At 71.1% G+C, this 57,671-nt stretch carries 50 protein-coding genes, 1 pseudogene and 2 riboswitches (1 of these 53 running past the window's edge); of the genes and pseudogenes, 21 read left to right on the forward strand and 30 right to left on the reverse strand.

All coding sequences use genetic code 11. The features are described 5' to 3' along the window. A partial coding sequence (locus G401_RS53635; protein ID WP_027345732.1) for a polymorphic toxin-type HINT domain-containing protein occupies positions 1-4,290 on the forward strand: 4,290 nt, incomplete at its 5' end. 11 nt (positions 4,291-4,301) lie between these two features. Then, entirely contained in the window at positions 4,302-4,703 is a 402-nt protein-coding gene (locus G401_RS0132300) for a hypothetical protein (RefSeq protein WP_157546654.1), read from the forward strand. Positions 4,704-4,833: 130 nt separating this feature from the next. Here G401_RS0132300 and G401_RS0132305 read toward each other — a convergent pair whose 3' ends face one another. Then, a complete protein-coding gene (locus G401_RS0132305) occupies positions 4,834-5,658 on the reverse strand; it encodes a M55 family metallopeptidase (protein WP_027345734.1) in 825 nt (274 codons plus the stop codon). 54 nt (positions 5,659-5,712) lie between these two features. On the opposite strand from G401_RS0132305, the gene G401_RS0132310 reads away from it, so the two are divergent. After that, positions 5,713-6,114, forward strand: a complete 402-nt coding sequence (locus G401_RS0132310; protein ID WP_027345735.1) for a hypothetical protein — start codon at positions 5,713-5,715, stop codon at positions 6,112-6,114. Between the two features lie 99 nt (positions 6,115-6,213). Here the strand turns inward: G401_RS0132310 and G401_RS49970 are convergent, their stop codons facing one another. The 5 genes from G401_RS49970 to G401_RS0132340 form a co-directional block, all read right to left on the reverse strand. Beyond that, positions 6,214-8,043: an RICIN domain-containing protein gene (locus tag G401_RS49970; protein ID WP_051367466.1), complete on the reverse strand. Its 1,830-nt coding sequence runs from the start codon at positions 8,041-8,043 to the stop codon at positions 6,214-6,216. 132 nt (positions 8,044-8,175) lie between these two features. Next, entirely contained in the window at positions 8,176-8,808 is a 633-nt protein-coding gene (locus G401_RS0132320) for a response regulator transcription factor (protein WP_027345736.1), read from the reverse strand. Next, positions 8,796-10,007, reverse strand: a complete 1,212-nt coding sequence (locus tag G401_RS0132325; RefSeq protein ID WP_027345737.1) for a sensor histidine kinase — start codon at positions 10,005-10,007, stop codon at positions 8,796-8,798. The genes G401_RS0132320 and G401_RS0132325 overlap by 13 nt, the downstream gene beginning before the upstream one ends. 364 nt (positions 10,008-10,371) lie before the next feature. Next, on the reverse strand, positions 10,372-12,780 hold the full coding sequence (locus tag G401_RS0132335; RefSeq protein ID WP_027345738.1) for an ABC transporter permease: 2,409 nt from the start codon (positions 12,778-12,780) through the stop codon (positions 10,372-10,374). Continuing rightward, the gene (locus G401_RS0132340; protein WP_211240907.1) at positions 12,777-13,514 is read right to left on the reverse strand and encodes an ABC transporter ATP-binding protein; all 738 of its coding nucleotides are present in this window, start codon (positions 13,512-13,514) and stop codon (positions 12,777-12,779) included. The genes G401_RS0132335 and G401_RS0132340 overlap by 4 nt, the downstream gene beginning before the upstream one ends. A 118-nt stretch (positions 13,515-13,632) precedes the next feature. Between G401_RS0132340 and G401_RS0132345 the strand changes: the two genes are divergently transcribed. Then, the gene (locus G401_RS0132345) at positions 13,633-14,250 is read left to right on the forward strand and encodes a DedA family protein (RefSeq protein ID WP_027345740.1); all 618 of its coding nucleotides are present in this window, start codon (positions 13,633-13,635) and stop codon (positions 14,248-14,250) included. Positions 14,251-14,261: 11 nt separating this feature from the next. After that, positions 14,262-15,845: a Na+/H+ antiporter gene (locus tag G401_RS0132350; protein ID WP_027345741.1), complete on the forward strand. Its 1,584-nt coding sequence runs from the start codon at positions 14,262-14,264 to the stop codon at positions 15,843-15,845. Here G401_RS0132350 and G401_RS0132355 read toward each other — a convergent pair. Continuing rightward, positions 15,820-16,155 carry a DUF952 domain-containing protein gene (locus G401_RS0132355; RefSeq protein ID WP_027345742.1) on the reverse strand — a complete coding sequence of 112 codons (336 nt, stop codon included), beginning with the start codon at positions 16,153-16,155 and terminating at the stop codon, positions 15,820-15,822. The two genes, G401_RS0132350 and G401_RS0132355, sit on opposite strands and share 26 nt — an antisense overlap. A 75-nt stretch (positions 16,156-16,230) precedes the next feature. On the opposite strand from G401_RS0132355, the gene G401_RS0132360 reads away from it, so the two are divergent. After that, positions 16,231-17,154 carry a hypothetical protein gene (locus G401_RS0132360; RefSeq protein WP_027345743.1) on the forward strand — a complete coding sequence of 308 codons (924 nt, stop codon included), beginning with the start codon at positions 16,231-16,233 and terminating at the stop codon, positions 17,152-17,154. A 70-nt stretch (positions 17,155-17,224) separates the two neighbouring features. Next, positions 17,225-18,220, forward strand: a complete 996-nt coding sequence (locus G401_RS0132365) for a hypothetical protein (RefSeq protein WP_157546656.1) — start codon at positions 17,225-17,227, stop codon at positions 18,218-18,220. A 7-nt stretch (positions 18,221-18,227) separates the two neighbouring features. Here G401_RS0132365 and G401_RS0132370 read toward each other — a convergent pair whose 3' ends face one another. Beyond that, positions 18,228-18,767, reverse strand: coding sequence for a hypothetical protein (locus tag G401_RS0132370; protein WP_157546657.1), 540 nt, complete (start codon positions 18,765-18,767; stop codon positions 18,228-18,230). A gap of 77 nt (positions 18,768-18,844) precedes the next feature. Continuing rightward, positions 18,845-20,686, reverse strand: coding sequence for a hypothetical protein (locus G401_RS0132375; RefSeq protein ID WP_027345746.1), 1,842 nt, complete (start codon positions 20,684-20,686; stop codon positions 18,845-18,847). A gap of 308 nt (positions 20,687-20,994) precedes the next feature. Between G401_RS0132375 and G401_RS0132380 the strand changes: the two genes are divergently transcribed. Next, entirely contained in the window at positions 20,995-21,579 is a 585-nt protein-coding gene (locus G401_RS0132380) for a hypothetical protein (RefSeq protein ID WP_027345747.1), read from the forward strand. Positions 21,580-21,635: 56 nt separating this feature from the next. Further along, a complete protein-coding gene (locus G401_RS53640) occupies positions 21,636-22,454 on the forward strand; it encodes an alpha/beta fold hydrolase (protein WP_211240908.1) in 819 nt (272 codons plus the stop codon). A 73-nt stretch (positions 22,455-22,527) separates the two neighbouring features. On the opposite strand, the gene G401_RS57995 is transcribed toward G401_RS53640, so the two are convergent. The 3 genes from G401_RS57995 to G401_RS0132400 form a co-directional block, all read right to left on the reverse strand. Continuing rightward, a complete protein-coding gene (locus G401_RS57995; protein ID WP_051367468.1) occupies positions 22,528-23,925 on the reverse strand; it encodes a ricin-type beta-trefoil lectin domain protein in 1,398 nt (465 codons plus the stop codon). Positions 23,926-24,119: 194 nt separating this feature from the next. Then, positions 24,120-24,713, reverse strand: coding sequence for a DNA glycosylase AlkZ-like family protein (locus G401_RS55210; protein ID WP_027345749.1), 594 nt, complete (start codon positions 24,711-24,713; stop codon positions 24,120-24,122). After that, positions 24,710-25,696, reverse strand: coding sequence for an MDR family NADP-dependent oxidoreductase (locus G401_RS0132400; protein WP_027345750.1), 987 nt, complete (start codon positions 25,694-25,696; stop codon positions 24,710-24,712). The genes G401_RS55210 and G401_RS0132400 overlap by 4 nt, the downstream gene beginning before the upstream one ends. Before the next feature lie 62 nt (positions 25,697-25,758). On the opposite strand from G401_RS0132400, the gene G401_RS49985 reads away from it, so the two are divergent. The 3 genes from G401_RS49985 (at position 25,759) to G401_RS0132415 (ending at position 27,785) form a co-directional block, all read left to right on the forward strand. Beyond that, positions 25,759-26,742 (forward strand): helix-turn-helix transcriptional regulator, encoded by a 984-nt coding sequence (locus tag G401_RS49985; protein WP_034593840.1) that lies wholly within the window; start codon positions 25,759-25,761, stop codon positions 26,740-26,742. 117 nt (positions 26,743-26,859) lie between these two features. After that, positions 26,860-27,393 (forward strand): dihydrofolate reductase family protein, encoded by a 534-nt coding sequence (locus G401_RS0132410; RefSeq protein ID WP_027345751.1) that lies wholly within the window; start codon positions 26,860-26,862, stop codon positions 27,391-27,393. Between the two features lie 29 nt (positions 27,394-27,422). Beyond that, a complete protein-coding gene (locus G401_RS0132415; protein WP_027345752.1) occupies positions 27,423-27,785 on the forward strand; it encodes a DUF1801 domain-containing protein in 363 nt (120 codons plus the stop codon). 208 nt (positions 27,786-27,993) lie between these two features. Here the strand turns inward: G401_RS0132415 and G401_RS49990 are convergent, their stop codons facing one another. Together G401_RS49990 and G401_RS0132425 are read right to left on the reverse strand one after the other, a co-directional pair. Continuing rightward, positions 27,994-28,254, reverse strand: coding sequence for a DUF6289 family protein (locus G401_RS49990; protein ID WP_034593841.1), 261 nt, complete (start codon positions 28,252-28,254; stop codon positions 27,994-27,996). A 16-nt stretch (positions 28,255-28,270) separates the two neighbouring features. Beyond that, positions 28,271-29,485: a cysteine desulfurase-like protein gene (locus G401_RS0132425; RefSeq protein WP_027345753.1), complete on the reverse strand. Its 1,215-nt coding sequence runs from the start codon at positions 29,483-29,485 to the stop codon at positions 28,271-28,273. Positions 29,486-29,654: 169 nt separating this feature from the next. On the opposite strand from G401_RS0132425, the gene G401_RS0132430 reads away from it, so the two are divergent. Next, positions 29,655-31,733 (forward strand): glycoside hydrolase family 2 protein, encoded by a 2,079-nt coding sequence (locus G401_RS0132430; protein WP_027345754.1) that lies wholly within the window; start codon positions 29,655-29,657, stop codon positions 31,731-31,733. Positions 31,734-31,766: 33 nt separating this feature from the next. Here G401_RS0132430 and G401_RS53645 read toward each other — a convergent pair whose 3' ends face one another. From G401_RS53645 to G401_RS0132445, 3 genes are all read right to left on the reverse strand, one after another. Next, positions 31,767-32,768, reverse strand: coding sequence for an OmpA family protein (locus G401_RS53645; RefSeq protein WP_051367469.1), 1,002 nt, complete (start codon positions 32,766-32,768; stop codon positions 31,767-31,769). Next, entirely contained in the window at positions 32,765-33,535 is a 771-nt protein-coding gene (locus G401_RS53650) for a helix-hairpin-helix domain-containing protein (protein WP_051367470.1), read from the reverse strand. Before G401_RS53650 ends, G401_RS53645 begins: the two co-directional genes overlap by 4 nt. Before the next feature lie 177 nt (positions 33,536-33,712). Beyond that, the gene (locus G401_RS0132445; protein ID WP_027345755.1) at positions 33,713-34,456 is read right to left on the reverse strand and encodes a metallophosphoesterase; all 744 of its coding nucleotides are present in this window, start codon (positions 34,454-34,456) and stop codon (positions 33,713-33,715) included. Positions 34,457-35,067: 611 nt separating this feature from the next. Between G401_RS0132445 and infC the strand changes: the two are divergent. Further along, positions 35,068-35,613: pseudogene (infC, locus tag G401_RS50005) on the forward strand (translation initiation factor IF-3); the annotation flags it as partial. 89 nt (positions 35,614-35,702) lie between these two features. Here the strand turns inward: infC and G401_RS58540 are convergent. Further along, the gene (locus G401_RS58540; protein WP_064741906.1) at positions 35,703-37,523 is read right to left on the reverse strand and encodes a SigE family RNA polymerase sigma factor; all 1,821 of its coding nucleotides are present in this window, start codon (positions 37,521-37,523) and stop codon (positions 35,703-35,705) included. Positions 37,524-37,636: 113 nt separating this feature from the next. On the opposite strand from G401_RS58540, the gene G401_RS0132460 reads away from it, so the two are divergent. After that, positions 37,637-38,275, forward strand: a complete 639-nt coding sequence (locus tag G401_RS0132460) for a LysE family translocator (protein ID WP_027345756.1) — start codon at positions 37,637-37,639, stop codon at positions 38,273-38,275. Here G401_RS0132460 and G401_RS57320 read toward each other — a convergent pair. The 6 genes from G401_RS57320 to G401_RS0132490 form a co-directional block, all read right to left on the reverse strand. Beyond that, entirely contained in the window at positions 38,256-39,128 is an 873-nt protein-coding gene (locus G401_RS57320; RefSeq protein ID WP_211240909.1) for an AAA family ATPase, read from the reverse strand. The genes G401_RS0132460 and G401_RS57320 overlap by 20 nt on opposite strands. 208 nt (positions 39,129-39,336) lie before the next feature. After that, the gene (locus G401_RS0132470; protein ID WP_027345757.1) at positions 39,337-40,083 is read right to left on the reverse strand and encodes a hypothetical protein; all 747 of its coding nucleotides are present in this window, start codon (positions 40,081-40,083) and stop codon (positions 39,337-39,339) included. Positions 40,084-40,096: 13 nt separating this feature from the next. Next, on the reverse strand, positions 40,097-40,891 hold the full coding sequence (locus G401_RS0132475; RefSeq protein WP_027345758.1) for an ECF transporter S component: 795 nt from the start codon (positions 40,889-40,891) through the stop codon (positions 40,097-40,099). Further along, entirely contained in the window at positions 40,873-42,486 is a 1,614-nt protein-coding gene (locus tag G401_RS0132480) for an ABC transporter ATP-binding protein (RefSeq protein WP_027345759.1), read from the reverse strand. The genes G401_RS0132475 and G401_RS0132480 overlap by 19 nt, the downstream gene beginning before the upstream one ends. Beyond that, positions 42,483-43,565, reverse strand: coding sequence for an energy-coupling factor transporter transmembrane component T (locus tag G401_RS0132485; RefSeq protein WP_027345760.1), 1,083 nt, complete (start codon positions 43,563-43,565; stop codon positions 42,483-42,485). The genes G401_RS0132480 and G401_RS0132485 overlap by 4 nt, the downstream gene beginning before the upstream one ends. Continuing rightward, positions 43,558-44,424 (reverse strand): hypothetical protein, encoded by an 867-nt coding sequence (locus G401_RS0132490; RefSeq protein ID WP_027345761.1) that lies wholly within the window; start codon positions 44,422-44,424, stop codon positions 43,558-43,560. The genes G401_RS0132485 and G401_RS0132490 overlap by 8 nt, the downstream gene beginning before the upstream one ends. Before the next feature lie 39 nt (positions 44,425-44,463). Next, a riboswitch (cobalamin riboswitch) is annotated at positions 44,464-44,598 on the reverse strand. Positions 44,599-44,670: 72 nt separating this feature from the next. Beyond that, positions 44,671-44,873: riboswitch (cobalamin riboswitch) on the forward strand. Positions 44,874-44,975: 102 nt separating this feature from the next. Between G401_RS0132490 and G401_RS50020 the strand changes: the two genes are divergently transcribed. Continuing rightward, positions 44,976-47,366 (forward strand): ribonucleoside-diphosphate reductase subunit alpha, encoded by a 2,391-nt coding sequence (locus tag G401_RS50020; RefSeq protein ID WP_051367471.1) that lies wholly within the window; start codon positions 44,976-44,978, stop codon positions 47,364-47,366. 59 nt (positions 47,367-47,425) lie between these two features. Further along, positions 47,426-48,403 (forward strand): ribonucleotide-diphosphate reductase subunit beta, encoded by a 978-nt coding sequence (locus tag G401_RS0132500; RefSeq protein WP_245601913.1) that lies wholly within the window; start codon positions 47,426-47,428, stop codon positions 48,401-48,403. Between the two features lie 167 nt (positions 48,404-48,570). Here G401_RS0132500 and G401_RS0132505 read toward each other — a convergent pair whose 3' ends face one another. Beyond that, entirely contained in the window at positions 48,571-49,857 is a 1,287-nt protein-coding gene (locus G401_RS0132505; protein ID WP_027345763.1) for a hypothetical protein, read from the reverse strand. A 268-nt stretch (positions 49,858-50,125) separates the two neighbouring features. Here G401_RS0132505 and G401_RS0132510 point away from each other — a divergent pair, with 268 nt between their 5' ends. Continuing rightward, positions 50,126-50,620: a GNAT family N-acetyltransferase gene (locus tag G401_RS0132510; protein ID WP_027345764.1), complete on the forward strand. Its 495-nt coding sequence runs from the start codon at positions 50,126-50,128 to the stop codon at positions 50,618-50,620. A gap of 46 nt (positions 50,621-50,666) precedes the next feature. Here the strand turns inward: G401_RS0132510 and G401_RS0132515 are convergent, their stop codons facing one another. The 4 genes from G401_RS0132515 to G401_RS0132530 all read right to left on the reverse strand — a co-directional run bounded on the left by G401_RS0132515 (position 50,667) and on the right by G401_RS0132530 (position 54,162). Next, positions 50,667-51,161, reverse strand: a complete 495-nt coding sequence (locus G401_RS0132515; RefSeq protein WP_157546658.1) for a hypothetical protein — start codon at positions 51,159-51,161, stop codon at positions 50,667-50,669. A 159-nt stretch (positions 51,162-51,320) separates the two neighbouring features. Beyond that, positions 51,321-52,139, reverse strand: coding sequence for an SDR family NAD(P)-dependent oxidoreductase (locus G401_RS0132520; protein ID WP_051367472.1), 819 nt, complete (start codon positions 52,137-52,139; stop codon positions 51,321-51,323). Further along, positions 52,136-53,455 carry a flavin-containing monooxygenase gene (locus tag G401_RS50025; protein ID WP_051367473.1) on the reverse strand — a complete coding sequence of 440 codons (1,320 nt, stop codon included), beginning with the start codon at positions 53,453-53,455 and terminating at the stop codon, positions 52,136-52,138. The genes G401_RS0132520 and G401_RS50025 overlap by 4 nt, the downstream gene beginning before the upstream one ends. Positions 53,456-53,526: 71 nt before the next feature. Beyond that, complete coding sequence (locus G401_RS0132530) at positions 53,527-54,162, reverse strand: TetR/AcrR family transcriptional regulator (protein WP_027345767.1); 636 nt, start codon at positions 54,160-54,162, stop codon at positions 53,527-53,529. Positions 54,163-54,225: 63 nt separating this feature from the next. Between G401_RS0132530 and G401_RS50030 the strand changes: the two genes are divergently transcribed. Beyond that, positions 54,226-55,569, forward strand: a complete 1,344-nt coding sequence (locus G401_RS50030; RefSeq protein WP_157546660.1) for an MFS transporter — start codon at positions 54,226-54,228, stop codon at positions 55,567-55,569. Between the two features lie 54 nt (positions 55,570-55,623). Here the strand turns inward: G401_RS50030 and G401_RS0132540 are convergent, their stop codons facing one another. Then, positions 55,624-56,358, reverse strand: coding sequence for a hypothetical protein (locus G401_RS0132540; RefSeq protein ID WP_034593843.1), 735 nt, complete (start codon positions 56,356-56,358; stop codon positions 55,624-55,626). A gap of 124 nt (positions 56,359-56,482) precedes the next feature. On the opposite strand from G401_RS0132540, the gene G401_RS0132545 reads away from it, so the two are divergent. Further along, positions 56,483-56,872: a hypothetical protein gene (locus G401_RS0132545; protein WP_157546661.1), complete on the forward strand. Its 390-nt coding sequence runs from the start codon at positions 56,483-56,485 to the stop codon at positions 56,870-56,872. Between the two features lie 502 nt (positions 56,873-57,374). Further along, positions 57,375-57,671, forward strand: the start of a protein-coding gene (locus G401_RS0132550; protein WP_027345770.1) for an AfsR/SARP family transcriptional regulator. 2,550 nt of this gene lie beyond the right edge of the window; 297 of the gene's 2,847 nt are visible here — the first part of the coding sequence; its start codon is at positions 57,375-57,377; the stop codon falls past the right edge of the window.

Consider the following 57,671-nt stretch of genomic DNA (forward strand, 5'->3'; position numbering starts at 1 on the left):
TCCATCGGCAACGTCCAGGTCTACCAGCGCGCGATCACCGCGGCCGAAGCGTCCACCCTGTACGGCAACGGGCTGGCCGGGCGGCCGCTGGGTGATTCGTACAACACCACTACGTATACCTACGACCAGCGCGGGTTGCAGCTGTCGGAGACCGATCCCCTCGGGAACCGGGCGGACTACGCGTACGACGAGAACGACAACCTCGTCATCACGACCGGACCGGCCGTCAACGTCGAGACCAACGGCGGTACGCCGGTCTCAGCCCGGCCGGTCACCATCACCGGCTTCGACACCTTCGGCGACGAGGTCGAGGTCCAGGACGCCAGCGGACAGGTCACGAGGATGTCGCGCGACGCCTCCGGCCGCCTGGTGAAGTCCCAGCAGCCGTCGTACACGCCGCCGGGATCCTCGACGCCGATCACGCCGACGGCGAGCGCCACCTATGACGGTTCGGGGCAGCTGCTGACCCAGACCGACCAGCTCGGCAAGACCACCACGTACGTCTACGACCAGCTCGGCCGTACCGCGAAGGTCACCCTGCCGAACGGCGGTGTCGTCCGCAACGTCTACGACCTCGACGACAACCTTCTGCAGACGACCAATGCGGTCGGTGCGTACTCCCAGGCGACCTACGACTTCGTCGGGCGTACGACGAGCGAGACGCAGACCGAGCGGTCGACCGGGCAGGCGTTCACCACGCAGTACGCGTACGCCCCGAGCGGTTACCTGCAGAAGGTGACGCAGCCGTCGGGGGCGTACGAGACCTACACGTACAACAATGCCGGTGACCGCACGACGGCCACGGACGCGTACGGGAACACGACCACGTACCAGTACGACTATCTCGGTCGCGAGTCCGCGGTCGCGATGCCCGACGGGTCCAAGCGAACGTCGGTGTTCGACGAGGCGGGCAACGAGATCGCCGTCAAGGCGTACAGCTCGACGGGCGCGCTGATCTCGCAGATCACCTCCGGGTACGACGGCAACGGCAACCGGCTCTCGGCGACCGACGCGCTCGGCCACACCACCTCGTTCACCTACGACGCGACCGGGTTCGTGACCGGGGAGACGCAGCCGATCTCGGCGACGGGCAACATCGTCACCTCGTTCGGCTACGACCTGCTCGGCCACCGGACCCGCTACACCGACGGCCGCGGCAACAAGCACATCACCACCTACAACACCCTCGGCCTGACCGAATCGCAGATCGAACCGGCCACGGCCACGGACGCCAACGACCGCACCTGGACGACGAGCTACGACGCCGCCGCCCAGCCGGTCAAGCAGACGATGCCCGGTGGGGTCACGCTCACGTCGGCGTACGACGACCTGGGTAACCTGATCGGCCAGACGGGTTCGGGGGCAGACGCCGCGACGGCCGACCGGACCTTCGGCTACGACCTGGCCGGGCACCTCACCTCGGCCAAGGCGGGCACCGCCACGGAGACGTTCACCTACAACGACCGTGGTGCGCTCGCGACCGCCAGCGGGGCGTCCGGCGCCTCGACCTTCGGCTACACCGCCGACGGCCTGCTCGCCAGCCGGCAGGACGCCGCCGGGACGAGCACGTACGCGTACGACAACGCCGACCGGCTCGTCACGGTGAACGACGGCAGCACGGGGCAGAGCGTCACCTACGGGTACGACAGTCTGTCCCGGTTGACGAAGGCGACCTACGGGGCGAGCGGCTATCGCGCGTATACCTACGACGCGGCCAGCCGCCTGGCGTCGGACACGTTGAAGACGTCGGCCAATGCCACGGTCGCGTCGGTGTCCTACGGCTACGACCTCAACGGCCGGGAGACGTCCAAGACGACGACCGGCTTCGCGGGATCGGCCACGAACACCTACACCTACGACTGGGCCAGCCGGCTCCTGTCGTGGAACAACGGCACGACCACGACGACGTACGCGTACGACGCCTCCGGCAACCGGACGCAGATGGGCGGGCGCACGCTCATCTACGACGAGCGCGACGAGCTGACCGGCGACGGGCAGAAGACGTACACGTACACGCCGCGCGGGACGATGGCCTCGGCGGTCGCGAGCGGGTCGACGGAGACCTACGCCAGCGACGCCTACGGCCAGCAGACCCGTATAGCCACGCAGAACTACACCTATGACGGGCTCGGCCGGGTTCTCACCTCGGGCTCGACCACCCTCGCGTACTCCGGTGCGGAGAACGACGTCGCTTCGGACGGGGCGGCGACCTACAGCCGCGACCCCGACGGCGATGTCGTGGGGGTGAAGGCCGGGACCGCCGTGTTCGCCTGGACCGACCAGCACACCGACGTCGTCGGCCAGTTCACGGCGGCGGGGACGGCGCTCACGGGTTCCACGGCGTACGACCCGTTCGGCAACGTCCTGGCCACCGCGGCCAAGCTGGGCAACCTGGGCTTCCAGTCGGAGTGGACCGATCCGGCGACCGCCCGGGTGAACATGCTGTCGCGGTGGTACGACCCGGCGATCGGCGCGTTCGACAACCGGGACACCGCCGACAACGACCCGGTGCCGGACTCGATCGACGCCAACCGCTACCAGTACGGCGACGGCGACCCGCTGCTCACCGTCGACCCGACCGGGCACTGGGGCTGGAACCCGATCAAGGCCATCAAGAAGGCCGTCAAGAAGGTCTCGCACGCGGTCTCGCACTATGCGAGCTCGTCCTTCAACTACGCGGCCATGTACGCCCACTCGGCCTGGCACGCCACCACGCACGTCGTGCACAAGGCGGTCAAGGCCGTCAAGAAGGTCGTGCACAAGGTGAAGAAGGCGGTCCACCGGATCGCCCGAGCGGTGAAGCACGCGGTACACCGAGCGGTCCACTACGTGCGGCATGTGGTGAAGAAGGCCACGCACTGGGTGAAGCACACCTATCAGCGGGCCAAACACTGGGTCGGCAAACAGGTCAACCACATCAAGCAGAAGGTCAAGCAGGCGTACCACCGGGTCAAGCAGGCCGCCGCGCACGTGGTGCAGAAGGTGGCCAAGGCCGCCAAGAGCGTCGCCCATGCGGTGAAGGACGCCTACAACGCCAGCGCCACCTGGGTGAAGGAGCATAAGGACGCGATCATCCAGATCGGCGCCATCGTCGCCGGCGTCGCGGCGGGCCTTGCCTGCACGGCGGTCACCGGCGGAGTCGGGGCGGCCGCCTGCGCGGTCGGTGCCGCGGCACTGATCAACCTCGGCAAGGACGCCGCGACCGGCAACATCCACAGCTTCGGCGACGCTCTCGGGTCCCTCGGGCAGGGCGCGTTGCAGGGCGGGATCGGTCTGGTCACCGGTGGCGTCGGCGGCGTGGTCGCGGGCAAGCTCGCCGGGGCCATGGGCGGCTTCGCGGCCAAGCTCGGCGGCCGGATGGTCTCCGGGTTCGTGGCCGGTGCCGTGGGAGACATCGGCGCGCAGCTCATCGGTACCGGACACGTCAACTGGACGGGTGTGGCGATCGCGGGCGGCATCGGCGCCGTCATGGGTGGACGGGCGTCGAGCTGCCACAGCTTCGACCCTTCGACCAGGGTCCTGATGGCCGACGGTACGACGAAGGCGATCAAGGACGTCAAGATCGGTGACGAGGTCATGGCCACCGACCCGGTCACCGGCAAGTCCAGTGCCCGGCCGGTCACGGCGCTCTATGTCAACCATGACACCGATCTCGCGGACGTCACCGTCAAGGACGCCGCGACGGGCAGGACCGCGGTTCTGCGTACCACGCAGCACCACCCGTTCTGGAGCCGATCGGCGAAGGCGTGGGTCCTCGCCGCCGCGCTCGTGCCGGCGACGATGTTGCAGGCCGCACCCACCACGGCGTACGCGGCGGCGGGCGAAAGCGTGGTCTCGGTCCGCTCGTGGACCGGCGGGGCCGAGATGCGCGACCTCACGGTCGACGTGGACCACACCTACTACGTCGTCGCGGGGACCACGCCGATCCTCGTCCACAACAACAACGCCGCGTGCGTACGCCCGACGTTCGTGGCGGATTCCCGCGGTACGGTGGTTCCGACGAGCGCGTCACGCTTGGAGGGCGGGTTGCAGGCTGCCGTCGACGCGGGTGAGCCGGGATTCAGCACGTTCCCGGTGAAATCCGCCGGGACCGGCTTCCAGCTGCCGGATGGAAGCCGCATCCGGGTCATGCAGCCGTCGGCGAACGGTAACGCCGGACTCCGCGCATCCTTCACCAACGGATCCGACGCACCGGTCAGCCCGTTCACGGGTAAACCGGTGCAGCCGCCGAAGGGGGTCAACTCCAAGCAGTACGTCCGCGAGCGTACCCATATCGAGTTGGAGCCGTAGTGCAGTCGATCTTGGATGACATCCGGGCGTACCTCCCGCTCCGGGTCGAGGAGGCGACGGGCGATGCTGATGGGGTGGCCATCAGCGGAGCGTCGTGGCGGCTGCGCGTCAACACGAACTGGCGCCTCCTCGCGGGCGGGCGGCTGGTGGCGTCGTCGGGCCTACCGGGCCCGGATGCGTCGCCGTCGTCCGGCCTCGACGACCTCCTCGGAGACGAGCTTGTGGACGTCGGGTTCCGGTCATCGAAGTTCGGCTTCGACCTGAGTGCGACGACGTCGCAAGGCCGTCTCTTCGAGATCGCCAGCGACTTTCCCTACGGCGAATGGATCTTCTCGGTATGGAGTCGCGACGACCCGAAACGGATTCCGATCTTCGACCTCGAAGGCCCGGTGTCCGAGCCGACGGATCGATGACTTCGGGCGCCGCCAACGCCTGAATCGATGAACTGGGACACGACGAGCGCGCCCTGGCGGACCGGCACCACTGCGGTCAGCCAGGGCGCGCCCTCGGATTCCGCCCGTCCGGTGGGCCGCCCGCTGAAGGTCAGTTCTCGACGAGGGATCGCGTCAGGTAGACGATCGCGATGAAGCTGCGGTAGAGCTCCAACGGCTCGTCTCCGGCCAGTTCCACCGTCACGCTGTCGAGCCGGCGTACGCCCTTGATCCAGGTGGCCTGCTCGGCCATGTCGGGGGACAGGAACCGGATCTCCACCGAACCCGGCATGGCGATCCCGGGCGGCGTGAGGCCGTCGAGCCGGCTCAGCGCGTCGCGTACGCCCTGTTCGATCAGCGTACGGGCGGCTTCGGGGTGGCGGTTGAGGGCGGCGAACCGGCTGATCGACTCCTTGACCTCGATCGCCGAGATCCCCGGGCAGAACGGTGCCGCCTCCGGCCCGACGTACTGATCGCCGGTCACGACCGCCACCGGTACGCCGAAGTGCTGCGCCACCAACGCGTTCAGCCCCGCCTCGCCGGTGGTGACGCCGTTGAGGCGTACATCGGCGATGGCCCGCGGATTGTAGGTGTGCGACAGGACGCCCGGCGTCGCCATCGCGGCGTGGTAGCCGAGGAAGACGATCGCGTCGAACGTCTCGTCCAGACCTTGCATCATGTACAGCGGCTTGAACCGTCCCGACAGGTACGCCGCCCGCCCGGCCAGCCGTTCCGGCGGCAGATTGCGCATGACGGAGTGCGCGTCGTTGACCACGATCTCGGTGGCGCCGGCCGCGATCGCGCCGGTGACGGCCGCGTTCACCTCGCCGACGAGCAGGTCCCGGCCGAGCGCGTAATCCTCGCCGGAGGCGACGCACTGCGCCCAGTCGACGATGCCGGCGACGCCCTCCATGTCCACCGAGACGAAAACCTTCATGAACGAAGCCTGCCACGAGGGGATATCGGCGGGGAAGACGGGTATATGCCCGCTATGCAGCCTTTCGGATTCGACCCCTGGAGCTGGCGGGACCCGACCCTTCTCGCCGGCGGATACACCGAGACGACCCCTGACGCCGCGCCGTCGCCGCGGGCGGAGGGGGTCGAGGGTGGCCCCGGTACCGATCTCGACCTCACCGGGTACAAGGTCGCCGCCACCGACGGCGACGTGGGGCACGTCAAGGAGCAGGGCGAGGGCTTCCTCGTCGTCGACACCGGGCCGTGGATCTTCGGGCGGATCGTGGTGGTCCCGGCCGGGATCGTCGACCGCGTGGACCACCAGGAGAAGACCGTGTTCGTCGACCGCACCCGCGATCACGTCAAGCACGCGCCCGAGTTCGACCCGATCGACCGCGACACGCTCGCGTCCTACTACGCCTCCACCTACGGCATGTGAAGTTCGTTTTCCTGTACGCGTGTCCGGATGGGCGGGCGGCGTGGACCCCCAGTGCCACGCCGCCCGCCGCGGGAGTGAAGTCGAAGGCGCTACGCGGGGCTACGCCGGGTTGAGGTACCAGATGAGGTTGCGGCTGGCGCCGGTGATCACCTGCTGGTCGAGCGTCGAACCGCTGCTCGTGGTCATGTTCGCGACCAGGCCGCTGTAGCGGTTGACCAGGAAGAACGTGCCGTTGGCCACCTTGCGCAGCGTCCACTGCTGGGTGGTCGCCGTGCTGCAGGTCGCCTGGCGCAGTTGTACGCCGGCCGTCGTGCTCGCGCTGACCAGGTCGAGGCACTTGGCGCTGTTGCCGTTGACGAACTTCCAGTAGGAGCCGCTGGCCTGGGCCGTCCAGCGCTGGCTGGTGGCGGTGCCGGGCGCCGAGTGCGTGATGAGCGCGCCGGAGGCGGTGGAGGCCCCGGCCACGTCCACGTTGTCGCGGTTGTCGATGCCCTGGATGTTGTAGACGGTTCCGTTGACCGGGGTCGCGTCGGCCACGGAGTTGAACACCCACTGCTGGTTGGCCGCGCCGGTGTAGGTCTCCTGCGTGACCGGCGAGGGGTACGCGCTGCCGGCGGTCAGGGCCAGCCCGGACAGCCAGTCGATGATGGCGTACGTGTTGGTGCCGACCGGCAGATACGCGAAGCGCATCCCGTCCTGCCCGTTGCAGATGTACTGCAGCAGGGTGGTGCCGGGCGTGGTGCCGCTGTACGAGCTGTCGGCGCACATCCGCGACCCGACGTTGATGAACTGCAGGCCGGTCGTGTAGCCCATCAGCCACTTCTGGCTGGGGGTGTCGACGCGGGTGCGCTGGCTGAGCTCCGTCAGCGGGGTGGTGACGCCGCCGATGGGTTCGAGCGCCCCGCCGGTGGCGGAGTTGGTGATGACGTAGGTGCTGCCGACCTTGGGATGCGGATCCGAGTCGGCCGTCGCGCCGGCGATCAGGTACGCGCTGTTCGCCGTGTTCCAGTGGGTCGCCAGGTACGAGCCGGCGGTGGGGTTGGCGTTGTAGTAGTCGTCCCGGTTGCAGTCGGGCACGCGGTAGTCGTTCCACTGCAGACAGTTCCACGACGGCGTACCGCCGTAGCACATGAGGTCCCACTGGTCCAGGCAGTGCCAGGTGGTGTCGGAGTGGGCCGAGCTCAGCTGCACGGCGCCGAAGGTGTGCCCGAGCTCGTGGGCGATGGCGTTCTCGCCGAAGCAGTTCGGGATCGCGTCCACCCGCGCGTACGCGAGGCCGTTGTTGAGGTTCGTCGAGCCGGTGGTGAGGTCGTCGCCCTGGATCTGGCCGACGCCGCAGATGCTCGTGGCCTCGGTGAGCATGAGGTAGTGGCGGTCGGTGCTGGCGTAGCCGGCGGCCTGGGCCGCGGCGATGCTGGTGTCGAGGGTGGCCAGGCCGCCGGCCGGGACCACGAGGTTGCGCACGACCGGTACGCAGCTGCTGCCGACGGTCGTCGTCACGTAGCGGAGGTGGCGGCTGCGGCCGCTGGTGGCCGCGGCGTCGTTGTAGACGTCGTCGGTGTCCGCGAGCCAGGCGCGGAACATCGGCAGGAACTGGGTGTAGCGGTCGGGCATCGTGGCTTCGCGCATGTACAGGACTTCGACGCGCTTGCCGCTGGTCCCGTCGCCGTCGCAGGCGACGGTCTGCGGCGAGACCTGGCCGGGCGGGGCGGTGGTGGCGAGTTCGGCCGCGCCGACGCGCTCGCCGATGCGGGCGCCGGGCAGGGTGTCGTAGACGGCGACGGGGGTCGGGTTCTTCGGGTCCGCCTGGGCCGAGCCGGCGGGCACCAGGCTGACGGCGAGGGACAGACTTGCGGCGGCCAGGAAGAGGGTACGCCTGAGCTGCATTCCGATGTTCTCCGATCGGTCGGCGGCGTCTCCTGTGTCCACAGGGGACGATCCTTCGGCCATCGTGACATCGAAGTTACGGGATCGACCAATCTTCGCAACAAGCGCCACAATCCCTTGACACGGGCATTCCTGACTTACGAGTCAGACAGGCTCAGCCGTTGAGGTACGCGCTCAGCCGTTGAGGTACGCCAGGACGGCGAGCACGCGCCGGTGCCCGTCCTCGGAGGCGGGCAGGCCCAGCTTGGCGAAGATGTTGCCGATGTGCTTCTCGACCGACGGCGGCGCGAGGACGAGGGCGGCGCAGATCGCGGAGTTGGACAGGCCCTGGGCGACGAGGCCGAGGACCTCGCGCTCCCGCGGGGTGAGCGCGTTGACGCCCCGGTTGCGGGCGTTGCGGGCGAAGAGCTGCTGGATGACCTCGGGGTCCATGACCGTCCCCCCGGCGGCGACCCGTTCGACCGCGTCGAGGAAGTCGTCGAGCGCGGTCACCCGGTCCTTGAGCAGGTAGCCGACCGCGCCCCGGCCGTCGGCGAGCAGGTCGGCGGCGTACGTGCGCTCGACGTACTGGGACAGGATGAGGATCGGGTCCGGGCGCAGTCGCAGGGCCGCCCGGATGCCCTCGTCGCGGAAGGTGGGCGGGAGGCGTACGTCCACGATGGACAGGTCCGGCCGCAGGTCGGTGACGGCCCGGACGAGGGACTCCGCGTCGCCGACGGCCGCGACGACCTCGTGGCCGGTGCCGGTGAGGATGCTGACGAGGCCGTCGCGCAGCAGCACGAGGTCCTCGGCGATCACGATGCGCATGGGAACTCCGCGGTCAACTGGGTCGGGCCGCCGGCCGGGCTGGCGACGATCAGGGTGCCGTCCAGCGCCTCGACGCGGCGGCGCAGCCCGTCGAGACCCGCCCCGGCGGGATCGGCTCCGCCGGCACCGTCGTCGCTGACGAGGACGCGTACGGGGCCGGGGATCGTGACGGTCACCGTGCAGGTCGTGGCGGCGGCGTGCTTCACCGCGTTGGCGAGGCCCTCGGCCACCACGAAGTAGGCCGCCGACTCCACCGCCGGGGGAAGGCGTACGGGCAGGTCGACGGTGATCTCGACGGGCATCGGGCAGTCGGCGGCCAGCGCGTTCAGGGCACCGTCCAGGCCCCGGTCGGTGAGGATGGGCGGGTGGATCCCGCGGACGAGGCGGCGCAGCTCGGCCAGCGCGGCGTCGAGCTGCCGGCGGGCGGTCGCCATGTCCTCGACGACCGGCACGCCGTCACGCGCCCGCCGCTCGGCGAGCGCCAGCGTCATGCCGGCGGCCACGATCCGCGCCTGCGCGCCGTCGTGCAGGTCACGCTCGATCCGGCGGAGCTCCGCGGCCTGCGCGTCCACCGCCCGCGCCCGCGTCTCGGCCAGCTGGCGGGCCCGCTGCACGAGCCGGCCGTGCTCCCCGGGGCCGAGCAGCGCGGCGGCGACCCGCGCCTGAGTGGCCGCCAGCCGGCGGACGAGCCACAGGACCAGCGGCGCGGCCAGGAGACCGGCGGCGGTCAGGAGGAGTTCGCCGGGCAGCGTACCCATGGCTTGGCGGACAAGGGGATGCGCGCGCCGTTCGGGAACCGACCAGGCCCAGGCGGGCGCGAGGATCAGAGCGGCGGTCACCGCGGTCGCGACGGTCGCGGCGATCCCGAAGACGAGGCCCAGGGGGAACAGGACGAGGAACCAGGCCATGTCCCGCCAGGTCGCGGGCTGCGCGGCGACCGCGGCCGCTCTTGCCCATCCTGATCCCGTCGTCGGCAGGTAGGGGTCCGGGATTCTCTGTCGTAAAACCCACGCCGCGCGGTGGCGTTCGGCTGTGGCCAGGCGGCGGTCCAGCCAGGTCACGGCGAGGAACACCGGGGCGCCCAGCGCGGTGACCGCGCCCACGGCCATCAGCAGGGAGGTGGCGAGCGTCCAGATCAGCCCCGCCCCGCCGGCGACCATGCTGGTCACCAGGTAGGCGAGGGCTTTCACGTTCCGCATCGGCCGAAGTCTCCCACAGTCCCATTCAAGATCAAATCCAGCTTCTCGCTTCCGCGCCGTCGCTCTTCCGCTTCCATCCGGGAATACGCGTTGCGGCGCCGACGGCTCCCGGGGACACCTCCGATACCGGGCGATCGAGCTGTCTCTGTCGAGTGGTCCGCCGCGGGTGATCGTTTACCGCTATTACGGCATTCCGTGGCGCATGACCGTGATCAAATACCGTCTATCCGGCAGGGGAGCGCTCTCCTGCCGAAATGACGGTATTTGATCAAGGAGATCGGTATCGCGGTGCCGAAATAGCGGTACTTGATCAAGGTGGTCGGGCTGGCGACCGGGCTGGACTTCTCCACGTCATCAAGGACACTCACACGTCTGATCTGTCGCTGGGGCGCAGGATCCAGTGGAAGGGGAGGGTGCCGGCCAGCAGGCCGAGTACGCCGATGCCCGCGAGCAGGCCGAAGTACCGCGACGGGCTGACGACGAGGCGGAGCAGGCCGTCCTGGGCGGTGCTGAATGCGGCCACCACGATCGACGTGACGACGACGCCGAGCAGCAGACCCGCCGCCACGGCGACGAATGCCTCCCGGGCGCCCATGCGGCGTAGCTGGCGCGGGGTGGCGCCGAGCAGGCGGAGCTGGGCGAACTGCGGGCGGCGGGCCGCGGCCGCGACGGCGAAGGTGTTGACGACGGCGATCGCGGTGAAGCCGAGCGACACGGCGATCATGATTTCCCAGGCGCCCTGCTGTTCGTCGGCGTCGCCGGGGGTGACCGCCTGGGCGGGACGGATGTGCATGCCGGGGACGGTCTGGTGGCCGCCCAGCGCGATCCGGGTGACCACGCCCCGCGGGTCGTGGGCGGCGACCAGGCCGGCCGGGGCGAGGAGGTCGCCGAGGCCGCGGGAGCGCTCGAAGACGCCGGTGAGGGTGAGGTCGGTGGCGTAGCCGTCGGGGAACCAGACGTGCACGGTGTCGCCGAGGTGCCAGCCGCGGGCCCGGACCAGGTACGCGCTGGCGGCCAGCCCGCCGGTGTCCCCGGTCAGCCCGAGGTCGAGGACCGGCCGGTCCCCGTTCCGGATCCCGTAGGCGGCGTAGTCCTCCGGTTTGCCGCCCTCGTCGACGATGAGCCGGGTCGGGAGCAGGGCCGTGTAGTCGCCGGTCACTTTCTCTACATCGGACAGTGGCAGGGCGCCGGCCGCCACCCCCACCGCGGAAACGGTGCGCAGCCGTTCCTGGTCGGCCGCGAGCTCGGCGCTGAGGCGGCCGTTGAGCAGCATCGGCGCGTTGATGGCGAACATCAGCGCGAGCGGTACGGCGACGGCGGTGACGCGGCGGTTCTCGGCGCGGCTGAACGCCCCGGCGAGCCAGCCGGTGATCCCGGTCGCGGCGGCGAGCCGGCTGAGCAGGCCGCCGACCAGGGCGACCAGCAGCGGTCCGGCCGCGGCGACGGCGGTCAGCAGGAGGGCGCTGGAGATGAACGTCATGCCCATCCCGAACGGGCCGTCGAGCGGCACCACGGCCAGGATGACGATCGCCCCGGCGGTGGCGACGAGCGCGATCAGCGTACGCGGGAGTCCACCGGTCCGGCCTTCCGCGAGGGTCTCCTGCAGCGCCTGGGCCGGGGCGATCCGGATCGCGCGGCGGGCGGCCAGCCGGGCGCTGAGCTGCGCCATCAGGAGCACCACGGCGGCCGCGGCCAGCAGGACGGCGACGTCGACGCGTACGGAGAACTGCTCGGGGACGGCGCCGAGGGTCCGGAAGCGGGCGGCGATCACCTCGGCGGTCACGACCGCGAGCGGCGTACCGGCGACGGCGGCCACGGCGGTGACGAGCAGGGTCTCGGCGCTCAGCAGCCGGCCGAGCTGGCGCGGGGTCGCCCCGGCCGCCCGCAGCAGGGCCAGTTCGCGCAGGCGCTGGCGGATGGCGAGGGACACCGTGCCGGTCAGGACGAAGACGGTCGCGAACGCGGTGATGCCGATGACGAAGCCGAAGATGGAGATGGCCGCGATGTAGTCCGGTACGGCCGACGGCAGGTCGGCGTCCACCTTGTCGGGTCCGGTGTAGACGGTCGAGACGCCGAGCATTTGTCGGGCCGCCGTCGCTACGGCCGCGGGGTCGGCCGCCGTCAACGCGTACGCGGTCGGGCCGGTGAGCCCCGAGACGGCGGCGGCCTGCCCGTCGGCGACGAAGACGGCGGACTGCTCGTCGAGCCGCTGGGCCACGGTCCCGGACACGGTCAGTTCGCGCACCCCGGTACGCGTGACGAGCCTGACCCGGTCGCCGGGGCGCAGGCCGAGAGACGGGTCGGCGGCCAGCTCGCCCGGTCCCGGCGCGGTCCCGGCGGCCAGGGTGAACGGCAGCAGGGCGGCCGAGGACCAGCCGTGGGCGACGGGGGTGCCGATCGGCGTACCGTCCAATGTGGTCAAGGTGACGGGGAAGCTGTAGTCGGCGACGACGCTGCCGACCCCGGGCAGGCCGGCGAGCTGGGCGGCCCACGCGGCCGGCAGCGGCGGCGCGCCCGCGAGCCGCTCGGTCTTGGTCTTGCTCTTCGTCTTGCCCTTGCCCTTGTCCTTCGTGGTGGTGAGGCTGACCGTGCGGTCGCCGCCGACCACGACGGCGGCGGCGTCGAAGCGGTGCGTGGTGGGCCGGGCGGTGAGGACGGAGAACAGCAGCAGCGCGGCGCCGCCGAGGAGGGCGGCGGCGAGCACGGCGGCCAGGAACGTGCCGGCGAAGGCGGCCCGGCGGCTGCGCAGGCCGGCCAGAGCGAGGCGGATCATCGCTTCGTCACCGCCATCATGTGCTCGGCGACCTGCTCGGCGGTGGGCGCGGCGAGATCGCGGACGATCCGGCCGTCGGCGAGGATCACGACGCGGTCGGCCCACGCGGCGGCGGCCGGATCGTGGGTCACCATGACGACGGCCGTCGCGAACTCGTCGACCGCGCGCCGCAACAGCGCCAGCACCTCCTTGCCGGACTGGATGTCCAGGGCGCCCGTCGGCTCGTCCGCGAAGATCACCGCGGGCCGGCCGGCCAGGGCGCGCGCCAGCGCCACGCGCTGGCGCTGGCCACCCGACAGCTGCGCCGGGCGGGCCTTCTCCCGCCCGCCCAGGCCCACGGCACCGAGCACCTCCCGGGCGTACGCGCGGTCGGCCCGGGTCCCGGCCAGCCGCTGCGGCAGCAGCACGTTCTCCTCGACCGTCAGCGCGTCGATCAGGTTGTACGCCTGGAAGACGAACCCGGCCCGCGTACGCCGCTCGACGGTCAGCCGCGGCTCGCGGACGGTCCCGAGGTCGAGGCCGGCCAGCACGACCCGGCCGGAGTCCGCCCGGTCCAGCCCGGCGGCGCACTGCAGCAGCGTGGACTTGCCGGAACCGGAGGGGCCCATGACGGCGGTGAACGAGGCGGACCCTACGGACAGGGAGACGCCGTCGAGCGCGACGGTCGTGGTGTCCCCGGACCGGTACGCGCGGCGTACGTCGGCCAGCTCCACGACGGGGGCGGAAGTGATCATGCGAATGATCATGGTCGAGCGGGCCGCTCCAGCCCACCCGGTTTCCTCGGATCTTCGGGGTATGGCCGGCCATACCCCGGACCCGGCCGAGGCATGATGGGCGGATGGTGAACCGCGGATGAGCGGACTGGTCGACCGCATCACGAGCCTGCCCGCGATCTGGGTCTACCTCGTCGTGGCGCTGGTCGTGTTCGCCGAGGACGCGATCTTCGTCGGCTTCCTGCTGCCCGGCGAGACGGCGGCCGTCCTCGGCGGGGTCACGGCGAGCACCGGGCACACGAACGTGGCCGTGCTGCTGTTCGTGGTGGCCGCCGCGGCGATCCTCGGCGACACCGTCGGCTACGAGATCGGCGTCCGGTACGGCGTACGGGTGCTGCGGAGCCGGGTGCTCGAACGGCGCCGGGACCGCGTCGAGGCCGCCCAGAGGCTCCTCGCCCGCCGCGGCGGTCCGGCCGTGTTCCTGGCCCGGTTCATCGCGTTCTTCCGGGCGACCATGCCGTTCCTGGCCGGCAGCGCGCGGATGCCGTACCGGACGTTCCTCGCGTACAACGCCGCGGGCGGGATCGTGTGGGGGACCGCCGTCGTCCTCATCGGGTATCTTGCGGGGGCGGCGTACCAGCGGGTCGCGGCGCGCTTCGGGGAGATCTCGGCGCTCGTGGTCGCGACGGTCGCGGTCGTCGCGCTGATCGTCTACGTCGTCCGGCGCCGTCGCCGGGAACGGGACCCGAACCCGTAGGTGGTGCCCCTTTGCTCGGCCTCGAACTCGTCGTCATCATCGGCGTCGCCCTGCTCGTCTGCGGGCTGCTCGCCGAGCGGCTGCGCATAGCCACACCGGTGCTGCTGCTCGCCTGCGGGGTCCTGCTGGGCTTCGTGCCGGCGCTGCGGGCGGTGAGCCTGCCGCCCGAGGTGGTGCTGCTGCTGTTCCTGCCCGTGCTGCTGTACTGGGAGAGCCTCACCACGTCGCTGCGCGAGATCCGGTCCAACCTGCGGGTCATCGTCCTGCTGAGCACCCTGCTGGTGATCGCGACCGCGGCCGGTGTCGCGGCCGTGGCGCACCTGCTCGGCATGCCGTGGGCCCCCGCCTGGGTCCTCGGCGCCGCCGTCGCGCCCACCGACGCCACCGCCGTCTCGGTGCTGGCCCGCGCGCTGCCTCGGCGGCAGGTCACGGTGCTGCGGGCCGAGAGCCTCGTCAACGACGGCACGGCCCTGGTCATCTACGGGCTCGCCGTCGGCATCACGGTCGGCGCCGAGCACCTGACGCCGCTGCACGTCAGCTGGCTCTTCCTGCTCGCGTACGCCGGGGGAGCGGTGGCCGGCCTGGCGGTCGGGTGGGCGTCGGCGGCCGCCCGGCGGGTGGTGGACGACCGGCTGCTGGGCAACGTGGTGACGATCCTGACCCCGTTCACCGCGTTCCTGCTGGCCGAGCTGATCCACGCGTCCGGCGTCCTGGCGGTGGTGATCGCCGGGCTCTACCTGAGCCAGGCCGGGCCGCGGGTGATCCGGGCGGAGTCGCGCCAGCAGTCCGAGGCGTTCTGGTCGATCACGACCTTCCTGCTCAACGGTACGCTGTTCGTCCTCATCGGACTCCAGGTGCAGGCGGCCGTGCGCGCCGAGGACGGCAAGGCGTTCACCGACGGGCTGATCGCGGTGGCCGCCGTCGCCGCGACGGTGATCGGCGTACGCTTCCTCTGGCTGTTCACGACCCCGTACGTGCTGCGCGCGATCGACCGGCGGCCGCAGCAGCGGTTGCGCCGCATCGGCCCGAAGGCGCGGGTGGTGAGCGGGTTCTCCGGCTTCCGCGGCGCGGTGTCGCTGGCGGCCGCGCTCGCGGTGCCGCGCCTGCTCGACGACGGGCAGCCGTTCCCGCACCGCGAGACCATCGTGTTCGTGACGACCGGTGTCATCGTGATCACCTTGGCCCAGGCGCTGATCCTGCCCAGGGTCGTGCGCTGGGCCGCCCTCCCGCAGGACGACTCGGTGGCGCAGGAGCGCCACCGGGCCGAGATCCAGGCGACCGAGGAGGCGCTGGCGGCGATGCCGCAACTGGCCGACGACCTGCTGACCGACGACAAGGTGCTCGACCGGCTGCGGCACGAGTACGAGAAGCACCTGCGGATCCTGCGGGCCGGTGACGCCGACGCGGACGACAAGCCGGCGCTGCGCTACGACGAGCAGTACACCGAGCTCAAGCTGGCCGTGCTGGCCCGCAAGCGGGCGACCGTCGTGCGGCTGCGCGACGAGGGCAGCATCGACGACATCGTGCTGCGCCACATCCAGACCCGCCTGGACATCGAAGAGGTACGCCTCACCCGTCACGAGGCGATCGACTGAGCGCGTCCTCCACAGTGGACGGCGTGGCGGGTCCCGACCACTCGATCGCCTCGGCGGTCAGCGGGCCGAAGACGTGCGGGAAGACGCCGTCGGAGGCCTGCTCCCAGCGTACGGGGAGGCGGTCGGCGGCCAGTGCGACGAGCACGATCGCGGGCGCGTCGGCGAAGAACCGGCGGGCGGTCCTCGCCACCTGGTCGCGGCCGGAGCAGTGGACGAAACCGCTGTCGTGGTCGAACGGCGAGCCGTCGAACCGGCCCGCGGCCTGGAACTCCGCCCACTCCTCGGGCAGCAGGATCTTGTAGATCAGCATGGCCTCCAGGATGCCATGCGCCGTCGCTCAGGGGTCTTGCTTCTTATTGCTACATGAGTAGAGTTAAGGACTGTGATGCGGATCCTGGAAGCCTTCGCCCTGCTCGGCGCCCTGGCCATTCTGATCGCGGCTCTGCTGCGCCGCCGCCGGGTCCCCGGATCCGCCGCCGCGCCGGCAGCCGACGCGCCGGCCCGGCTGCTGGCCTGGGTCACCGGCTTCCTGCCCGAGCACCGGGCGGACTGGGGGCAGGCGATGCTCGGCGAGCTGGAGCAGTCGCCGTCACGCGCGAGGCGTTGGCGCTTCGCCGTGGGCTGCCTCGTCGCCGTCGCGCTCCTGCCCGCCCGGCAGGCCGACACCGGCCGGCTGGTGACCGTCCTCGTGCCGGCCGCCGCGGCGGGCTGCGTCGGACTGGTCGCCTACGGTCTGGTGCGCTATCCGGCCATCCTCGACGGGGGTGGCGGCCTGCCCGCGCTGGCCGTGTTCGCCGTCCTCGTCGCCGGCATGGCGATGCTCGCGCTCCTGCTCGTCCGCCGGGGCGCGGCGGCGGGCTTCGCGCTGGCGGGCGGCCTGGGCACCGCGGCGGTGTGGATCGTCTTCGGCTACACCGCCGTCACCTACGCCCAGGCGCGGCCGGCTCTTTCGCTGCTGCTCCTCGCCCTGCCGCTCGCGCCGCTGACCGTCGGCTGGGCGGCCGTCCGCAAGGGCCGCACGGGTGCCGCGGGGCGGCGGGCCGCGCTGCTGTCAGCCCTGATCGCCGGACTGGTGCTCTTCCTCGCGCTGGCCGGTGGCGCGCTGCTGACCGCCGGCGGCCCCTACGACGCCGGGCAGATCCGCGACTTTTCCACCAGCCGATTCCCCGACATCGCAAGCTATGCGGTCAACGACGACCTCGGCACCGCCATGTCGCTGCTCCTGCTCGCCTCAACCGTCACCGCGGTGCTCGGGTGCACCGCGGCCACCATCGCCGCCCGGCTGCGGCGTACCGGTTCATCCGCGTAGTCACCTCGGTTATCCACAGGGCGAAGCGGCGCCATGATCCGATGTCGGCCGACGTGGATATGCTGCGAACATGAAAGATCAATACAGGCGCCCGTTGATCGTCCTGTCTGGACTCGGGCTGCTCCTGTCGGCTGCCTGCGGCCCGGCTCACCCGGCCGCAGCCCCCGCCGCGTCCGCGAGCGCCGCCGCTCCCGGGTTCGTCCAGGTGACGCAGGCCGACGCCAAGGCCGTGCTGGACGCGTACATCGTGGTCAACAACAAGGTCAACGCCGCTCGGGACGTCGCGGGGCTGGCCGCGTACGAGGGCGGTCCGAGCCTGGACGCCGACAAGGGCGACCTCACCAACGACCGGCTGCTGAACCCGAAGAAGGCCGGCATCAGCGAGTTCACCTATGTGGACGCGACGTTCTCGATCCCGGCCGTCTCGGCGTACCCCCGGTGGTTCCTGGCGAGGGCCCACGTGAGCGACAAGGGCAAGCAGCCGGACGTGGCGTGGAGCTACCTGCTCTTCCGCCAGGCCGCGAAGGACGGGCCGTGGCTGCAGGTGGCGAGCCCCAAGGGAACCGACGCGGACAGCGACGTGCCGGCGGTGCGGGTGGACGACGGCGGCCTCGCGACGGCGCCGGCGCTCGACGCCGCGGACGTGGTCGTGCCGCCGTCGAAGGTCGCGGCCCTGTACGCGCAGCGCCTCGACAACGGCGCGCTGGACCGGTTCGCCGGGGCGGACGGCTGGGTGGACTGGGTCGCGCGGGAGAAGGGCAGCTCGGCTTCGAAGGTGAAGGCGACGATCGCCGCCGCACCGTCCTATCCGGACTACGCCCTGACGGCGGCCGACGGCGGCGCGCTGGTCTTCACCACCGTCACGATCGGGATGCGGTACGACATCCACAAGGGCTCGTGGATGACCTACAACGGCTCCGGGTTCCTCAAGGGCAGGTACACCCAGTACATGCAGACGAAGTACATCCTCGAAGCGCTGATCTACGTCCCGCCGGCCGGCGGCGGCGGCAAGCAGCTGCGCGTCCTCGGCACGTACGGGCAGATGGTCGCCGGATCCGGCAAGTAGACCCGGCTCAGGCCGCCGGCTGGTCCTCGGCCGGCGGCCCGCTCGGCCGGGTCTTCAGGGTTCCGACGATCGGCGCGGGGAAGCCCTGGGCGAGTTTCTCCGCGATCTCGTCGCGGGTCCGCAGCGCCCGGTTCCAGCCGACCACCCCGGTCGAGAAGATCTTCTCCACCCGCCCGTCGTCGCAGGCCGCCTCGACCTCCCACGGCCGCCGCAGCAGCACCCGGGCCGGGATCGCGAGGAGCAGCAGCGCCACGACGACGAAGACGTCGACGACGAGCAGCAGCAGCGGCAGCAGGATGAACCAGAACAGCAGACCGCCGACGACCAGCAGGAGGATGCCGAACACGATCGCGCCCAGGTCGTCGCCCCCGCAGCCGCCCAGGTCGCCGCAGCCGTTCAGGTCGCCGAGGCCGCCGCGGTCGGGCTCGCCCGCGCGGCGCCGCCGCCACGCGCCGAACCGGCGGAACAGCGCCGACCAGCGCGGCAACCAGACGACACGGACGCGCCACTCGTCGCCGCCGGGGGAGGTGACCTGCACGGTTTTCACCGCGCGACCCTACCGGTACGCGTCAAGTCGCCCGCCGGGCGGGCGCCGGCCGGTCCGGCGCCCGCTGCGGGCCGACCTCAGGAGCGGGTGGTGATGACGACGACCGTGTTCGCGCCCACGGACAGGGTCTTGCCGCCGGTCAGGTCGAGCCGGTACGCGTCGCCGACCGGCACCGGGAATCCGTTGGCGTCGGTCTTCGGCTCCGCGTCCCTGGCGAAGACGTACTTGTGCACGAGGAGCGATCCGGTGTCCTCGTCGACGGGCACCTGCTGCAGGCTGCCGGTGCGGTTGACCAGGACGATCGTCCAGCCGCCCCCGGGCAGTTCCGCGGCGAGCACGCGTACGCCGGCCGGCTGCGCGGGGGCGTGGATGACCGATCCGGTCGGCAGGTACCGGCACAGCAGGCTCCACGTGTAGAACCACGGCCGCAGCCTGGTCGAGTGCGCCGAGACGTGGGCGGGGTCCTCGTCGCCGCGGCCCCACATACCGCAGTACGTCTCGTAGGCGTACCCGTCCAGGCACCAGGCCGCGGCCCCGTCCACGCCGGCCCGGGCCTCCTGCACGGCCAGGTCGGCCATGCGCAGCGCCTGTTCGGGCTCCAGCTCGAAATCGTAGTTCTTGACCAGTTCGCCGGTTTCCGGGTCCAGGACCTCGGCCGCCTTCATCCCGGTCTCGCCGAGCAGGATCGGCGTACCCGGGCGGGCCGACCGCAGCTGGGCCACGGCGCCGGTCATCACCGGCAGGACGTAGTCGGGCGGCGCGGAGTAGAGCTCCTGGCTGTAGAAATGCGCGTCACTGGCCCCGATGAGGGCGCCCTGCCGGGCCGACCGCAGCCACCACGAACCGTTGTCCTTCCACGTGCCGGTGCTCGCGAAGGTCTGGGTCAGGTCGCCCAGCTGATCGTCGATGGTGGTACTCGCGTTGGACAGCTTCACCTCGCCGACCGTGTGCTCGCCCGCCGAGGTGGCCACCGACAGCCGCAGGTACTTGGCGTTCGTGATGGCGCCCAGCGCGTAGTCGTAGCGGAACATGCCGCCCGCGTTCTTGCCGGTGACCGTGCCGACCGGCTGGGGCACCGGAACGTGCAGCTCGTTCCAGGTGACGGCGTCCGAGGACTTCTGGAAGGTGACCGAGGTGTCGGCGGCGGTGTCGGCGAAGACCGTGGCGCTCATGGTGCTGTAGTTGGCCAGCTTCCAGACCAGGCCGGCGGGGCAGGTCCCGGTCTTGCAGGTCGTCGCGGTCTGGTGGTTGAGATCGCCGCTGTAGACGGAGATGCCGGCCTCGGCGGTGTCCGCGCCGGAGATCGTGGTCCTGTGCGTGTCCACGCCCTTCTCGGCGAACGCGACGACGAGGTTGTCGGTGGCCGTCACCCAGTCGTCGAAGGAGTGGCCGCCGCTCTCGTCGGGCACGTTGGGCTCGTTGAAGCCGACCCAGTAGGTCGGCGCCGCGCCGTCGTCCTGCAGCCGGCGTACGAGTTTCGCCGCGACCTCGGCGGTGTGCAGCTTGGTGTACGTCAGATTCTGCAGGCCGAAAAGGCCGCTGACGACGGGTACGCCCTTGTCGACGTAGTACTTGACGACTTGGAGAGCGTTCGCGTACTGGGCGCTGGTGTCGAAGCTCCAGTGGTCGGTGTTGTCGTCACCCGACCAGAACCACGGCAGGTTGAACATCACCCGGACCACGCCGGGCGAGATGTACGCGGTACGCGTCTGCATCGTGGCCCAGTCCTGCGCCGACCAGGAGGTGGCCGGGTTGGGCGGCTGAGGATTCTGGTTGTAGCCCAGGCCGATCCAGTTGCTGGCCACCACGTCGTCGCCGGTGAGGGCGAGTCCGCGGGCGGGAGCGGCCAGGAAGGCGGTCAGCAGGACGAGGACTGCGACGAGAGCGGTACGGACACGGGTGGGTGCCGGTGGACGCATGGGTCTCTCCAAGATATGGGGATGTTCGTTGCGCGCGCCCAAATCCTGCTGGGATACAGAGGTGGTGGTCAATGTCTCGTACGGTCCCCGAACAATCGCCGAACCTGTCCCGTTCGTCGGACCGCAACCGCCCCGCCCCGCCGCCCCGCCGGCCCGAGCTTGCGACGATCTTGCGCGAATGTCCGGGCCTTTCCGGCATACCGGACGGATTTCGGGGCATTCGCGCAAGATCGTTGGATCGGCGCGTGACGGGACTGTGGCGACGCCGCGTCCTCCCTAGAATCTCCTCCATCGTCGATGGGGGAGACATGGACAGCCTGGGAGACGTGCAAACGGCGGACGGCGTCCAGGAGGAGCCGGCCGAGAAAGCGGTCGCCTCCGCGGGAAGGCCGCCGTTCGGCAACAGCATCGCCTTCATCCTGCTGGCGGCGGTCGCCGTGGCGGCGCTTCTGTTGGGCCATGCGGCTTTCGCCGAACTGCGGCAGGTGACGCGGTGGCTGGCGGCGCTGGCCGTCCTGGCCGGGCTGAGCGCGTTGGCCGTGGCGCTGTTCCCGGCGCGGGACCGCCGGCCGGCGGTGCGACTCACGGCCGTGGGGCTGAGCCTGCTCGGCGCGGCGGTCGCCGTGACGTGGCTCGGGCAGGGAGGGCTGCCCGAGGGGCGGATGACCGTCGAGTACGGCGACGGCTCCCAGGTGTGCGGTGACGTGTCCTGGAGTACGCGTGACTTCCTGCGGGTGGAGTTCGCTTACTACGACCCGAATGTGAAGACGCGTTCCAGCGGACCGGACGGGCGGTACGAGCCCGACGGGGTGGCGGACCTCGTGATCCCGAGCGGGCAGATACGCACACTGCTGCCGACCGACACCTGCCCGCAGCAGCTGAAGCCCAAGTAGCCGGCGGGAGGCGACGGCCGCCACCGGGCTTGCCGCCGTTTGCGACACTGGCCCAGGTGAATCACGTGACGTCCGCCGACGGTACGAGAATCGAGTTCACCAGCGTGGGCGACGGCCCGGGACTGGTCGTCCTCCCGGGTAACAACCGCCGGGCCCGCCACTACGAGCGGCTCGCCGCGGTGCTGTCCGAGCGGTATCGCGTACACGTCCTCGATCGGCGGGGTCGTGGCGGCAGCGGGCCGCAGGGGCCGGCGTACAGCATCGACAAGGAAGTCGACGACGCGGTCGCGGTGATGACCGCCACCGGCGCCGACTCGGTCTTCGGGCACAGCTACGGCGGGCTTGTGGGACTGCACCTCGCGCTCCGGCAGCCGGTGCGGTCGCTGGTGCTGTACGAGCCCGGCGCGGACATCGGCGGCCGGCTCGACGGCAGCTTCCTGGCGGAGTTCACCCGCCGGGTGGAGTCGGGCCAGCGGGTACGGCCGTTCGCGCTGTTCCTTCAGCGTATGGGGCTGCTGCCGTTCGGCAAGGCGCCCCGTTTCGTGTTCACGGCGGTCTCCGCGCTCATCCTCGCCGACCGTACCGAGGGCGCCGAGATGCGCGCGATGATGCCGACGACCCCGGCCGAACTGGGCGAGCTGATCCGGCTCGCGTCGGACGGCTCCCGCTACCGGGCGATCGGCTCGCCGACGCTGGTGCTGGCGGGGAGCAAGACCGCTCCGGCGTTCCTGCTCGACATCTGCGCGGACCTGGCGGACATCGTTCCCGGTGCCCGCTGCGAAGTGCTGGAAGGTCTGGGCCACAACGCTCCCGACAACGACGCTCCGGAAACGGTCGCCGCCCGCATCGCCGCCGAGCTGGCCGTCCACGCCTGACGGCGGACCGCCGGGCGCCCATGAACAGACGGCGTGTACGCCCACGCGGGAAGGGCGCACACGCCGTACGCCGTCAGGAGCGGGTCCAGGACTGGTTGGAGCCGCCGTTGCACGTCCAGATCTCGACCTTGCTGCCGTTGGCCGTTGCGGCGCCGGTCACATCGAGGCACAGGCCGGACTGCACGCCGGTGACGGTCCCGTTGCCGTTGATGTTCCACTGCTGGTTGCCGGCACCGGTGCAGGACGCTATCTGCGCGGCGGCGCCCGCGGACGTCGACTGGTTGGCGACCTCCAGGCACTTGTTGCCGTAGACGACGAGTTCCTTGGTGGCGTTCAGGGTCCAGGACTGGTTGCTGCCGCCGTTGCAGTCCCAGATCACGACCTGGGTGCCGTCGGTGGTGGACGAGTTGGGGACGTCCAGGCAGCGGTTCGAGGCGACGCCGCGGAGGACGGACGTGCCGGTTCCGCCGCCGCCGCCACCGGTCACGACACCGGTGGCGGTGTCCACGGTCCAACTGGACTGGCAGCTCATCGAGACCGTGGTGCCGTTGACGGTGAGCGGCTCCCATACGTAGCGGGAGTCGGTGAGGTTGCCGGAGTTCCACCGGTCACCGAGGAACACGTAGCTCGTGGTGCTGCTGCCCGCGACGGGGACGATCGCGGTCGTCTGCGAGTTGCAGGTGTTGGTCCCCGACGGGGCGAAACTGCGGAACGAGCTCCATGTTCCGGCGATCGACGTCGCGGTCGCGTACTGGTTGTCGTTGGTGGACCAGCCGGTCAGGTGCGAGCCGAAGAGGTAGTACGTGCCGCCGATCTTGACCATGGCCGGCGCCTCGTACTGGTTGAGCGTCTTCACCAGCGACGTGACGGTGAGGAAGTCGGACGAGAGCTGGTAGATCTGCAGCTTCGTGTTGGTCCGGTCCTCGCTGATGAAGTAGCCGGTGGAGCCGTCGAGGAACAGGTTGTCGTCGAGGCTGTCGTGGCCCAGCGGCTTGAAGCTGCCGCGGTAGGTGTAGCTGCCGCAGACGCTGGAACTGGTCGCCACGCCGGCTTTGCGCTCGGCGTAGCTGGAGCTGTCGATGTGCATGTACATGACGTACGTGGCGGTGGCCGCGTTGTAGATGACGTGCGGCCGCTCGACGATCCGGTTGGGCCCCAGGTCGCCGCTGGACTGCCGGGTCAGCACGTTGGCCACGAAGGTCCAGTGGCTCAGGTCGGTCGACGAGTAGCACTTGACGTTCTGGAAGGGCGAGCCGCTGGTCTTGTCCTCGCCGAGCCAGTAGTAGGTGCTTCCCACCTTGGTGATGCCCTCGCCGTGGGCCTGGATGACGTTGCCGGACGAGTCGTTCCACACGGCGCCCGGCGTGATGGTGACCGCGGCGGCGGAAGCGGGGGAGGCCGCGGCGGCGGCGAGACTGAGGGCGGCGAGCAGCGCGATCGTCGGGCGGGTGAACAGGAGACGTCTGTTCATGGCGATCCCTTTCGGTCATGCCGGCGGCACCGAACGGGCCCTCGGATCGTGCGCCACCGGGGAGACGGCGGGCGGACCGGGCACGAGGGCGGCGTGGGGACGGGTGCCGCGATCGGCGTTGATGTTGATCGATGTATCGGGCGGTCAACGTAACTCTTCCCGGGTGGGTCGTCAATGACGGTCGGCCCGCTCCACTACGGTTGCGCCGCTCCCCTGTACGCGACGAACGGCAGCATCCGATGCGCCTCCTTCTCGACGGCCTCCCGGTCGGCGGCTGCGAGCGGCCGGAACGGGGCGAGCCGGATGTCGTCTCCGGTGAAGGACCAGGTCCCGCGGACGAAGCCGTCGATGAGGATGGTCGGTCGCACCAGGGCCCGGCCGGGCATGACCTGCTTGCGATCATCGTCGTCGATGATGCGGCTGCGGTCGGCGTGGCCCAGAAGGATGTTGTTGCCGTTGCGGCGGAAGTACGCGGAGTTCGCGGTGCGGTCGAGGACGGGTTGCAGGAGAGGCCGCAGCCGACGGAAGTCGTCGGCCGCGGCGAGGTGCTGGGTGCTGCGCAGGAGGCCGGAGCGCACGACCTGCCTCTCGTTCAGAAGCGCGGTCAGGTGGGCGTGGGTGAATCCGCGGATCCGGCTCCACAGCCCGAGGTAGGGCCAGTTCGGTTCCTGTGCCTGCAGCGCGACGAGGTGCCGGATCACGTTCATCGGCGGCTGGCCGGTGCGTTCCAGGAGGAACTGGCGCTGCAGGAGTGCCCGGTTGAGGACGCGCCGGGACGGCGGCGTCATGCCAGCGGTACCGAGACGTTGCCGCGGAAGTCGCCGCGCAGCAGCGACAGGAAGGCATCGGGTACGCCGTCGATGCCCGTCTCGACGACCGTCTGCGGGAAGACGAAACCGTCCTGGTCGAGCCAGGTCTGGAAGTGGCTGTGCCACGCGGCGATCTGGTCGGGGGTGTGAAAGCAGGAGAACGGGAGCAGGTGCACACCCTTGGCCTCGGCGGCCGCCCGGTCGGGCGCGGGGAACCGGTCGGCGGCCGCGCCCAGCTGGGTCGACAGCGATCCGCACAGGGCGAACCGCGCTCCCGGCACGGCCACCTCCAGCGCGGCGTCGTAGAGAGCGCCGCCGACCGTGTCGAAGAAGACCGTGATTCCTTCAGGGGCCAGCTCCTTGAGCGCGGCGACCGGGTCCTGGTGGTGGTCGAAGGCGGCGTCGAGGCCGAGCGTGCCGACCAGGTACTCCGCCTTGGCCTGGCTGCCCGCGCTGCCGACGACCTTCGCCGCGCCCAGGTTGCGGGCGATCTGGGCGGCCAGGGAGCCGACGCCACCGGCCGCGCCCGAGACGAACACGACATCACCCGGGCCGACCTTGGCCACGTCCGCGACGCCGTAGTACGCCGTCGGTCCCTGGGCCAGGTGGAAGTTGGGATCCGGATACGTGTCCCGGTCGAGTTTGACGTACGCGCCGGCCGGGCCGGCGGAATGCGTACTCCAGCCGCTCATCGACTGGACCAGGTCGCCTTCCCGCAGGCCCGGATCCGCCGACCGGAGCACTGTGCCGACGGCCGTGAGGCCGATGCGCCGACCCGGCTGCCACGCGGGGACCGGCAGGTGGCAGTCGGAGCGCATGAGTTCCAGACAGGTGGCGGCGAGGCCGAGGTAGTCGGTGCGGACCACGACGTCGCCGTCGATCTCGACCTCGGCGACGGTGAAGTGCTCCCGCCCCGGTACGCCGACGATCTGGGCGGTCAGCTGAATCTCGTGAGTGATCATGACAACGACCCTAGAAGAGCTTCCGGCCACTTCCTGACCGGAAGCCGTGCGAAGATCGCGACATGGCCAATACCAGCTCCCGGACGCTGCGGCTGCTGTCGTTGTTGCAGACGCACCGCCACTGGGCCGGTGTCGCGCTGGCCGACCGCCTCGGGGTTTCGGAACGCACCCTGCGCCGCGATGTCGACCGGCTGCGTGAACTCGGCTATCCCGTGCACGCCTCGCGCGGAACCGACGGCGGTTACCAGCTGGCCCCCGGCGCGGTCCTGCCGCCGCTGCTGCTCGATGACGAGGAAGGCGTCGCGCTCGCGGTCGGCATGGCCGAGGCCACCCAGAGCGGCATCGCCGGAATCGAGGATGCGGCGGTCCGCGCGCTGACCAAGGTGGTGCAGGTGCTCCCGCCGCGCCTGCGAGCCCGGGTCAACGCGTTGCGCGCGATGACCGTCGCCCCCGCGACCGCGGGACCGGTCGTTCCCGCCGAGGTGCTCACCGTGATCGCCCAGGCGTGCCGGGACGAGGAGCGGCTGCGGTTCCGCTACACCGCCCGCGGTGGGCCCGACACCGACCGGGAAGTCGAGCCCTACCGTCTGGTCGCTCTCGGCGGTCGCTGGTACCTGGCCTCCTACGACCTGACCCGGCACGACTGGCGCAGCTTCCGCCTCGACCGGCTGGCCGATCCCAGCAGCGACGGGGTGCGCTTCCGGCCGCGTCCCCTGCCCGCCGGGGACGCCGCCGAGTTCGTCCGGACCTCCGGCGGCGTCCCCACAGGACACACCGTGCGGGTACGCGTCCACGCGCCGGCGGAGCACGTCCGCCGCGTCGCCGGCCAGTGGGGCACGATCGAGACCATCGACGACCAGCGCTGCTATCTCAGCATGGTCTCCGGCAGCCTGGACTGGCCCACCCAGGCGCTGGGCAACATCGGCGCCGATTTCGAGGTGCTCGGCCCGCCGGAATTCATCGACCATCTGCGCGACTGGGGAACGCGGTTCCTCCGCGCCGCACAGCCGGGCGCCGAGCGTGCCGACTCCGCGGGCCCCGCCTGAACCGGCCGAAATCGGGCTCGGCAAAAAATCTTCGAAAAAGTTCTCCGGTGATGTCGATCCGCGCCCCCGCCCGTTCGCTGCCTGTGTAGAGAACATCCGAGGAGAAGGGCAAACATCATGCGGAAGATCGTTGCGGGGCTGCACATGTCGCTCGACGGGGTCATCGAGTCGCCGGAGAAGTGGAGCTTCGACTACTACTGCGACGAGGTCGGCCAGTCGATCAAGTCCCGGCGCGACGAGACCGAGACGCTGCTGTTCGGCCGGACGATGTACGAGGAGTTCGCGGCCTTCTGGCCGGGGCAGAGCGGCGAGGTCGCCGACTTCATGAACAACACCCCGAAACTGGTGGCGTCGCGGACGCTGGAGTCGGTGGACTGGTCGGGCAGCACCCTGATCGAGGGCGACGTGTTCGCGGCGCTCGGCGCGCTGAAGGAGAAGCCCGGCGGCAACATCACCGTGACCGGCAGCGCGACGCTGCTGCGCTCGCTGATCGCCGCGCGGCTGGTCGACGAGCTGCACCTGCTGGTCTGCCCGATCGTGCTCGGGGAGGGCAAGCGCCTGTTCGCCGGCAGCCACCGCGTCCCGTTGAGCCTCGCCGGGGCGGAGAGCTTTCCCACCGGCGTCACCCACCTCACCTACCAGCCGGCCTGACCCCGAACTCTCCGGAAAGGAATCCTGACATGGCCAAGTTCAGCACGATCGACGAGTACGCGGCCGCGCAGCCCGAAGACCTGCGGGCCGTGACCGAGAAGATGATCTACCTGATCGACGGGGCGCTGCCCGGCACCGGCGCGCTGTGGCAGGGGCACCCGGTGTGGAGTCTCGGCGCGGCACCGGGCAAGCAGCCGGTGTGCCTGATCAAGGCGTACGCGTCCTATGTGACCTTCGGTCTGTGGCGGGGGCGGGAGCTCGACGATCCGGACGGGCGCATCGACGCGAAGGGCGGGATGGCGCACGTGAAGCTGCGCGGCCCCGACGACATCGACGCGGCGCTGTTCACCCGCTGGCTGACCCAGGCCGCCGCCCTCGAACGCGCCGCCTGACCCGCCCCGCCGGCCCCGTCCTCGCCCAGGCCCAGCCTCGACGATCTTGCGCGAATGTACCGGCATTCCGGGCATTCATCGCGATTTTTGGGACATTCGCGCAAGATTGTCGAGGTGGCCGGGGCCGGCCCGTCGCGATCCCGATCCGGGCGTTCGTCGCAGGAGTCGCCCACGCATACGGGCGGGGCCCAGGATTCCGGGGTGGGGGTCAGACCGGGTTGGGTGGGTTCTGGCAGGTGTCCTGGACATAGACCGAGTAGCCCGCCTTGATGCCCCAGTCGAGCACCACGCCGTCGCAGTTGGTGGTGTGCAGGCCCTGGAGATGCGTGTGCGCGGCGTCGGAGAAGTACTCCCAGCCGCACTCGGTGCCGGCCGGACACTTGCTGTACGCCTGGGCCGGTGCGGCCGGGACGACGGCGAGTCCGATGCCCGCGGCGGCGGTGGCCGCGACGAGGAAGCGTCGAATCATGTATTGATGATTATCGTCATAGCGGCCGGCGCGCAAGACCCTGGAGCGCGGTCACGAGCCGGTCGACGTCGCCCTCGCCGGTGTAGTGGTAGACGCTGGCGCGGACGGCGCCACCGCTGTCGCGCAGGCCCATCGCGGTGAAGTACTCGAACGCGTAGTAGTCGCCGGCGAAGGCGCAGATTCCCTGTTCCCCCAACGCTTCCGAGGTCGCCGTGGGATGCTGCCCGTCGATCCGGAACGCCACCGTCGGCGCGCGGTCCGCGGGCGCCGGGAGCATCGTCACGCCGTCGATCGCCGCCAGTCCGGCGACGAGCTTCTCGAAGAGCGCCATCTCGTACGCCTGGGCGGCCGCGAGCGATCCGAGCAGCCGTTCGCGTCGCGTACCGGTGGCGGCGGGGTCGAGGGACGCGAGGTGCTCCACGGCCGCGGTGACCCCGGCGAGCAGCTCGAAGCTCGGCGTACCGTGCTCGAACCGGTCGGGGGAGGCGTCGCTGGACGGGTTGAGCTTCTCCGGCCGCAGCGACGCCCACAGTTCCGGCGCGGCGACACAGGCCGCGATGTGCGGTCCCGACCATTTGTACGCGCTGGTCACGTAGAAGTCGGCGCCGAGCGTACCGATGTCGGTGGGCTGGTGGGGCGTGGCGTGTACGCCGTCCACATAGCACAGCGCGCCGACGGCCCGGGCCGCGGCCGCGATGGCCGGGACGTCGGGGCGGGAGCCGATCGCATTGCTGGCGGCGGTGACGGCGACGAGCCGGGTGCGCTCGTTGATCAGGCCGGTGACGTTCGCGGTGGGCAGCGTGCCGGTGGCCAGGTCGACGTCGGCGACGCGCACGGTCGCGCCGGCCCGCTCGGCGGCCTGGATCCAGGGGCGGACGTTGGCGTCGTGGTCGAGCCGGGTCACCACGACCTCGTCGCCGGGACCCCACGACCGCCCGAGCGTCCGCGACACCAGGTAGGTCAGCGAGGTCGCCGAGGAGCCGAACACGACTCCGCCGGCTGCCCCGCCGACCAGGTCCGCCACGGCCGCGCGGGCCTCGTCGACGATCTCGACGGCCCGGCGGCCGGGCGCGAACGCGGTGCTGCGGTTGGCGACCGCGGCGCGCAGCACGCCCGCGACGGCGGCGGCGACCGGCTCGGCCACGAGCGTTCCGGCGGCCCCGTCGAAGTGGCAGTAACCCTCGGTCAACGCCGGGTAGGCGGACCGGACGGCGTCGATGTCGATCGGCATGACACGCACTCTATCGCTGCGGACCCCTCAAGATCCGGTTTGGATCAGGTTTTCGCACGTAATCATGGCCCATGATTCGGGTGATTTCCCTGATCCAAGCGGGATCATGGCCGGGGTCCGGGTATGTGGGGGGTTGGCAGAATAGCGATACGTGTCTATGGTTGTGGACATGCCTTCTCGCCGGACAGTCCTCGCCGGCGGCCTTGCGGGCGGTGCCGCCGCGCTGCTCCCGGCGTCCCCGTCGACGGCCGCGACCTATACCCCGCCCGCTGTGCGTACGCGGATCGACCTCAACGCGAGCTGGCGGTTCCTGCGCGCCGACGCGTCGGGGGCGCAGGCGGTGAGCTTCGACGACTCCTCGTGGACGGCCGTCACCGTGCCCCACACCTGGAACGCCGCCGACGGGCAGGACGGCGGGAACAACTACTACCGCGGGCCGGGCTGGTACCGGCGGCACTACGCCGTCCCCGCCGCGTACGCGGGCCGGCGGATGTGGCTGCAGTTCGCCGGGGTGAACACGACCGCCGACGTCTACGTCAACGGCACGCTGCTCGGGCAGCACAAGGGCGGCTACGCCCGGATCCGGTTCGACGCGACGGCCGCCCTGAAACCGGGGCAGGACAACGTGATCGCCGTACGCGTGACGAACGCCGCCGACGCGGGCGTGCCCCCGCTCAGCGCCGACTACACGTTCTTCGGCGGGATCTACCGCAACGTGAGCCTGCAGGTGACCGATCCGCTGTGCGTACGCATGCTCGACAACGCCGGTCCGGGGCTGTTCGTGCGGACGACGGCCCTGTCGGCGGCCTCGGCCACGGTCGAGGTGAAGTCGTCGGGCTGGAACAACGGCACGACCACCCGGGCGGTCAGCGTACGCGCGGTCGTCACCGACGCGGCCGGGAACATCGTCGCGGACGCGACCACGGCGCCGCAGAACGTCGCGGCGGCGGCCGGATTCACGACCACGCAGACGATCACGATCGCGAACCCGCACCGCTGGCAGGGCAAGGCCGACCCGTACCTCTACAACGCCAACATCGAGATCCGCGACGGGTCGACGGTCACCGACGCGGTCACCGAGCGGTTCGGGCTGCGGACGGTCACGATCGACCCGGTGAACGGGCTGTTCCTCAACGGCGTCCACGTGCCGCTGCACGGCGTGAACCGCCACCAGGACCGGCTCGGCCGGGGCTGGGCGATCAACGACCCCGAGCACACCACCGATTTCGACCTGATGGACGAGATGGGCGTCAACGCGCTGCGTACGGCGCACTACCAGCAGGACCAGAAGGTCTACAACCTGGCCGACGAGCGCGGCTACCTGGTCTGGGCCGAGATCCCGCTGGTCAACTCGGTCACCAACTCGGCGGCCTTCACCGCCAACGCCCAGCAGCAGCTGCGCGAGCTGATCCGGCAGAACTACAACCACCCGTCGATCGTCGTGTGGGGGATCGGCAACGAGCAGGCGGCCGACGACTCGACCACCAACAACCTGCTCGCCTCGCTGGCCTCGCTCGTCTCGACGGAGGACCCCGACCGGCTGTCGACCTACGCGCACAACGGCGCGATCACCAGCGGCCTGGTCAACCACGCGAAGGCGGCCGGCTACAACCGTTACAGCGGCTGGTATTCGGGTGCCTCGGCGGACTTCGGGCCGTGGGCCGACAACCTGCACGCCGCCCAGCCGACCCGGCTCATCGCGATCAGCGAGTACGGCGCGGGCGCGAGCGTCAACCAGCACCAGGAGAACCCGCCCAAGCCGGTGCCGGACTCCGACTTCCACCCCGAGGAGTACCAGGCGCTGCTACACGAGTCGCACTGGGCGCAGATCGCCGCGCGGCCCTACCTGTGGGGAACCTTCGTGTGGAACATGTTCGACTTCGCCGCCGACGCCCGCAGTGAGGGCGACACCTACGGGCGCAACGACAAGGGCCTGGTCACCTACGACCGCGCCACCCGCAAGGACGCCTTCTACTGGTACAAGGCCAACTGGACCACGACGCCGTTCGTCTACATCGCGAGCCGCCGCTGGGCGTCCCGCACCACCGCGGCCACCACCATCAAGGTGTACGCGACGGCGGACAGCGTCACCCTCACCCTCAACGGGGCGTCCCTGGGCACGAAGACGTCCTCGAACCACATCTACACGTGGCCGGCGACCCTGCGATCCGGCGCCAACACCGTCACCGCCTCCGGTACGCGCGACGGCGTCGCGTACACCGACACCGTCACCTGGACGCTCGCGTAGAGCGACCGGGCGACGGTGCCGGTTGCGATCTGACTACTGCGGGTTCTGGACGATGAACTCGACCCGGCGGTTGATCGCGCGGTTGTGGTCCGAGGTGTTGGGCACCTTGGGCCGCGACTCGCCGAAACCGTTGGAGGACAAGCGTTCCCTGGCCACACCGAGCGAGACGAGGGTGTTGAGCACGGTCGCGGCGCGGGCCTTGCTCAGCGCCAGGTTGTGCTCGGCCGTGCCGGTGCTGTCGGTGTGCCCCTCGATCCGCACGGTGACGGCCGGGTTGGCCTTGAGGATCGTCGCCGCCTTCGCGACGGCGGCCCGGCCCGCCGGGGTGAGGATCGCGCTGTTGTCCTCGAAGGTGATCGGCGGCAGGCTGATCAGCGCCCGCTGGATCTCCTTCGGCGGCGGCGCGACCGTCAGCTGGTCGGACACGTTCGCGACGCCGACGGCCTGCCCGGCCGCCGCGATCACGGCGTCGTGCACGGCGGCCGACTCGACCTGACCGCTGATGTTGATCCGGCCGTCGGCCAGCGTGACCGTCACGCCCTTCGCGGTCGTGCCGAGCGCGTCGACGACCGCGCCGAGGCCGGACACGCCGTCCTCGGTCACCGCCGGGTCGACGGTGAGGCCGGCCTGCGTACCGGCCTTGGACTGCAGGGCCGCCTTCGCGGTCGCGCTCGCCACGACACCGGTGACCGTCACCTGCGTACCTTCGACGGTGATCGTCACCGACGGCTTCTTCTGCGGTGCCGCCGGGCCGGTCACGTCGACGACGCGTACGCCGTCCAGGCCGGCGACGATGTCCCGGGCCTTGTCCACGTCCGCCGCGTTCGACACCACGACCGAGCCGTCCCGGCCGGCGAAGCTGACCTGCGTACCGGTGATGCCCGCGGCCTGCAGGGCCTGGTTCGAGCGGCCGGTGAGATTGTCCTCCATGGAATGCCGGTTGCCGATGTTCTGGAAGAACCCGATCACCAGCAGGCCCGCGACGCCGACGGAGAGACCGACCCAGAGCGGCAGCCGCCGCGCCTGCGCGCTCACTCGCGACCCTCGTCCCGGCCCGCGACCAGGCGGCGGGTGAGGTCGGCGTGACCGTCGTGGTCACCGTCGGCCAGCAGCCGCGCCTGACGCGCCCACGTCACGATGCTCGGCGCGAAGTTCAGGCCCTGGGCCTCGATCGCGGTACGCAGGGCGGTCTCGTCGGCGTCGGCGAGCTGCGCCCACGTCCGGATGCCGGCCTTGTGCAGGGCGCCCTCCATCTTCGGGCCGATGCCCTCGATGCGCTGCAGGTTGTCGGGCTCGGGCTCCTCGACGTCCTCGATGGCCTCGACCTCGGGCGCGGCGGCCTGGACGGGAATCGGGGCCTCCTCGACCCGCGCTTCCGGCTCGGGCTCGGGCTCCGGCTCGGGCTCTGGTTCGGGTTCCGGCTCGGCCGCGGGCTCCTCCGCCGGGGTCTCGTCGACCGCCACCGGTACGACGACCGGCTCCTCGACGACCGCCTCTTCTTCGGCCGGCTCCGCCACGACCGGCTCTTCCGCGACCGGCTCTTCCGCGACCGGCTCAGTTACGACCGGCTCAGCTACCACCGGCTCTTCCACGACCGGCGCCGCGACGGCTGCTTCCTCCACGACCGGCTTGGCCGACGCCGGCTTGGCTGAGGCCGGTTTGGCTGAGGCCGGTTTCGCCGAGGCCGGCTTGGCCGTCGCGGGCTCCGCCGAGGCGACCGCCGCCGGGGCCGACGACCGTTCGCCCCGCAGCAGGCGGCCCCAGACGAGCCAGCCGACGAGCAGTCCCAACAGGAACGCCACTGCGATGATTACTACTGACTGACCGATGAACCAAGTCACCTGGAACCTCCGCGCGCGAGACCCCGCCTGGATCTCCGGTGCGGAAGCATTCCATATCCGTCGCTCGCGCAGGTCGCCTGGTGAGTCCATCCGGGCCCACCGACCGGTCAGAACCCGCATCCGTTCATGCGGCGACCCTCACTCCTGGACGGTGCGGAAGTGCGTGGTGATGTCGCCGCCGGGGGTCAGCACGTGGAACGCGACGCCGGGCGGCCCGTCGAGATCCGCGGTGTTCGCCCAGGTCAGCGTCTCACCGGTGGTCCAGGGCAGCCGGGTCGTGGACACGACGCCGGGCGCGGCCAGCAGCGGCCGGCCGGCGAACGTTCCGGCGGCGCCCGCATGGGCGTGCCCGCAGAGGATCGCGGCCACAGCGGGGGAGTCCCGGACGACCGCGGCGAAATCGTCGGCGTCGCGCAGCCCGATCCCGTCGACGAGCGGGTTGTGCAGCGGGATCGGATGATGATGCAGTCCTATCAGGACAGGGCAGTCCGCCCCGGCGAGCACCGTCCGCAGCCAGTCCAGCGTCGCCGCCCCGAGGACGCCGTACGCCTGCCCCGGCACGGTCGAGTCGCACAGGGCGAACAGCGCGCCGCCGACGCGTACGGCCTGGTTGATAGGGGCGTCGCCGGAACCGCCGAGCAGCGCCGTGCGGTACGCCGCCCGGTCGTCGTGGTTGCCGGGCAGCATCAGCACCGGCACGTCCGCGACCAGTTCGGCGCGGACCGCGGCGTACTCGTCGGCGGTTCCGTGGTCGGCGAGGTCGCCGGTGACCAGGACGACGTCGACGGCGCAGCGGCGCAGGTGCTCGAAGACCAGCCGGGTACGCCGCAGCGCCCGCGGTCCGCCGTCGAGATGGGTGTCGCTGACGTGAGCGATGATCATGGCCCTCATCGTGACCCGGTCGACGCCACCGGGAAACAGCCACACGGAGGCGATTGGCCTGCTCGGAAATCGGGTCTCCGGTCGTATGTGGGCAGTTCGCCTGCGGTCATCCCGCTCGTGGTACGCGTCGAGGTCCCGACGTTCCGTCGACAGTAGTCGCTTTCCGTGCACCGGTCGACGCGAACCCCGCCTTGATCAAATACCGCCATTGCGGCACAGCGCCGCCGATTTCCTTGATCAAATACCCTCATTTCGGCACAGGGGGGCGCTCTTGCCGGATAGACGGTATTTGATCAAGGAAATCAGGCCCCGCTTGCCGTAATGGCGGTATTCGATCACCCTGCAAACCCCGACACGGTCGAACCGGCCATGAACAAGATCCTGATCTTGCCAACCGCGCTCAACCCTGCCACATGCAGGTGATGAATGGAAAACCGTTCGACGGGCGCCGGTCGCCGTGCGATGCTGCGGGCGACTTCGACTGATGTGAGGGAGGTGACGCCATGGATCGCGAGACGACGATTCGCCCGGGCGCCGCCTCCGATCCGGAGTAGGTCGCACTTGCCGCGCCCGGGCCGCCCACGCCCGTACGCGCAAGGAGCTGATCATTCTTGGACCGATCCCGTTTCGGGAAGACCGACGGTGACAAGCGTCGTGTCACCGCTGAACCACGTGTCAACGACCAGATCCGGGCCGCCGAGATCCGTCTCGTCGGACCGGACGGCGAGCAGGTCGGCGTCGTCGACCTGACCCGGGCCCGGCAACTGGCCGCCGAGGTCGGGTTGGACCTGGTGGAGGTGGCGCCGAACGCCCAGCCACCCGTCTGCAAGATCGTCGATTACGGCAAGCACAAGTACGACGCCGGCCTCAAGGCCCGCGAGGCGCGGCGCAACCAGCAGCAGACGACCGTGAAGGCGATGAACTTCCGGCCGAAGATCGACCAGCACGACTTCGAGACGAAGAAGGGGCACGTGCTGCGGTTCCTGCGGGCCGGCAGCAAGGTGAAGGTCACCATCTGGTTCCGGGGGCGCGAGCGCTTCCGGCCGGAGCTCGGCCTGAGGGTCCTCAACAAGCTCGCGGAGGAGATCGCGCAGGACGCGGTCGTCGAGAGCGAGCCGCGCCAGGACGGCCGCAACATGGTGATGGTCGTCGCGCCGCTGAAGTCCCGTTCGTGAGCCGTGTCCGGGGTGGGCGACCGTCCACCCCGGACACCCCGGACACGCCGGCGCCCGCGGACTCCCCGGCGTCAGCCGAAGTCGTAGACGACGATGCCGTCGGCGGTGGCCACGACGAGCTTCGTGCCCGCCGCGGCCCAGCCGCCTGCGGTCATGTCGACCGTGCCCAGCGTCTTCGGCAGGCCGGTGGCGGTAGCGATGCCGGTCACCTCGACCCGCGTACCGTCGGTGCGGATGCCGAGCAGGTTGCCGGCGTCGAGGCGGGCCATGGTCGAGTCGGGGTTCAGCCGCAGCACTGTACGCCCGTTCTCGTCGAGAAGCTGGCTGCCGTTGGAGTTGTTGGACAGGGAGACCCGCAGCCGCCGGCCCGCCGTGGCGATCGCGGTGGCCCCGGGCACGCTGGTCCACCAGCGTTCGGTCGTGTCGTGCAGGGAGACCACGATCTTGTCGTTCGACTCGGTCACGTCCAGCAGGCAGATGTCCTCGGCACCGCAGGGCGCCACGGAGATCACTCCGCCGCCGGCGTACAGGCGGGTCTGGCGGCCGTCGGCCAGGTGCAGCCGGTACAGCTCGCGGGTGCTGGGGATGTAGATGTCGCCGTTGTACCCGATGTAGCCGCCGCCGCTCGGCTGGATCTTCCATGTCGATACCGAAACCCCGGTCGGGGCGTCGATCTCGGTGAGTGTGCCGACGCCGTCGGCGACGAAGGCCCGGCCGGAACCGAAGACGTGGTCCGGAACGCCGATGCCCCGATCGCCGCCGGCCAGGTCGCTCGGCGTCAGCAGGCCGAAGACGTCCCGCACGCTCATCGGCCGATGCCACCGCCGCTCGCCGGTGCTCAGGTCGATGCCGACGAGCTCGCCGGTCGTGCGGTCGGCGTACACGAGGACGTGCGGGAAGACCGCCCAGCTGCCGAAGTCCTTGTCGCCGAGCACGGTGACCCGCCAGCGCAGGCGCCCGGTCCCGGGGTCGACGGCGGCCAGGGTTCCGTTGCGGGCCACCAGAATCGCCTCCGGCACGGTCGCCGTCATCAGGCCGACGTCGGTGTCGCCGGGGGCGGCCGGCAGGTCGAGGTGGGCGGGCGGCCACGCGGGCTGGGCGGTCGCCAGGTCCAGCGAGGCCACCACCACGGCGTCCGGCAGGAACGACAACGTGTACGCGCGCCCGTTCTGGATGCTCATGGCGTCGACCGGTCCGGACTCCAGCGGGGTCGAGCCGACCTGGCGCAGCGGCGAGAACGCGATCGGGCTGCCCGTCGGCCGCACCACCGGCGGCAGCGGCGCGCTGCGCGGCCGTCCCACCACCGCGATCGCCAGCACGATCACCGCGATCACCGCCAGGCCCGCCGCCGTCACCGTGGCCACCATCCGCGTACGCCGGCGCCGCCGGCCGCGGTCCTCGGCGTCCCGCGGTCCCGGCAGGCCGATGCCGGCCAGTTCCGTGCGCAGCGCGACGGCCAGCGAGTCCCGCCCGCGCGACAGCCACGATTTCACGGTGCCCTCGCTGACCCCGAGCTCGTCGGCGATCTGCGCGACCGGCACGTCCAGCAGGTAGTGCAGCGCGATCGCCTGCCGCTGCCGGCCGGGCAGCTTCTTCAACGCCGCCACGACCAGCACCGTGTCCTCGGACGGCCCGGGTACCGCCGCGGGCGGCGGGAGCGGGGTGCTGCGGCGTACCCGCAGGTGCCGCCACCAGTCCGTGGCCAGCCGGGCCACCACCAGCCGCAGCCACCCCTCGGCGTCGTCGTATCCGCTCAGCTGCCGCCACCGTTGCCAGGCCCGCGCGTACGCCTCCTGCACGACGTCCTGTGCCTGCGCCAGATCGCCCGTCAGCCCGTACGCGTACCGCAGCGTCCGGGGTGACGTCGACTGGTAGAACTCGGTGAAGTCCACTGCTTACCGCCCGTGTCGAAGGGGTGATCAGAAGGGACACGGGCGGGCCCCGCGGCGGGTTGCAGAATAATTCCAGCTGCGCTTTCCCCGGTATCGGTGGTTTCCTGGTCGTCATGATGTCTGCCGACCGCCTGCTCGCCTTCGCGGCTGTGTCCTTCCTGCTGATCCTGGTCCCCGGGCCCAGCGTGCTGTTCGTCATCGGCCGGGCGCTGGCGCAGGGCCGGCGGGCCGCCCTGACCACCGTGGCGGGGAACACGCTCGGCGCGTACCTGCTCGTCGTGGCGGTGGCCTTCGGGGTCGGTTCGGTCGTCGAGCGCTCGGTCGTCGTGTTCACGGTGCTCAAGCTGGCCGGCGCCGCGTACCTGGTGTATCTCGGCGTCAAGGCCTGGCGGGAGCGCGGCGGGCTGCAGGCGACCTTCGCCGGAGCCGGAACGCCGCGCGGCGGCCTGCGGACGTTCTGGGAGGGTTTCACCGTCGGGGTGTCGAACCCCAAGACCATCGTGTTCTTCGGAGCCGTGCTGCCGCAGTTCGTCGACCGCGGTCAGGGGCACGTCACCGGGCAGATGCTGATCCTGGGCCTGGTCTTCAACCTCATCGCGATCGTGTCCGACGGCACGTGGGGCCTGGTCGCGTCGGGCGCGCGGAACTGGTTCGCCCGCTCACCGCGGCGGCTCTCGCTGATCGGCGGCGTCGGCGGTCTGACCCTGATCGGTCTCGGCGTCACGGTCGCGGTCACCGGCCGGAAGGACTGACCTCGTCCAGCCGGGGCAGGGTCGGCCAGCGGTCGCTCGCCCAGTGCTGCCAGCTCTCGAAACCGGACGGCGGGGCCGGAACCGGCGCGAGGGCGAGCTCCCCGGCGGTGGGCGGCTGGAACAGGGCCAGGAACTGATCGTGGTCCGCGTCGGTCATCGGAAACGTGGACTCCGGGTGCTCCTGCCAGCGCCGGGTCGCCCGGGCCCGGCGCTCGGACTCGTCGAGCCCGACGTAGCGGAGTTCGAAGCCGGCACCCGTGCTCTCGGCGATCGTGCGGATCGCGTACCGCTCGTCGCTGGACCAGCACCCGAAGTCGAGGATGACGGAGGCTCCGCTGCGCAGCACCTCGTACGCCGTCCAGATCATCCGGCCTTCGAGGATGTCGCGGCGGCCGGCCGCGTCGTTGTGGCCGAACAGCGGCGCCATCCAGTCGTCCGGGGTCAGCCGCAGTATCCGGCGCTCGTCCGCGAGCTGCTTCGCGACGGTGGTCTTCCCGGCGCCGGGCAGGCCGACCGTGAGAAACAGCGTGGTCACGGACGTACGCTGCCATCCGTCGGCGCGGCCCGGCAAGCCGGATTCGCCACCGCCCGGCGCGGCGGCGCGGCGTTCGGCCCGGCCGCGGACGAAGACCACGACCTCGCCGGAGACGCTGACGTGGTTGACCTTCCAGCCGGCGGACTCCCAGGCGAGCGACGGGCTGCGGCTGCTGTTGCCCCACCAGGTGCGGTAATCACGGGCCGACGGCGGCAGCGGGCCGACCACTGCTTCGATGTCGGCGAAGGTCAGTCGCAGCGCGCGCTGGTCGGGCGGCGTCGCGGACAGCAGGCGGGTGAGCGCGTCGTATCTGGACATCATCCGTCCTGGGGAAGGGCGGGCTCGATCGCGGTTCGCGTGACGCGGGGGCGGTCACGGCCGGGCTGTTCTGAGCGTAGATCAGACCGCGCCCGGACCCGGGCAACCGCGCGCGTGTCACGGCTGGAAGGGCCTTGCGGCGGCTTGGCCGACAAGCGGCGCCAACCGGTCGTCCGTAGTCGGCCGCACGCCGCCCGTCCGAGCAGGCCTAGCGGCGGCGGAAGAGACCGTGTTTCGGCGGCTGGGGCCGAACGGTTTCCTCGATCAGCGAGCGGATCGTGTCGAAGGTGACGATGTCCGGGTTCCGGGCGGTCGACGAGATCATCCCGAGGCAGCGCAGGACGAATTCGAGCTCGCCGCGCCGGTCGGCGACGAACACGGGACCGCCGGCGAAACCGGCGGGCAGCGCCCCTCGCCAGCGCACCACGCCGTCGGGATCCCGCGCGACGGCGGAGGTCGCGATGGCCAGCGGCCGTTCTTCGCCCGTCGCGGCCGGTTCGCGCGTGACGTGGCCCAGGGCGTAGGCCGGGCGGGGCTCGCTCCCGACCGCCCGTACATGCTCGGCTCTGGCCGCGACGCCCTCGGTCAACGGTGTCACAGTCGCCCACGACCAGCCCTTTCGCCTCCCGTGATCGTGGAGGAAGGACGAACGGGCAACCGCCGCACCGGACCGCCGCGACCACATGGACTCGAAGCCGTTGACCACCAGGTAGTCCGACGCGGCGCCGGTGGGCTCGATCAGGTCGGGCCGCAGCCGGACCTCGGCCATCTTGGTACGGGTCTGGGCGTCGGCGGTCAGCAGCCACTCGCGTACGCGTTCGACGTCCGGTCCGGACTCCACGAGTTCGTTGTAGAAGAACGCCGTCCCGGCGTCGACGGCCTTACCGTGCCCCAGCGGCAGGGTGCTGCCGCTCCAGTGTTCCAGGATCGCGTCGGCGAGTTCGTCTTCGGCCACGGCCGACATCCTGTCACGGTTGGAAGCGCGCTTTGCGGGCCGCTCTGCGCAAGGCGCTCAGCACCGCCGGTCCCGCCAGCACCGTCAGGACCGCCGTGGTCACCGCCCGGCCCGTGTCCCAGCCGAGCGAGGTCACCGCGTCGAAGACCAGGTAGCGCTGGAGCTGTTCGAGGACCGGCAGACCCGGCCGGTACGCGATCGAGCTGGCCGGGTCGAGCGAGAACGGCCAGAACGACAGGTTGAGCAGGAATCCGAACAGGTATCCGGACACGGCGGCGTACCCGGCGAGGAGGGCGATCTCGGCCCTGCCGCGTACGCGGGGGAGCAGCCCGGCGAGCATGCCGACGTACGCGCAGCCGAACATCTGGTACGGCATCCAGGGGCCGACGCCGCCGGTGAGCAGGGCGGAGGCGAACAGCGACGTGCAGCCGAGGGCGAAGCCGAAGCCGGGGCCGAAGACCCGGCCGGCCAGCACGAGCAGGAAGAAGACGGTTTCGATGCCGGCCGTCCCGGCGCCGAGCGGGCGCAGGGCGGCGTTGACGGCCGCCAGCACCCCGAGCATCGCGAGGGCTTTGGCGTCGATGCGGTGCTCGGCGATCTCGGTGAACACGACGGCCAGCACGAGCAGCAGCAGTACGCCGAACAGCAGCGGCGGGGTACGCGTACTCCCGAGTGCTCCTGGGGCGAGGACGAACGGCCAGAAGAAGGCGACGAGGCCGATGGCGGCGGCGACGATGATCGTGACGCGGGCCCGGCGCGGTACGCGGACGGCGCGGGCCGGCGGGGCGGCTACGAGGCTGGTGTCCATGCGGCGCGCACCTGGTCGAGGGTGAGGTAGGGCAGCGGGGCGAGGATCTTGGCGATCTGAGGGGCGAACGACGGCGAGGCGGTCAGGACGGCGGGGGCCGGGCCGTCGGCGACGATCTCGCCCTCGGCCATGACGACGACGCGGTCGGCGATGGTGGTGGCGAATTCGACGTCGTGGGTGGCGACGATGACGGCGGTGCCGGTGGCGGCGAGGGCGGCGACGGTGTGCCGGAGGCCGTCCTTGGCGTGGTAGTCGAGGCCGCGGGTGGGTTCGTCGAGGAGCAGGACGCCGGGGTCGGCGGTGAGCTGGACGGCCAGGACGAGGGCGAGCTGCTGGCCGGCGGACAGGTCGCGGGGGTGGTGGTCGTCGGCGATGCCGGGGGCGACGGCGTCGAGGATCGCACGGGCGCGGCCGGCGGTCGCACGTCCGGCGTCGCGGTCGGCCTGGGCGAGTTCGGCGGCGACGGTGTCGAGGTAGAGCAGGTCGGTGGCGGTCTGCGGGACGAGGCCGCACAGCCGCCGGGCGGCCGCGGCGGTGACGGTCTTCGGGTCGGTGCCGCGTACGCGGATCCGGCCGCCGTCGCGCCGTCCGGTTCCCTGCAGCGCCCACAGGAGCGAGGATTTGCCGGAACCGTTGCGGCCCATGAGTGCGACGACCTCGCCGGCGTGCAGGGTCAGCGACGCGCCGCGGACGGCGACGACCGGTCCGTGCCGGACGATCACGTCCTCGGCGGTCAGCACCGGTGCGGTGGTGGCGTGGCTGTCGTGGTGCGGCGTACGCGGCTGTTCCGGCAGCCGGGTACGCAGCCCGGAGCCGTGCCGGCGGGCGTCGCGTACGGACAGCGGCAGCGGGGTCCAGCCGGCCAGGCGGCCCAGGTGGACGACGGGCGGGGCGACGGTGGCGGCGGCCATCAGGGTCGCCGGGTCTCCATCGTGGACGGTGCCGTCGCCGGGCAGGTGCAGCAGCCGGTCGGCGTACTGCAGGACGCGTTCGAGCCGGTGCTCGGCGAGGACGACGGTGATCCCGAGGTCGTGGACGAGGCGGACGATCGCGGCGAGGACGTCCTCGGCGCCGGTCGGGTCGAGCGCCGACGTCGGCTCGTCGAGCACCAGCACCCGCGGATGGGTGGTCAGGGCGGCGGCGATGGCGACCCGCTGCTGCTGGCCGCCGGACAGCTCGTGCAGGCCGCGGTGGCGCAGCCCGGCCAGGCCGAGCAGGTCCAGCGTCTCCTCGACCCGGGTACGCATCACGGCCGGGTCGAGGGCCAGCTGTTCCATCCCGTAGGCGAGTTCCTCCTCGACGGTGTCGGTCACGAAGCCGGCGACCGGGTCCTGTCCGACGACGCCGACGAGATCGGCGTACTCGCGTGGCGGATGGTGGGCGGTGTCGCGGCCGGCGACGGTGACGCGGCCGGTCAGCGTACCGCCGGTGAAGTGCGGCACGAGGCCGTTGATCGCGCCGAGCAGGGTGGACTTGCCGGTGCCGGTCGCCCCGACGACCAGGCACAGCTCGCCCTCGCCGATGCTCAGCTCCACGTCGTGCAGGACGGGTTCGCTACCGTCGTAGGCGAGCCCGGCGCGCTCGAAGCGGATCACGGCGCGCTCCGGACGGGTGGCGGCGGCGAGGCCAGCGCGGCGGCCGCGGCGAGCAGCACGGCCAGCGCCGGGACGAGGGGGAGCGTCGGCCATCGCAGCGCTCCGCCGCCGGTCGGGTCGTAGCCGCTGCCCGCGGCGAGCACGACCGCCGCGCACAGGCCGCCGGCCGCGACCGTCCACTCCGGCCACTGCCACGGGTCCGGCCGGTAGCTGGTGCGGCTGACCCGCCGCCCGCCCAGGTACAGGCCGCCCGCGCAGAGCAGCGCCCCGGCGGCGAACCCGGCCAGGCCCACGGCGTGCGGCACGGTGACGTCGAGCAGCCCGTACACGCCCACGCACAGGCCGGCCAGCCCGGTCAGCAGCAGCAGGCCGGTCCACCGTCGCGACGACGCCGTGGCGGTGCCGGTGCCGCCGTAACCGCGGGAGTCCATCGCCGCGGCCAGCCGCAGCGACCGGTCGAGCGCGTCGTGCAGCACCGGGATCGCGATCGCCCGCAGCGCCCGCAGGCCGCTGGTGCGGCCCGCGCGCAGCCGCCGGGCGCGGACCACCCGCTGCACGCTCTCCACCAGCTGGGGCGCCACGCTCAGCGCGACGGTCACGGCCACGCCCAGTTCATACAAGGCCCCCGGGAGTACGCGCAGCGCACGTTTCGGGTTCGCCAGGCTGTTCGCGGCGCCGACGCAGCACAGCAGGCAGGCCAGGCGCAGCCCGTCGAGCGCGGCGGACAGGACCGCCTCCAGGGACACCGGGCCGCCGAGCTGGATGCCGGCGTACCAGGCGGGGGTGGGGACGTGCGGCAGGCGGAACAGGATGTGGTCGCCGGGGGCGGTCCCGGTCGCGAAGACCGACCGGAACACGACCCGGATGACGATGATGACCAGGGCGGCGGTGAGGTAGTAGCGGAACGCGCGGGCCCACGGCGCGTCGGTACGCCGCAACGTGACCGTGACGCCGAGCACGCCGAAGATCAGCAGGAGCAGCAGCGGGTTGCCGGTCCGCCCGGCCGCGGTGGCCAGCGCGACCGCCCACAGCCACCAGGCGACCGGGTGCAGCGCGCGGGGCAGCCGGGCCTTACGCATCGGGCGGCCCGGCCCGGCGCCGGCGCACGACGACGGCGGTCGCCAGGCCCGCCAGGGCGAGCAGCCCGGCGGTGAGGATCAGCGGCAGCGCCGATCCGCCGTCCGGGTTCGCGGGCGGATCGGCCGCCGGTTCAGCATCCACAATGGATGCTTGTGTCCCGGGAGTTGCGGCTTCGGTCGACAGGCTCGGCGACGGTCCGGCGGTCCCGGTCGCCGCCGGCGTCGCCGTCGCAGCGGAGACTACAGTGGATGGTCGTGTGGACGTCGGCGCCCGGCCGGCGGGGCTGCTCGCCGGTGGTTTCGGCGCGGCCGGTGACGGTGACGCCGCGGCGTGCGCGCGGACGCGGTCCGGGCTGAAGGACGGCCGGCCCGATGTTCCGCCGTCGCCGGTCGCGCCGAAGGTCCACAGGTCGACGCTGCCGGGCTTGGGGTGGTAGCCGATCGCGCCGAGCTGGCTGTAGGACCACGAGTCCTGGCCCGGGTCGGCGTGCCAGTACGACCAGTACGCGGTGGCCGGCGGGGTGAGCACACACTTGTCGTCGGCGGCGGTGGGGAACTGCGTGCCGCTCTGGTAGCCGGAGTAGCCGATGCGGCAGACGAACCCGGGGCCGTCGTGCTGCGTACCGGCGGTCTTCCAGCCGCCCTGGTTGAGCAGTTCGTAGCCGGTCGTGGGGGTGGTGCCGCAGGCGCGCAGCAGCGGTCCGCCCCAGTGTCCGAAGTCGACGGCCAGGATGACGCCCGAGGTCGGCGTGCACTTCGAGAGGGCCTGCGGTGCCGCGGCGGCCGGCCGTCCCACCACGAGGAGAAGGGCCGCCGCGAGTGTGACGGCCGCGGCGCGCGCCGGACGAGATAGGGGCACGGGTCTCTCCTGTCCGCGCCGTGGACCACGACGACGCAAGGGGGGTCAGCGATTCGGGCAGGTAATCCGACTCGTCCCGAAGGACCTACGGCTGCGGGCCAGTGCCGGAATTCGACCGGCTTCCCCTGCCCAGAATCACCGCCATCCGACCACACCGGAACACACCGCGTCAACGCGTACGCCTCGGTCGGCAAGCGCGACACGCCGCCACAGCATGTTGTGTTGAACGAAGAGGGTGCCCCCATATATGGTGTGCGTGTTGCTGGTTCGGCCGATCTGGTCGAGGCAAGAGGGAACCCGGTGCGAATCCGGGACTGCCCCGCAGCGGTGAGCGGGAACGACCGCCGTCAACAGCACTGGGCCGCCGGCCTGGGAAGCGACGGCCAGTAGGCGACTCGAAAGAGTCTTCGCCCGCGAGTCCGAAGACCTGCCAGCGCACCGCGTGCCGGACGGCACGCGGTGGTCGAAGGCCGCGCGGGACGGCCGACGCCGCAGCTGGGTCCGGCCATGCGCCGGCCCGGCGGCGTCCCCCTGCGCGCCCGGCGACCGCTGTGGCGACGACGAGGGGGAATGACCACGTGATGCAGGTACGCAAACGCGACGGCCGGCTGGAGCCGGTCGACGTGAACAAGATCGTGCGGGCGGTCGAGCGGTGGGCCGGCGACCTGGACGAGGTGGACCCGCTGCGGGTCGCGACGAAGACGATCAACGGCCTGTACGACGGCGCGTCGACGGCGGAGCTGGACCGGCTGTCGATCCAGACGGCCGCCGAGCTGACCGGCGAGGAGCCGCAGTACTCGAAGCTGGCCGCCCGGCTGCTGGTCGCCTACGTCGCCGAGGAGGTACGCGACCAGGGCGTGGCCGCGTTCAGCGAGTCCATCCGCTACGGACACCAGCTGGGCCTGATCGGCGACACGACGGCCGACTTCGTGGCCCGGCACGCCGCCGAGCTCGACGCGGCCGTCGACGAGTCCAACGACCTGCGGTTCGAATACTTCGGGGTACGCACGGTCGCCGACCGCTACCTGCTGCGCCACCCGCAGACCCGGCTGGTCGTCGAGACGCCGCAGTACTGGCTGCTGCGCGTGGCGTGCGGGCTGTCGTCGACCGCCGAGGAGGCGATCGGCTTCTACCGGCTGATGTCGAGCCTGGCCTACCTGCCCAGCTCGCCGACCCTGTTCAACTCCGGCACGCGGCACACCCAGATGTCGTCGTGCTTCCTGGTCGACTCGCCGCGCGACGAACTGGACTCGATCTACGAGCGGTACCACCAGGTGGCGCGGCTGTCGAAGTTCTCCGGCGGGATCGGGATCTCGTGGTCGCGCGTACGCGGCCGGGGCGCGCTGATCCGCGGGACGAACGGGACGTCCAACGGGATCGTGCCGTTCCTCAAGACCCTCGACGCCGGGGTGGCCGCCGTCAACCAGGGCGGCCGGCGCAAGGGCGCGGCCTGCGTCTACCTCGAACCGTGGCACCCGGACATCGAGCAGTTCCTGGAGCTGCGCGACAACACCGGCGAGGACGCGCGGCGTACGCACAACCTGAACCTGGCCAACTGGCTGCCCGACGAGTTCATGCGGCGGGTCGAGGCCGACGGCGAATGGTCGCTCATCGACCCGTCCGACGCCCCGGACCTGCCGGACCTGTGGGGGGAGGAGTTCGAGGCGGCGTACCGGGCGGCGGAAAAGAAGGCCGTGAAGACCGTCAAGGCCCGCGACCTCTACGGCCGGATGATGCGTACGCTCGCCCAGACCGGCAACGGCTGGATGACGTTCAAGGACGCCGCGAACCGGCTGTCGAACCAGACCGGCGCGCCGGGCAACGTGATCCACCTGTCGAACCTGTGCACCGAGATCCTCGAGGTCAACAGCGACGAGGAGACCGCGGTCTGCAACCTCGGCTCGATCAACCTCGGGGCGCACGTCACCGCCGACGGCGTCGACTGGGCGAAGCTGCGCGCGACCGTGCGTACGGCGGTGGTGTTCCTCGACCGGGTCATCGACATCAACTACTACCCGTCGCAGCAGGCCGAGGCGTCCAACCCGCGCTGGCGGCCGGTCGGCCTCGGCCTGATGGGCCTGCAGGACGCGTTCTTCACCCTGCGGCTGCCGTTCGACTCCGACGCCGCCCGCGAGCTGTCCACCGCCGTCCAGGAGGAGATCTTCCTGACCGCGCTGGAGGCTTCCGTCGAGCTCGCCGCGCGGTTCGGCCCGCATCCGGCGTACGCGGAAACCCGTGCCGCCCGCGGTGAGCTGCACCCGCAGCTGTGGGGCGCGGCGCTGGGCCAGCCCGACCGGTGGAGCGCCGTCCAGGCGCAGATCGCCGAGCACGGGCTGCGCAACTCGCTGCTGATCGCGATCGCGCCGACGGCGACCATCGCCTCGATCGCCGGCTGCTACGAGTGCATCGAGCCGCAGGTGTCCAACCTGTTCAAGCGCGAGACGATGTCCGGCGAGTTCCTGCAGATCAACACCTACCTCGTACGCGAGCTCAAGGACCGCGGCCTGTGGACCGCCCCGGTCCGCGAGCGGATCAAGCGGGCCGAAGGTTCGGTGGCCGACCTGGCCGAACTGCCGGCCGAGGTCCGCGAACTGTTCCGCACGGCCTGGGAACTGCCGCAGCGGGCGTTGATCGACCTGGCCGCGGCGCGGGCGCCGTTCATCGACCAGTCGCAGTCGCTGAACCTGTTCCTCAGCGCGCCGACGATCGGCAAACTCTCCTCGATGTACCTGTACGCCTGGAAGTCGGGCCTGAAGACGACCTACTACCTGCGTTCGCGGCCGGCGACCCGGATCCAGCAGGCGACCGTGGCGGTGCTGCCCGCCCAGGCTGCTCCTGCTCCTTCCGTTGCCAGCCCGTCCCTTGCCGGCCCGGCTCTTTCCATGGCGCCCGTGGTGGCGCTGACGCTCGAGAACCCCGAAGTCTGCGAGGCCTGCCAGTGACCACCGTTTCGTCACCCACCCGTGCCGTCGGCCAGACGCACGCGCTGCTCGACCCCGGCATGGACCTCACCCTGCGGCCGATGCGCTACCCGCGGTTCTTCGACCGGTTCCGCGACGCGATCAAGAACACGTGGACGGTCGAGGAGGTGGACCTGCACTCCGACCTCGCGGACCTGGCGAAGCTGTCGGCGGCCGAACGCCACCTGGTGTCGCGGCTGGTCGCGTTCTTCGCCACCGGCGACACGATCGTGGCGAACAACCTGGTGCTCAACCTCTACCAGCACGTCAACTCGCCCGAGGGGCGGCTCTACCTGTCCCGGCAGCTGTTCGAGGAGGCCGTGCACGTCCAGTTCTACCTGAACCTGCTCGACACGTACGTGCCGGACGAGGACGAGCGCACGGCGGCGTTCGCGGCCGTGGACAACATCCCGTCGATCGCGCGCAAGGCGGAGTTCTGCTTCCGCTGGATCGACTCCGTGTTCGAGCTGCGCCGACTGTCCACCCGGGACGACCGGCGGGCGTTCCTGCTCAACCTGATCTGCTTCGCGGCGTGCATCGAGGGCCTGTTCTTCTACGGCGCCTTCGCCTACGTCTACTTCCTGCGCTCGCGGGGGCTGCTGCACGGGCTGGCGTCCGGCACGAACTGGGTGTTCCGCGACGAGTCGATGCACATGGCGTTCGCGTTCGACGTCATCGACACCGTCCGCGCCGAGGAGCCCGACCTGTTCGACGACCGCATGCGCGACGAGGTACGCGCGATGCTGGCCGAGGCGGTCGAGTGCGAGGTCCAGTTCGCCGAAGATCTGCTGGAGCAGGGCGTGTCCGGGATGTCACCGGCCGACATGCGCGAATACCTGCAGCACGTGGCCGACCGGCGGCTGGCGCTGCTGGGCATCGAGCCGATGTACGGCAGCCGCAACCCGTTCGCCTTCATGGAACTGCAGGACGTCCAGGAGCTGTCGAACTTCTTCGAGCGGCGGGTGTCGGCGTACCAGGTGGGGGTGACCGGGACCGTCAGCTTCGACGACGAGTTCTGACGGGCCGATCCCGCGCCGGTCCGGAAATCCTGGACCGGCGCGCGGCCGTCTCGATCATGGGCTGACCGGCTTCGCGAGGGTGGATCTTGACGGATGTCTGGAAAATGACGCCACGACGGCAAGAATGATGTTCCTTTCCGGGCATCCGTGTCTGCTCTCACTCCGGATCAGGGGACGTGCGGCGTATCCGAAGCCAGGCGTACGCCGGCGGCCGCGCGTACCTCGGCATTCTCCAACGCGTCGTCGCGCAACTCGGCAAGCAACTGTTGAGCCAGGGGCGATCCGCTGTCGACGTGCTCGGCGGCGAGCAGCCGGACGCCGGGCTCGCAGTCGAGGAGGCAGGTCGGCAGCAGTCCGGTCACCCGGTCCCGGTCGAGGATGAGCAGGCTGCGCAGGTAAGCGGCCCGCTCGTAGGAGTGCGGCGACGTCGTGAGGAGGCGGCCGGTGACGCGTACGGCTTCCGTGTGGGCGGCCGACGTGCCAGGACCGAGAATCCTGGCCAGCCCCGCGGTGAGGGTGTCGAAGCCGCACAGGTCGCCGTCACGCGACCGGAGCCACTCCACCGATCGGAACAGCTGCTCGACGTCCTCCTCGCCGCCGTGTTCGGCGAGGATGGTCATCCCGGTCCAGGCCAGCGGATGGCCGTGGTCGCGAGCCCAACCGCGGGCGTGGCCGAGCGCGATGTCACCCAGCGCGCGCAGGACGCTGTGCAACGGCAGGCTGAGGTCAATTCTGTCTAAGATGGACAGTAGCTGCGGTGCCGGCTCGCGACGACGCAAAGTTCTCAGGACGGCCAGCGCCTTCGGCCGGTCGGCGTCGGTCAGCAGAGTGAGAAGGCGGTCCGTGGAAAGATCGGCGAAGCATTGCCGACGTCGAGCGGCTCTCACCGGCCAGGACCCGCACATGGCGTCGATGCGCGCATCCCGGCCGCGCCACGACTCCCATGGCCGCTCGTGCGGGAACACCGTGCTCGGCTCAAGACGTTCGGCGGCCACCTCCCAGAGGTCGTCCCACCAGTCCCGTGGCCATGAGTGGCTGATGGTCGTGAGGGTGTCGGCCCAGCGCGGGCCATCGCGAACGTACGCGCGCAGCAGCGTCCGCGCGTCGGGGTCTCCGCCGAGGGCGAGCGTGGTCAGGACGCCTTGGGCCAGGTCGAATTGGTTGTCCACGTCGTTCGGATCAGGCTCGTCGTGCGATCCGCCCGGGCCGCAGGCGCGCAGCTGCCGGTCGAGCCCGGCGATGTCGAGGTGGAGATCGCGTACCAGCCGGGCGAGGTAGACGTCACGGTCGTCGACCTGCCAGTCCCACCGGTGGTCGCGGCGCAGGCACTCCCAGACGAGATCGCCGGCGGCGGGATCGAACCGAGCCCGGTAGGCCGCCTTGCCCAGCCCGCGTTGCAGCCGGCCACGAAACGTGCGAGCCGAGTCGTAGGTCCACGAAACGTCGCTGCTCATCGAGGGTGATTCTGGGGCGCCATTGGGCGCTCGGCAACCGAGATCGGATTGTCGTACCGCCCGGTTACGGTGTCGGCGGACAGGCCGGACTGAGCTACCCCTCGAGGATCGCGCGGCCAAGGGCGGCGGGTCGTGTTAGGTCCCCGGCGTGTCCCGGGACCGAAAAGGGAATTCCGTGACACCGCCGCCCGTCCGCGCAACCGGCGATCTCCCGCTCGCCGCGGAAAGTAGTTTGCCTGGTTGCGCGACCTGCGGCACTCTTCGCGGTGTGATCGAAACGCTTGTGCTCGCCGAGGGCGACTGGAAGATCTGGCGCGAGCTGCGGCTAACCGCGCTGACGGAAGCGCCGTACGCCTTCGGTTCCAGGCTGGCGGACTGGCAGGGTGACGGCGACCGCGAGGAGCGGTGGCGCGATCGGCTGGCCATCCCCGGCTCGTACAACATCGTGGCGTTGCTTGACGGGCAGCCCGTCGGGATGGCCAGCGGGGTGCCGACAGAACTGGACGGCGTCGTCGAGCTGATCTCGATGTATGTGGCACCGGCCGGCCGTGGTCAGGGTGTGGGCGACCACCTCGTGCAGGCGGTCGGGCAGTGGGCGCGGCAGGCCGGCGCGGGGACGCTGCGGCTGGCCGTGACGGAAGGCAACGAGAACGCCCAGGCGCTCTACGAACGGAACGGATTCCGCGACACGGGGGAGCCCGGCGATCTCATGTCCGACGGTCTGCGTCGCGAGCACATCATGGCCAAGAGCCTCAGCATCTGACGGTCGGCAGGTGATCTAGGCGGCGCCTTGCGAGGTCAGGCGCCCCTCAAGCAACCCGAACATCAGCGTAGGGTCCGGCGTCGGCGGCCTCGCCGCAGGCGATGGACAGGCGATCCGAGGTCGACAGCGACGAGGTCGTCGGAACGAGGAAGATGCCGAGGATCGCCTTGAAGGTCTCGCCCTCCGCGTCTCCGGGACGGCGTACCGAGACGGCGGACACGTGGTCGCATCCTGAGATACCGACGATCGCGTCGAACAGCCGCGACGCAGAGGCTGTCGAGCGGCTGCCGCAGGCGGAGATGCTGGACTCGGCGCCGTCCGGCTGCGTCTCCGTCAGGTGCCAGCAGGTGTTGATCGTCGCCGGGCTGGGCTGTTCGAGCCAGAGCGTCAACGTGTTCCCGGCCTCGACAACGGACTTGTCGATGATGACCGCGGTCGACGGGATCTGATGCGGACTCGGCGCGGCACCGACGTCGGCGGTCGGATTGCAGGCGGCCAGAGCCAGCGGCAGCAGCGCAGGACCCAATCGGCGAAGTCGCATGGTGCTTCTCCTTCGGATCGGGCAGCCCGAGGCGCCGATGTCACAGCGCGCATGCCGGAGGCGACCGCGGCAGAGCGCGCTCGCCCAGGCACGGCCATCATCGCATAGACGTGCATGCTGCCGGCCGTTGTTCGTCGGCGGACAGCACTCCTTGGACGGCTACTTCGCGGTGTGGCGGCGGATCATTCCCGCCGCCAGTGGCGCATTGTTCAGATCTCCCGCCGCGATCCGGGCCGCGATGGTCCGCCGCACCATGGCCCCGGCGACCCGGGGGAAATGGCGGGCGATCGCCATCTCGAAGCGTCCCCGCGACGTGGTCGCCACGTCCCGCAACGGTTTCGGCGAGGTCGCCGCCTTCACGATCGCGTCGACGACGCCGGCGGCCGGTTCGTACCGGGAGACGCCCTGGAGGGACAGTCCTGCTTGGACGGTCGCGTCGTGGATCGGGGACTCGACCATGCTGGGGTAGACGACAGTGACGCCGATGTGCGTACCGGCTTCGAGGCGCAGGGCGTCGGCGTACGCGGCCAGTGCCCGCTTGCTCACCCCGTAGGCGGCGGCCAGCGGGAGGGGGAGCACGGCCATCCGGCTCGACACGAAGATCACCCGGCCGCGGGCGGTTTCCAGGGCGGGCATCGCGGCGGCGGTCGTGTTCCAGGCCGCGATCAGGTTGACTTCGAGCTGGCGGCGGGCTGCTTCGCCGGGCGCGTACTCGGCCGGGGCCGGGCCGCCGACGCCGGCGTTGTTGATCAGGAGGTCGAGGCCGCCCAGCTGATCGACGGCTCGCCCCACGCCGGCGGCGGACGCGGAGCTGTCGGTCAGGTCGCAGCCGAGCACCGGTACGCCGTTCACGTCCCCGTCGCGCAGGTCGAGTCCGACGACGCGGGCGCCGGCGGCGGTGAACCGGTCGCACAGGAGGCGCCCGAAGGTGCCGGCGGCTCCGGTGACGATGACGCGCCGACCGGTCAACGTGTTCATGCGGGGTCCTTCCAGAGGATGCCGCGGTGGTCGGCGGCGCGGCGGGTGCCCGCGGCCAGTTCGCGGGCGGCGAGGTCGATGTACGCGTCGAAGTCGATCCGCATCGCCGGTCGCCGGTCGCCCCACCGGTCCCGGGCGGCGGCGAGCTGGGCGGCGCAGTCGGCGCGCTGCTCGGCCGGGGTCGGCAGCGCGTACGTGCCGGCGAGGTGGGCGGCGGCCAGCCGGGCCTGGGCTTCGACGACCGGCAGGGCGGCGCCGGTGGACTGCATGAGGCCGACGAACATCAGGCCGGGCGCGTCGAGGTGGAACACCCGCCGGTAGAGCGGCAGCGTCTCCGGGCCCGCGCCGAGCAGGGCCGGGTCGAGGAACGGCAGGTCGACGCGGTAGCCGGTGCACCAGACGATGAGGTCGACGTCCTCGCAGCTGCCGTCGGTGAAGGTGACCGTGGTGCCGTCCACCCAGCTGATGCCGGGCCGGGGCGCGATCTCGCCGTGGCTGATGCGCGACAGCAGGCTGTCGGAGAGGGTCGGGTGGTCCTGCAGGAAGCCGTGCGCGGGGTCGGGCAGGCCGTACCGGCTCGGCTTGCCGACGGCCATCCGCAACGTCGTCTGGCTGATCCGCTGGCGCAGCCGCCACGGCAGCCGTTTCGCGAGCGCGCCGTTGAGGGTGTCGGACGGCTTGCCGAGCAGGTACTTCGGCACGATCCAGACGCCTCGGCGCAGCGAGATCAGGGTGCTGTCGGCGGCGTACGAGGAGTCGACCGCGATGTCCATGGCCGAGTTGCCCCCGCCGACGACGAGTACGCGCTTGCCGGTCAGTTGCGCCGGATCGCGGTAGTCGTGGCTGTGCATCTGCTCGACGGTGGCCTGGCCCGGATAGGTCGGCGTCTTCGGGACGCTGTTGTGCCCGTTGGCCACGATGACCGCCGCGTACACGTCGGTGGAAGTGCCGGAAGGCCCGCGGACGGTGACTTCCCAGCGCTCGCCGACCCGGCGGACCTGCTCGACGGTGTGCTGGAGCCGGACGTGCCGGAGCAGGCCGTGCGTCTGGGCGTAGTCCTGCAGGTACGCGGCGACGCGCGCGTGGTCGGGGTAGTCCGGCCAGCCGGCGGGCATCGGGTGGTCGGCGAACTCGGTGCGGCCCTTGCTGGTGTTGAGGTGCAGCGTCCGGTACGCCGACGAGTGCGGGCCGCCGATGACCCAGAGGCCGCCGACGCGCTCGCCGGGGTCGAAGCAGACGGCGGGCACGCCGCGGTCGGCGAGGGCCTTGAGGGTGGCCAGGCCCGAGGGGCCGGCGCCGATGACCGCGACCGTCACGGTCGACCTCCTTGCAGCGGTGGTACGAAATCCAACGTGTGTTGGATAATGGCCCGCCGACCCGGGAGGCGTCAACCCGCCCGGTACATCCGGTCGAGCCAGCGGTGCACGAAGGCGCGGAACTCGACCCGCTCGTCCTCGCCCGCGGCGACCCCGACCACGTGCCCGTGCACCGACCAGACGAGGCTGCGTACGGCGATGTGCGGGGACGGCTCGTCGAGCAGGCCGAGGGCGCCCGCGGCGACGAGCACGTCCTCGACCGCGCGGTACAGCGGCAGCGAGTACGCGACGTCGAGGTCGGCGTGCAGGTCGGGCTCGGCCCAGCGCAGCAGCCAGAGGGAGGTGGTCTCGGGCACCCGCTCCAGGAAGTCGACGAACACGTCGAGCAGCGCGTGCAGCCGGGCGAACGCCTCCTCGCGGCCCGAGCGCAGACCTTCGTGCGCGGCGGCGACCGCGCCGGACAGCGCCTCGCTCTCGGCGGTGAAGACGCGGGCGAAGCAGGCCCGGTAGAGGGCGGCCTTGGCGCCGGCGTGATGGTGCACGGTGGCCACGTCGACGCCGGCCGCGGCGGCGACCTCCCGCAGCGAGACGGCGTCGTAGCCGCGCCGGGCGAACAGGGCCGTCGCCGCGGTGAGAATGGCCTCGCGCGTGTCGCGCTGCTCGGTACGCCGCGGCCGGCCGGGCCCGCGCTTGCCGTCCATGGTCATGCCCGCCATTCTGCCCTACAATCCATCAACTGTTGGATTAGTGTTCCCGAGATCGGAGCCGCCGTGGACGAGCGCCGCCTGCCCCGCGCCGGGTTGCTGGCCTTCGCCGGCGGCTCGCTCGGCATGGGCATCTGGGTCACCGTACCCGGGCTGCTCCTGCTGTTCTTCCTCACCGACGGGCTCGGCGTCGGCCCGCTCGCGGCCGGTCTCACCCTGCTGCTGCCGAAGATCGCCGACGTCCTGCTGCACCCGTGGGTCGGCCGCCTGTCCGACGCCGACCGCCGCCGCCGCGGCCACCGGCGCCGCCTGATGCTCCTCGGCTGCCTGCTGCCCGCCGGCTTCGCACTGATCTTCGCGGTGCCGGGCGGGCTGGTCGGCGTACCGGCGGCGGTGTGGGTCGCGGTCGCGTTCATCGCCGGCAACCTCGCCTTCGCGCTCTTCCAGGTCCCCTACCTGGCCACCCCCGCCGATCTCGCGATCGGCTACCACGAGCGCACCCGCCTCATGGGCTTCCGCATGGTCGTGCTCACCCTCGGCATCCTGCTCAGCGGCGTCCTGGCTCCCCAGCTCTCCGACCATCTCGGGTACGCGTACATGGGCGTCCTGCTCGCAGCCGGGATGCTCGCGACGATGCTGATCGGCGTACGCGGAGTCCGGCTGCTCGACACCGCCGCCCCCGCACCGGTCACGGACGGCCACGCCGCCCCGGGCCTGCGCGCGCTGCTGGGATCCTTGCGGGACAAGCAGTTCCGGCCGCTGGTGACCAGCTACCTGACGATGTCCACGACCTCGCACCTGGTCCTGGCCGCCGTCCCGTACTACGCCGTCTACGAGCTCGGCCGCCCGAAACTGACGACCGTGCTGGTCGCCGCGTTCGTCGCCCCGGCCCTGCTGGCCACCCCGCTCTGGGTACGCGTCGCCCGCCACATCGGCAAGCAGACCGGCCTGCTCGCCGCCCAGCTCGCGTTCGTGCTCGGCTGCGTGATCCTGGCGCTCGGCCGGTCGGTCGGCCTCGGCGTACTGATCACGGCCGTCGCGGTGCTCGGCATCTCGTTCGCCGCCCTGCAACTACTGCCGTTCTCGATGCTCCCCGACGTCGTCCGCGCCGCCGACCCCGCGAAAGCGGGCTCGTACACGGGAGTATGGACCGCCGCCGAGGCGACCGGCGGGGCGCTCGGCCCGTACATCTTCTCGGCCTGCCTGGCGATCGGCGGATTCGTCGGCTCGACCGTGAACGAGGACGTCGCGCAGACGCCGCTGGCGCACGACATGATCCGGCTCGGGTTCGGGGCGGTCCCGGCGGTGCTCATGCTCCTTGCGGTACTGCTCCAGCGCGGCTACACGCTCGATCGCAGGCTCCGGGACGCACCGGTTGAGGAGCTGAGCGCCGTCACCAGCGGCCGATGATCTGCTCCGGGCGTACGCGGAACTCGCAACAGTCGTCGTCGAACTCGTCTTCGGCTATAGCGCGTACAGGCAGATGGTGAGGGCGATGACGATCGCGAGCCCGTAGCCGCCGGCGGCGAGGGCGACGACGCGGACCTGGCGCGCTTCCGGCCACGGCAGGCGCGCGAGGATCGCGGCGAGCGCGGGTAGCACGAGTACGCCGTGCAGGCTGATCGCGTGCACCGGCTTGAGGAACCCTCCCAGCCGGTACGCGAGTTCCTGGTGCCCGGTGTTGGTGAGCACGACCCCGCGGGCGATCATGGCGGCGCCGGACGCCAGGCCGATGAGCAGCGTGATGAACCCTGCTTGTAGTGCGAGCCGCATGCCGGCCGGGGCGTCCGGCGGGTGGCGGAGGGCGTTGACGGCGAAGGCGACCAGCACGACGACGAGCACCGCGCCGCCGAAGGCGAGCGTCATCGCGACCGACCGGTTGATCGTGGTCGACATGTTGAAGTGCGACGGTACGCCGCGCCAGGCCTGGACGGTGATCCCGAGGACCTCCAGCACGCAGTCGGCGGCGAAGACGGCGAGCAGGATGGTCCGCAGCCGCGGGGAGATCCGCAGGTAGGAGGTCACCCAGGTGATCGTGGCCAGCGTCAGGCCGAACGACAGTCCGAACGTCGCCGGCTTGCGCCAGGAGACCGGGCCTTCCCACGGCCCGCCGGCGACCAGGAACACCGCCAGGTGGAACAGGCCGGCGCCGACGAGGAGCGCGGCGATCCGGTAGGCGGCACGGTCGATGGTTCGCATGGGGGACAGCCTCGCGCATCGGCGGCGGGACCGCGTCCGCCCGGTGGCGGCATCCGCGCCTACTCCACCGGCAGTACGCGCGGTGGGGTTCGTCGGCCACAAATTCGTCGGCCACAATGACGTCGTGACCGATGATCGGACAATGCCCGGCGGCTTCCAGCCGTTCGACGAGCGGGTCCGGCGGCTGCGCGATGCGTGGGTCGCGGGTGGACGCGATCAGGCTCTGCTCACCACGGGAATGACGTACTTCGCGGTCTACTGCTGGGGGATGAACTACCGGATCGGCGACCCGGCGGCTCCGGCGTACGATGCCGGCCTGGCGGAGTTCGTCACCGCCTCGTACGAGTACAACGGCGGGGCGGACGGCTGGATCACCCTGCTCCACGGCCGTGAGTACTGCTCGACCTGCGGTGACCGGTTCAGGTTGGAGAACCTCGGGATCTGCACGGGCTGCCTGCGCCACACCTGCTACGGCTGCGGCCGACACGCCGGCTGCCCCGGCGAACTGCTGTAGAGAACGCCTTCTGGCCACAGGGAGGCTGTGGGTCGATCGTCGAGATCGAATACCGCTATGACGGCACCGCGATGCCGATTCTCTTGATCGAATACCGCTATCGTGGCAAGAGAGCGCTTTCATGCCGTATTGACGGTATTTGATCACGATGCTGGGGCCGGGACTGCCGTCATGGCGGTAAATGATCACCGGCCGCCGGGGTGTTCGGCTTGAGTGCAGGCGGCCCGATTCTTGCAGCTCCCCGGCTCTTGATCATGCAGGTGACGCGTACGCGGCAGGCCACGCCTCCAAGGGGCCGGGGCGCAGAAATACGTCATCTGACGTAGGCGAGCTCGCCGGTTGGTTGCCTAGCGTCGACACCGCGAGGTCACCGCGATCGTCCGCGATTTTCATCCGTACGCACACCGCGCCGGGACGCTTCGTCCCCGCGTACGCGTGATCGTGTTGGGCGGCGATCTGAGGTGACTCCAAGTCTGTTGCTGGATGAGGCGGTGGGGTTGTCATGTCACGGGACGAGCTGCGGTTCGCGGTGCTGGGACCGGTACGGGCGTGGCGCGGCGCCGAGGAGATCGATCTGGGGGCGCCGCAGCAGCGGGCTTTGCTGGCGTTGCTGGTCGCGCGGGCGGGTGAGCCGGTCAGCCTGGACCAGGCCGTGGATGTGCTCTGGGGAGTGGACCCGCCGGGCACCGCGGTGAACGTGGTACACCGGCACGTCGGTGTGCTGCGCCGGCTGCTGGAGCCGGATCTGGCGGTGCGGTCGGCGGGCCGGTGGCTGCTGCGTTCGGCCGGCGGCTACCGG

The sequence above is a fragment of the Hamadaea tsunoensis DSM 44101 genome (genome assembly GCF_000428945.1).
Classification (GTDB): Bacteria; Actinomycetota; Actinomycetes; order Mycobacteriales; family Micromonosporaceae; genus Hamadaea; species Hamadaea tsunoensis.

Coding starts and splice junctions, on each gene's coding strand:
- G401_RS0132460 (WP_027345756.1), top strand. CDS start 37,637: ATGATGTCTGCCGACCGCCTGCTCGCCTTCGCGGCTGTGTCCTTCCTG.
- G401_RS0132530 (WP_027345767.1), bottom strand. CDS start 54,162: ATGACCATGGACGGCAAGCGCGGGCCCGGCCGGCCGCGGCGTACCGAG.
- G401_RS0132345 (WP_027345740.1), top strand. CDS start 13,633: ATGAGCGGACTGGTCGACCGCATCACGAGCCTGCCCGCGATCTGGGTC.
- G401_RS0132355 (WP_027345742.1), bottom strand. CDS start 16,155: ATGCTGATCTACAAGATCCTGCTGCCCGAGGAGTGGGCGGAGTTCCAG.
- G401_RS0132520 (WP_051367472.1), bottom strand. CDS start 52,139: ATGAACACGTTGACCGGTCGGCGCGTCATCGTCACCGGAGCCGCCGGC.
- G401_RS0132375 (WP_027345746.1), bottom strand. CDS start 20,686: ATGCGTCCACCGGCACCCACCCGTGTCCGTACCGCTCTCGTCGCAGTC.
- G401_RS0132485 (WP_027345760.1), bottom strand. CDS start 43,565: ATGCGTAAGGCCCGGCTGCCCCGCGCGCTGCACCCGGTCGCCTGGTGG.
- G401_RS0132515 (WP_157546658.1), bottom strand. CDS start 51,161: ATGCGACTTCGCCGATTGGGTCCTGCGCTGCTGCCGCTGGCTCTGGCC.
- G401_RS0132415 (WP_027345752.1), top strand. CDS start 27,423: ATGGCCAAGTTCAGCACGATCGACGAGTACGCGGCCGCGCAGCCCGAA.
- G401_RS0132335 (WP_027345738.1), bottom strand. CDS start 12,780: ATGATCCGCCTCGCTCTGGCCGGCCTGCGCAGCCGCCGGGCCGCCTTC.
- G401_RS0132410 (WP_027345751.1), top strand. CDS start 26,860: ATGCGGAAGATCGTTGCGGGGCTGCACATGTCGCTCGACGGGGTCATC.
- G401_RS0132430 (WP_027345754.1), top strand. CDS start 29,655: ATGCCTTCTCGCCGGACAGTCCTCGCCGGCGGCCTTGCGGGCGGTGCC.
- G401_RS0132505 (WP_027345763.1), bottom strand. CDS start 49,857: ATGAGCAGCGACGTTTCGTGGACCTACGACTCGGCTCGCACGTTTCGT.
- G401_RS0132360 (WP_027345743.1), top strand. CDS start 16,231: ATGCGGATCCTGGAAGCCTTCGCCCTGCTCGGCGCCCTGGCCATTCTG.
- G401_RS57995 (WP_051367468.1), bottom strand. CDS start 23,925: ATGAACAGACGTCTCCTGTTCACCCGCCCGACGATCGCGCTGCTCGCC.
- G401_RS0132320 (WP_027345736.1), bottom strand. CDS start 8,808: ATGCGCATCGTGATCGCCGAGGACCTCGTGCTGCTGCGCGACGGCCTC.
- G401_RS0132540 (WP_034593843.1), bottom strand. CDS start 56,358: ATGCGAACCATCGACCGTGCCGCCTACCGGATCGCCGCGCTCCTCGTC.
- G401_RS0132380 (WP_027345747.1), top strand. CDS start 20,995: ATGGACAGCCTGGGAGACGTGCAAACGGCGGACGGCGTCCAGGAGGAG.
- G401_RS0132305 (WP_027345734.1), bottom strand. CDS start 5,658: ATGAAGGTTTTCGTCTCGGTGGACATGGAGGGCGTCGCCGGCATCGTC.
- G401_RS0132425 (WP_027345753.1), bottom strand. CDS start 29,485: ATGCCGATCGACATCGACGCCGTCCGGTCCGCCTACCCGGCGTTGACC.
- G401_RS0132310 (WP_027345735.1), top strand. CDS start 5,713: ATGCAGCCTTTCGGATTCGACCCCTGGAGCTGGCGGGACCCGACCCTT.
- G401_RS55210 (WP_027345749.1), bottom strand. CDS start 24,713: ATGACGCCGCCGTCCCGGCGCGTCCTCAACCGGGCACTCCTGCAGCGC.
- G401_RS49990 (WP_034593841.1), bottom strand. CDS start 28,254: ATGATTCGACGCTTCCTCGTCGCGGCCACCGCCGCCGCGGGCATCGGA.
- G401_RS0132365 (WP_157546656.1), top strand. CDS start 17,225: ATGAAAGATCAATACAGGCGCCCGTTGATCGTCCTGTCTGGACTCGGG.
- G401_RS0132400 (WP_027345750.1), bottom strand. CDS start 25,696: ATGATCACTCACGAGATTCAGCTGACCGCCCAGATCGTCGGCGTACCG.
- G401_RS0132325 (WP_027345737.1), bottom strand. CDS start 10,007: ATGCGGAACGTGAAAGCCCTCGCCTACCTGGTGACCAGCATGGTCGCC.
- G401_RS0132500 (WP_245601913.1), top strand. CDS start 47,426: ATGGACCTCACCCTGCGGCCGATGCGCTACCCGCGGTTCTTCGACCGG.
- G401_RS0132445 (WP_027345755.1), bottom strand. CDS start 34,456: ATGATCATCGCTCACGTCAGCGACACCCATCTCGACGGCGGACCGCGG.
- G401_RS49985 (WP_034593840.1), top strand. CDS start 25,759: ATGGCCAATACCAGCTCCCGGACGCTGCGGCTGCTGTCGTTGTTGCAG.
- G401_RS0132475 (WP_027345758.1), bottom strand. CDS start 40,891: ATGGACACCAGCCTCGTAGCCGCCCCGCCGGCCCGCGCCGTCCGCGTA.
- G401_RS0132340 (WP_211240907.1), bottom strand. CDS start 13,514: ATGATCACTTCCGCCCCCGTCGTGGAGCTGGCCGACGTACGCCGCGCG.
- G401_RS57320 (WP_211240909.1), bottom strand. CDS start 39,128: ATGTCCAGATACGACGCGCTCACCCGCCTGCTGTCCGCGACGCCGCCC.